Source organism: Amycolatopsis panacis (assembly GCF_003600245.1).
In the GTDB taxonomy this organism is placed as follows: domain Bacteria; phylum Actinomycetota; class Actinomycetes; order Mycobacteriales; family Pseudonocardiaceae; genus Amycolatopsis; species Amycolatopsis sulphurea.
In genome coordinates this window covers 1-55,794 of record NZ_QZFV01000092.1, presented here as the reverse complement: position 1 = coordinate 55,794, position 55,794 = coordinate 1, and the positions used below count along the sequence as shown (strand labels likewise).

The 55,794-nt window shown below is 69.4% G+C and carries 57 protein-coding genes and 1 pseudogene (1 of these 58 only partly in view); 28 read left to right on the top strand and 30 right to left on the bottom strand.

Translation table 11 applies throughout. From position 1 onward, the window contains the following. Positions 1 to 54: the 5' portion of a DUF1707 SHOCT-like domain-containing protein gene (locus D5S19_RS19245; protein ID WP_120024728.1), read on the bottom strand. 576 nt of this gene lie to the left of the window's left edge; the window shows 54 of its 630 coding nt (coding positions 1–54); it begins with the start codon at positions 52 to 54; its stop codon lies off the left edge, out of view. Positions 55 to 161: 107 nt separating this feature from the next. Between D5S19_RS19245 and D5S19_RS19240 the strand changes: the two genes are divergently transcribed. Next, positions 162 to 632, top strand: a complete 471-nt coding sequence (locus D5S19_RS19240) for a protein-tyrosine phosphatase family protein (protein WP_120024727.1) — start codon at positions 162 to 164, stop codon at positions 630 to 632. A gap of 36 nt (positions 633 to 668) precedes the next feature. Beyond that, complete coding sequence (gene upp / locus D5S19_RS19235; protein WP_120024726.1) at positions 669 to 1,292, top strand: uracil phosphoribosyltransferase; 624 nt, start codon at positions 669 to 671, stop codon at positions 1,290 to 1,292. 70 nt (positions 1,293 to 1,362) lie between these two features. Here upp and D5S19_RS19230 read toward each other — a convergent pair whose 3' ends face one another. Beyond that, the gene (locus D5S19_RS19230) at positions 1,363 to 1,989 is read right to left on the bottom strand and encodes a TetR/AcrR family transcriptional regulator (RefSeq protein ID WP_120024725.1); all 627 of its coding nucleotides are present in this window, start codon (positions 1,987 to 1,989) and stop codon (positions 1,363 to 1,365) included. 161 nt (positions 1,990 to 2,150) lie between these two features. Here D5S19_RS19230 and D5S19_RS19225 point away from each other — a divergent pair, with 161 nt between their 5' ends. From D5S19_RS19225 to hisS, 4 genes are all read left to right on the top strand, one after another. Further along, positions 2,151 to 2,552, top strand: coding sequence for a MerR family transcriptional regulator (locus D5S19_RS19225; RefSeq protein ID WP_120024724.1), 402 nt, complete (start codon positions 2,151 to 2,153; stop codon positions 2,550 to 2,552). Then, a complete protein-coding gene (locus tag D5S19_RS19220) occupies positions 2,549 to 3,529 on the top strand; it encodes an aldo/keto reductase (protein ID WP_199730574.1) in 981 nt (326 codons plus the stop codon). The genes D5S19_RS19225 and D5S19_RS19220 overlap by 4 nt, the downstream gene beginning before the upstream one ends. 469 nt (positions 3,530 to 3,998) lie before the next feature. Continuing rightward, complete coding sequence (locus tag D5S19_RS19215) at positions 3,999 to 4,382, top strand: hypothetical protein (protein WP_120024723.1); 384 nt, start codon at positions 3,999 to 4,001, stop codon at positions 4,380 to 4,382. 36 nt (positions 4,383 to 4,418) lie between these two features. After that, entirely contained in the window at positions 4,419 to 5,714 is a 1,296-nt protein-coding gene (hisS, locus tag D5S19_RS19210; protein WP_120024722.1) for a histidine--tRNA ligase, read from the top strand. A gap of 423 nt (positions 5,715 to 6,137) precedes the next feature. Here hisS and D5S19_RS19205 read toward each other — a convergent pair whose 3' ends face one another. From D5S19_RS19205 to D5S19_RS19185, 5 genes are all read right to left on the bottom strand, one after another. Beyond that, the gene (locus D5S19_RS19205) at positions 6,138 to 6,878 is read right to left on the bottom strand and encodes an alpha/beta fold hydrolase (protein WP_120024721.1); all 741 of its coding nucleotides are present in this window, start codon (positions 6,876 to 6,878) and stop codon (positions 6,138 to 6,140) included. After that, a complete protein-coding gene (locus tag D5S19_RS19200; RefSeq protein ID WP_120024720.1) occupies positions 6,875 to 8,533 on the bottom strand; it encodes an FAD-binding dehydrogenase in 1,659 nt (552 codons plus the stop codon). The genes D5S19_RS19205 and D5S19_RS19200 overlap by 4 nt, the downstream gene beginning before the upstream one ends. Next, a complete protein-coding gene (locus tag D5S19_RS19195; protein WP_120024719.1) occupies positions 8,530 to 9,156 on the bottom strand; it encodes a TetR/AcrR family transcriptional regulator in 627 nt (208 codons plus the stop codon). The genes D5S19_RS19200 and D5S19_RS19195 overlap by 4 nt, the downstream gene beginning before the upstream one ends. Positions 9,157 to 9,473: 317 nt before the next feature. Beyond that, positions 9,474 to 9,923 (bottom strand): flavodoxin family protein, encoded by a 450-nt coding sequence (locus D5S19_RS19190; RefSeq protein ID WP_120024738.1) that lies wholly within the window; start codon positions 9,921 to 9,923, stop codon positions 9,474 to 9,476. A gap of 38 nt (positions 9,924 to 9,961) precedes the next feature. Continuing rightward, positions 9,962 to 11,593: a phospho-sugar mutase gene (locus tag D5S19_RS19185; protein ID WP_120024718.1), complete on the bottom strand. Its 1,632-nt coding sequence runs from the start codon at positions 11,591 to 11,593 to the stop codon at positions 9,962 to 9,964. A 60-nt stretch (positions 11,594 to 11,653) separates the two neighbouring features. On the opposite strand from D5S19_RS19185, the gene D5S19_RS19180 reads away from it, so the two are divergent. Further along, positions 11,654 to 12,808, top strand: coding sequence for a glycosyltransferase (locus D5S19_RS19180; RefSeq protein WP_120024717.1), 1,155 nt, complete (start codon positions 11,654 to 11,656; stop codon positions 12,806 to 12,808). Between the two features lie 44 nt (positions 12,809 to 12,852). Here the strand turns inward: D5S19_RS19180 and D5S19_RS19175 are convergent, their stop codons facing one another. Together D5S19_RS19175 and D5S19_RS19170 are read right to left on the bottom strand one after the other, a co-directional pair. Further along, the gene (locus D5S19_RS19175) at positions 12,853 to 13,638 is read right to left on the bottom strand and encodes a purine-nucleoside phosphorylase (RefSeq protein ID WP_120024716.1); all 786 of its coding nucleotides are present in this window, start codon (positions 13,636 to 13,638) and stop codon (positions 12,853 to 12,855) included. A 45-nt stretch (positions 13,639 to 13,683) separates the two neighbouring features. After that, the gene (locus D5S19_RS19170) at positions 13,684 to 15,516 is read right to left on the bottom strand and encodes a serine/threonine-protein kinase (RefSeq protein WP_267901133.1); all 1,833 of its coding nucleotides are present in this window, start codon (positions 15,514 to 15,516) and stop codon (positions 13,684 to 13,686) included. A gap of 123 nt (positions 15,517 to 15,639) precedes the next feature. Here D5S19_RS19170 and D5S19_RS19165 point away from each other — a divergent pair, with 123 nt between their 5' ends. From D5S19_RS19165 to D5S19_RS19145, 5 genes are all read left to right on the top strand, one after another. Then, positions 15,640 to 17,505 carry a methylmalonyl-CoA mutase subunit beta gene (locus tag D5S19_RS19165; RefSeq protein ID WP_199730572.1) on the top strand — a complete coding sequence of 622 codons (1,866 nt, stop codon included), beginning with the start codon at positions 15,640 to 15,642 and terminating at the stop codon, positions 17,503 to 17,505. Beyond that, positions 17,502 to 19,670, top strand: a complete 2,169-nt coding sequence (gene scpA / locus D5S19_RS19160; protein WP_120024715.1) for a methylmalonyl-CoA mutase — start codon at positions 17,502 to 17,504, stop codon at positions 19,668 to 19,670. Before D5S19_RS19165 ends, scpA begins: the two co-directional genes overlap by 4 nt. A gap of 3 nt (positions 19,671 to 19,673) precedes the next feature. Beyond that, the gene (gene meaB, locus D5S19_RS19155) at positions 19,674 to 20,663 is read left to right on the top strand and encodes a methylmalonyl Co-A mutase-associated GTPase MeaB (RefSeq protein WP_120024714.1); all 990 of its coding nucleotides are present in this window, start codon (positions 19,674 to 19,676) and stop codon (positions 20,661 to 20,663) included. Positions 20,664 to 20,765: 102 nt separating this feature from the next. Further along, complete coding sequence (locus D5S19_RS19150) at positions 20,766 to 21,059, top strand: hypothetical protein (protein ID WP_120024713.1); 294 nt, start codon at positions 20,766 to 20,768, stop codon at positions 21,057 to 21,059. Positions 21,060 to 21,458: 399 nt separating this feature from the next. Continuing rightward, complete coding sequence (locus D5S19_RS19145; protein ID WP_120024712.1) at positions 21,459 to 22,760, top strand: amidohydrolase; 1,302 nt, start codon at positions 21,459 to 21,461, stop codon at positions 22,758 to 22,760. 602 nt (positions 22,761 to 23,362) lie between these two features. Here the strand turns inward: D5S19_RS19145 and D5S19_RS19140 are convergent. Continuing rightward, positions 23,363 to 23,815 (bottom strand): gamma-glutamylcyclotransferase, encoded by a 453-nt coding sequence (locus tag D5S19_RS19140; protein WP_199730571.1) that lies wholly within the window; start codon positions 23,813 to 23,815, stop codon positions 23,363 to 23,365. A gap of 131 nt (positions 23,816 to 23,946) precedes the next feature. Here D5S19_RS19140 and D5S19_RS19135 point away from each other — a divergent pair, with 131 nt between their 5' ends. From D5S19_RS19135 to D5S19_RS19115, 5 genes are all read left to right on the top strand, one after another. After that, positions 23,947 to 25,353: an NAD(P)H-quinone dehydrogenase gene (locus D5S19_RS19135; RefSeq protein ID WP_120024710.1), complete on the top strand. Its 1,407-nt coding sequence runs from the start codon at positions 23,947 to 23,949 to the stop codon at positions 25,351 to 25,353. Positions 25,354 to 25,439: 86 nt separating this feature from the next. Further along, positions 25,440 to 25,916, top strand: coding sequence for a hypothetical protein (locus tag D5S19_RS19130; RefSeq protein WP_233574032.1), 477 nt, complete (start codon positions 25,440 to 25,442; stop codon positions 25,914 to 25,916). Positions 25,917 to 26,147: 231 nt separating this feature from the next. Then, positions 26,148 to 26,843: a hypothetical protein gene (locus D5S19_RS19125; RefSeq protein WP_199730569.1), complete on the top strand. Its 696-nt coding sequence runs from the start codon at positions 26,148 to 26,150 to the stop codon at positions 26,841 to 26,843. Positions 26,844 to 26,846: 3 nt separating this feature from the next. Further along, a complete protein-coding gene (locus D5S19_RS19120; RefSeq protein WP_120024709.1) occupies positions 26,847 to 27,434 on the top strand; it encodes a class F sortase in 588 nt (195 codons plus the stop codon). An 85-nt stretch (positions 27,435 to 27,519) separates the two neighbouring features. Next, entirely contained in the window at positions 27,520 to 28,317 is a 798-nt protein-coding gene (locus tag D5S19_RS19115) for a VOC family protein (protein WP_120024708.1), read from the top strand. Between the two features lie 167 nt (positions 28,318 to 28,484). Here D5S19_RS19115 and glpK read toward each other — a convergent pair whose 3' ends face one another. Continuing rightward, positions 28,485 to 29,993 (bottom strand): glycerol kinase GlpK, encoded by a 1,509-nt coding sequence (gene glpK, locus D5S19_RS19110; RefSeq protein WP_120024707.1) that lies wholly within the window; start codon positions 29,991 to 29,993, stop codon positions 28,485 to 28,487. Positions 29,994 to 30,024: 31 nt separating this feature from the next. Next, positions 30,025 to 30,771 (bottom strand): MIP/aquaporin family protein, encoded by a 747-nt coding sequence (locus D5S19_RS19105; protein ID WP_199730568.1) that lies wholly within the window; start codon positions 30,769 to 30,771, stop codon positions 30,025 to 30,027. Positions 30,772 to 31,006: 235 nt separating this feature from the next. Between D5S19_RS19105 and D5S19_RS19100 the strand changes: the two genes are divergently transcribed. Further along, complete coding sequence (locus tag D5S19_RS19100) at positions 31,007 to 32,764, top strand: glycerol-3-phosphate dehydrogenase/oxidase (protein WP_120024733.1); 1,758 nt, start codon at positions 31,007 to 31,009, stop codon at positions 32,762 to 32,764. Here D5S19_RS19100 and D5S19_RS19095 read toward each other — a convergent pair. The 6 genes from D5S19_RS19095 to D5S19_RS19070 form a co-directional block, all read right to left on the bottom strand. Next, entirely contained in the window at positions 32,757 to 33,293 is a 537-nt protein-coding gene (locus tag D5S19_RS19095) for a GNAT family N-acetyltransferase (RefSeq protein WP_120024706.1), read from the bottom strand. The genes D5S19_RS19100 and D5S19_RS19095 overlap by 8 nt on opposite strands. A 63-nt stretch (positions 33,294 to 33,356) precedes the next feature. Continuing rightward, complete coding sequence (locus D5S19_RS19090) at positions 33,357 to 34,550, bottom strand: sensor histidine kinase (protein WP_120024705.1); 1,194 nt, start codon at positions 34,548 to 34,550, stop codon at positions 33,357 to 33,359. Positions 34,551 to 34,557: 7 nt separating this feature from the next. Beyond that, a complete protein-coding gene (locus D5S19_RS19085) occupies positions 34,558 to 34,941 on the bottom strand; it encodes a DUF1707 SHOCT-like domain-containing protein (RefSeq protein ID WP_120024704.1) in 384 nt (127 codons plus the stop codon). Between the two features lie 8 nt (positions 34,942 to 34,949). Continuing rightward, positions 34,950 to 35,492, bottom strand: coding sequence for a DUF1707 SHOCT-like domain-containing protein (locus tag D5S19_RS19080; protein WP_120024703.1), 543 nt, complete (start codon positions 35,490 to 35,492; stop codon positions 34,950 to 34,952). Between the two features lie 54 nt (positions 35,493 to 35,546). After that, positions 35,547 to 37,337 (bottom strand): acetyl/propionyl/methylcrotonyl-CoA carboxylase subunit alpha, encoded by a 1,791-nt coding sequence (locus D5S19_RS19075; protein ID WP_120024702.1) that lies wholly within the window; start codon positions 37,335 to 37,337, stop codon positions 35,547 to 35,549. 102 nt (positions 37,338 to 37,439) lie between these two features. Then, positions 37,440 to 37,730 (bottom strand): SAV_915 family protein, encoded by a 291-nt coding sequence (locus tag D5S19_RS19070; RefSeq protein ID WP_199730567.1) that lies wholly within the window; start codon positions 37,728 to 37,730, stop codon positions 37,440 to 37,442. Positions 37,731 to 37,780: 50 nt separating this feature from the next. Between D5S19_RS19070 and D5S19_RS19065 the strand changes: the two genes are divergently transcribed. Then, complete coding sequence (locus D5S19_RS19065; RefSeq protein WP_120024700.1) at positions 37,781 to 38,503, top strand: hypothetical protein; 723 nt, start codon at positions 37,781 to 37,783, stop codon at positions 38,501 to 38,503. A 19-nt stretch (positions 38,504 to 38,522) separates the two neighbouring features. Here D5S19_RS19065 and D5S19_RS19060 read toward each other — a convergent pair whose 3' ends face one another. From D5S19_RS19060 to D5S19_RS19035, 6 genes are all read right to left on the bottom strand, one after another. Next, a complete protein-coding gene (locus D5S19_RS19060) occupies positions 38,523 to 39,869 on the bottom strand; it encodes a dicarboxylate/amino acid:cation symporter (protein WP_199730566.1) in 1,347 nt (448 codons plus the stop codon). A gap of 88 nt (positions 39,870 to 39,957) precedes the next feature. Continuing rightward, positions 39,958 to 40,587 carry a Maf family protein gene (locus D5S19_RS19055; RefSeq protein WP_120024698.1) on the bottom strand — a complete coding sequence of 210 codons (630 nt, stop codon included), beginning with the start codon at positions 40,585 to 40,587 and terminating at the stop codon, positions 39,958 to 39,960. A gap of 400 nt (positions 40,588 to 40,987) precedes the next feature. After that, positions 40,988 to 42,610 carry a DHA2 family efflux MFS transporter permease subunit gene (locus D5S19_RS19050; RefSeq protein WP_120024697.1) on the bottom strand — a complete coding sequence of 541 codons (1,623 nt, stop codon included), beginning with the start codon at positions 42,608 to 42,610 and terminating at the stop codon, positions 40,988 to 40,990. Beyond that, the gene (locus D5S19_RS19045; RefSeq protein WP_120024696.1) at positions 42,591 to 43,214 is read right to left on the bottom strand and encodes a PadR family transcriptional regulator; all 624 of its coding nucleotides are present in this window, start codon (positions 43,212 to 43,214) and stop codon (positions 42,591 to 42,593) included. The genes D5S19_RS19050 and D5S19_RS19045 overlap by 20 nt, the downstream gene beginning before the upstream one ends. Before the next feature lie 144 nt (positions 43,215 to 43,358). Continuing rightward, positions 43,359 to 43,784 carry a YkvA family protein gene (locus D5S19_RS19040; protein ID WP_120024695.1) on the bottom strand — a complete coding sequence of 142 codons (426 nt, stop codon included), beginning with the start codon at positions 43,782 to 43,784 and terminating at the stop codon, positions 43,359 to 43,361. Continuing rightward, positions 43,781 to 44,152 (bottom strand): ArsR/SmtB family transcription factor, encoded by a 372-nt coding sequence (locus D5S19_RS19035; RefSeq protein WP_120024694.1) that lies wholly within the window; start codon positions 44,150 to 44,152, stop codon positions 43,781 to 43,783. Before D5S19_RS19035 ends, D5S19_RS19040 begins: the two co-directional genes overlap by 4 nt. A 120-nt stretch (positions 44,153 to 44,272) precedes the next feature. Here D5S19_RS19035 and D5S19_RS19030 point away from each other — a divergent pair, with 120 nt between their 5' ends. The 8 genes and pseudogenes from D5S19_RS19030 (at position 44,273) to D5S19_RS33230 (ending at position 50,115) form a co-directional block, all read left to right on the top strand. Continuing rightward, complete coding sequence (locus D5S19_RS19030; RefSeq protein WP_120024693.1) at positions 44,273 to 45,295, top strand: cation diffusion facilitator family transporter; 1,023 nt, start codon at positions 44,273 to 44,275, stop codon at positions 45,293 to 45,295. A 216-nt stretch (positions 45,296 to 45,511) separates the two neighbouring features. Further along, the gene (locus D5S19_RS19025; protein ID WP_120024692.1) at positions 45,512 to 45,859 is read left to right on the top strand and encodes a hypothetical protein; all 348 of its coding nucleotides are present in this window, start codon (positions 45,512 to 45,514) and stop codon (positions 45,857 to 45,859) included. A gap of 266 nt (positions 45,860 to 46,125) precedes the next feature. Continuing rightward, the gene (locus tag D5S19_RS19020) at positions 46,126 to 46,458 is read left to right on the top strand and encodes a hypothetical protein (RefSeq protein ID WP_120024691.1); all 333 of its coding nucleotides are present in this window, start codon (positions 46,126 to 46,128) and stop codon (positions 46,456 to 46,458) included. Beyond that, positions 46,455 to 47,090, top strand: coding sequence for a DUF3558 domain-containing protein (locus D5S19_RS19015; protein ID WP_120024690.1), 636 nt, complete (start codon positions 46,455 to 46,457; stop codon positions 47,088 to 47,090). Before D5S19_RS19020 ends, D5S19_RS19015 begins: the two co-directional genes overlap by 4 nt. Further along, positions 47,090 to 48,460 (top strand): hypothetical protein, encoded by a 1,371-nt coding sequence (locus tag D5S19_RS19010; RefSeq protein ID WP_120024689.1) that lies wholly within the window; start codon positions 47,090 to 47,092, stop codon positions 48,458 to 48,460. Before D5S19_RS19015 ends, D5S19_RS19010 begins: the two co-directional genes overlap by 1 nt. Positions 48,461 to 48,469: 9 nt before the next feature. Then, entirely contained in the window at positions 48,470 to 49,222 is a 753-nt protein-coding gene (locus D5S19_RS19005; RefSeq protein WP_120024688.1) for an ESX secretion-associated protein EspG, read from the top strand. A gap of 84 nt (positions 49,223 to 49,306) precedes the next feature. Then, positions 49,307 to 49,645, top strand: a pseudogene (locus tag D5S19_RS33235) (TetR-like C-terminal domain-containing protein); the annotation flags it as partial. A 65-nt stretch (positions 49,646 to 49,710) separates the two neighbouring features. After that, entirely contained in the window at positions 49,711 to 50,115 is a 405-nt protein-coding gene (locus D5S19_RS33230; protein WP_233574033.1) for a hypothetical protein, read from the top strand. Positions 50,116 to 50,195: 80 nt separating this feature from the next. Here D5S19_RS33230 and D5S19_RS18995 read toward each other — a convergent pair whose 3' ends face one another. From D5S19_RS18995 to D5S19_RS18975, 5 genes are all read right to left on the bottom strand, one after another. Then, the gene (locus D5S19_RS18995; protein WP_120024687.1) at positions 50,196 to 50,438 is read right to left on the bottom strand and encodes a hypothetical protein; all 243 of its coding nucleotides are present in this window, start codon (positions 50,436 to 50,438) and stop codon (positions 50,196 to 50,198) included. Beyond that, positions 50,435 to 50,836: a hypothetical protein gene (locus tag D5S19_RS18990; protein ID WP_120024686.1), complete on the bottom strand. Its 402-nt coding sequence runs from the start codon at positions 50,834 to 50,836 to the stop codon at positions 50,435 to 50,437. The genes D5S19_RS18995 and D5S19_RS18990 overlap by 4 nt, the downstream gene beginning before the upstream one ends. Positions 50,837 to 50,932: 96 nt before the next feature. Continuing rightward, positions 50,933 to 51,145, bottom strand: coding sequence for an acyl-CoA carboxylase subunit epsilon (locus D5S19_RS18985; protein ID WP_120024685.1), 213 nt, complete (start codon positions 51,143 to 51,145; stop codon positions 50,933 to 50,935). Between the two features lie 7 nt (positions 51,146 to 51,152). Beyond that, a complete protein-coding gene (locus tag D5S19_RS18980; protein ID WP_120024684.1) occupies positions 51,153 to 52,790 on the bottom strand; it encodes an acyl-CoA carboxylase subunit beta in 1,638 nt (545 codons plus the stop codon). 111 nt (positions 52,791 to 52,901) lie between these two features. Continuing rightward, a complete protein-coding gene (locus tag D5S19_RS18975) occupies positions 52,902 to 53,831 on the bottom strand; it encodes an SRPBCC family protein (RefSeq protein ID WP_120024683.1) in 930 nt (309 codons plus the stop codon). A gap of 110 nt (positions 53,832 to 53,941) precedes the next feature. Between D5S19_RS18975 and D5S19_RS18970 the strand changes: the two genes are divergently transcribed. Further along, positions 53,942 to 54,925 (top strand): GlxA family transcriptional regulator, encoded by a 984-nt coding sequence (locus D5S19_RS18970; protein WP_120024732.1) that lies wholly within the window; start codon positions 53,942 to 53,944, stop codon positions 54,923 to 54,925. Between the two features lie 166 nt (positions 54,926 to 55,091). On the opposite strand, the gene D5S19_RS18965 is transcribed toward D5S19_RS18970, so the two are convergent. Further along, positions 55,092 to 55,794: NBR1-Ig-like domain-containing protein (locus D5S19_RS18965; protein ID WP_120024682.1), on the bottom strand; the 703-nt coding region annotated here is incomplete at its 5' end.

The following is a 55,794-nucleotide window of genomic DNA, read 5'->3' as shown; positions in this document are numbered from 1 at the left end:
GGCCTGGTGCAGGACCTGCGCGACCTGTTCCCGGTCGGCGTCCGAAATCCGCATCTGTTCCGGGCCAGGAATGGCTGGGTCTTCACTCACCCGGGGCAGCCTAGCCCGATCGGTGGCGCTCTGGGGTCCATCGAACGACGGATAGGGGGCAAAATGGGGCGATGTCGTCCTCTCCGGCACAGTCTCTTGCGCTACCCGGTGGCGCCGAGGTGCGCCCGCGCGGTCTCGGGCGGCCGCGCCCGGTCGGTCCCGAGCCGGAATTCGGCCTGTATCTCGGTTCCCACCGACTCCGCGCGAGGCACGACGCGACGCTCACCTGGAACCGCGAGTGGATTCACTGGCCCGATTTCCTGCTACCGCTGGACTGGGTGGGCGCTAAGCGCGACATCGAGGCACTGCACGCGCGCGCCGCCGCGGGCGAGGTGGTGGAGCTTGCCTGCCACGGTGGGGTTGGTCGCACCGGCACGGTATTGGCCTGTCTGGCTACGCTTGACGGCCTGGAGCCCGACGAAGCTGTCTCGTGGGTGCGTGCGCACTACCACCGGCGCGCTGTCGAGACTTACTGGCAACGTCGGTGGGTCCGCTGGTTCGCGAAGCGCGGTTCGGCGCGTTGCGCCGTAGGTGGCGAGTGACGGCGCTGGCGCTGGGTGCCAGCTAAGTTGTCCGGCATGGACGTGCACGTTGTCGATCACCCGCTGGCCAAAGCCCGGCTTTCCACAATGCGTGACGCTCGGACGGACAGCGCGGCGTTCCGGGCAGCGTTGCACGAGCTGACCGTGATGCTGGTGTATGAGGCCACACGGGACACTCCGGTGCGGACCGAGCGCATCCACACGCCGGTTGCCCGGACCGAGGGCTATCGGCTGGCCAGCCCGCCGTTGCTGGTTCCGGTGCTGCGGGCCGGTCTCGGCATGGCCGACCAGGCGCACACACTGATCCCCGACGCGCAGATGGGGTTCGTCGGCCTCGCGAGGGACGAAGAGACGCTCAAGCCGACCCCGTATCTCGAATCGCTGCCCGAGACGCTCGACGACCGGCCGGTGCTGGTGCTCGATCCGATGCTGGCCACCGGTGGGTCCATGGAGTACACGATCCGGCTGCTCACCGGGCGGGGTGCCACCGACGTCACCGCGATCTGTGCGCTGGCTGCGCCGGAAGGGCTCGCGCACCTGGAAGGGACCGGTTTGCCGGTGCGGGTGGTCACCGCGAGCATCGACGAGCGGCTCAACGACTCCGGGTTCATCGTGCCCGGTCTCGGCGACGCCGGGGACCGGCAGTACGGAGCGGTCTGAGTTCGTCGGGAGCGGTCGTGTCCGCGTGCCGGGGTGTGGGTCTCGGGGTCGGTGCCGGCGTGCCTGTTCGTCAGTGCGGGAGAGGGGTGCTGGAGGTGTCCGATGCGGGGCGAAGCCAGCCGAAAGCGTGGGCGCGCAACGCTTTCTCGTACCAACCGGGCAAGTCGAACCCCGAAGGGAGGGTGCCGGACATCTCCAGGGACACCAGACCGTGGACGAGGCCCCATGAGCTGACCATGATCACCTCGGGGGCTACGTCGGCGAACTGTCCCGAGGACACTCCGTCGCGGGCAACCCTCGCCAAGGGTTCCAGTGTGGCTCGGGCGAGTTTCTCGGCCTCGGCGTTCGGTTCGAAGCCGGGGACCGAGCGGGTGAACATGATCGCGTAGAGATGCGGGTCGGCGAGTGCGCTCTCCCGGTAGGCGATGCCGAGCCGCACCAGGTCCGATGCGGCGTCGCCGGTGTGGGGGACGGCGGCCAGCCGGGTCCCGAACCGGCGGAAGCCTTCCGCGTACAGCGCGTTGACCAGGTCCGGCTTGCTCCCGAAGAGCGAGTAGACCGCGGTGGTCGACGTACCTGCGTCGGCGGCGAGTTTCCGCAAGGAGAGGGCCTTGGGACCGTCGCTGGAGATCAGTTCGCCCGCCCGGTCGAGCAGCTTCAGCCGGAGTGTTTCGTCGTGCGTGCGAGGGCGAGGCATGGGCCGAGCGTAATGCAACGTTGTTATAAAACGCGAGGACGAGGCGAATGCGATAGGCGAGGAGGAAGAGGAGGAAGGGGCGCGGCGGGCTTCACCCGGTGTGGCGGGACGCGTGATCGGGAGTTGACCTGGAGTGCACTCCAGGTCGTACTGTCGAGCGCATGAGCTACTCGATAGCGGAAGCCGCACGACGTAGCGGCTTGTCGATCGACACCCTGCGGTACTACGAGCGGATCAAGCTGCTCGATCCGCCGGCCCGGGACTCCGCCGGACGGCGGGCGTATTCCGAGGACGATCTCACCTGGCTTGGGTTCCTCACCAAACTCCGGCTCACCGGCATGCCGATCAAGAGCATGCGCGAGTACGCCTCGCTGCGTGGCCACGGCGTCTCGAGCGCCGGGCGGCGCAAGGCGATCCTGGTCGAGCAGCGCCAGTCGGTGGCGGAGCGGATCGCCGAGTTGCAGGGGTGTCTCGACATCCTGGACTACAAGATCGGCAACTACGACCAGATCGAGCGCAAGACCTTCGGCAAGGCGTCGGCGTTGGAGGAGATTTCCGCGTGATCGGTACGAGGAAACTCGGCAATCTGGAGGTCGGCGCGCAGGGCCTTGGTTGCATGGGCATGAGCCACGCCTACGGCGTGCGCGACAACGACGACGAATCGATCGCCACCGTGCGCCGGGCGCTGGAGCTGGGGGTCACCCTGCTCGACACGGCCAACGTGTACGGCGCGGGCGAGAACGAGAAGCTGGTCGGCCGCGCGATCACCGGCCGTCGCGACGAGCTGGTCCTGGCGACGAAGTTCGGCATCGTCTGGACCGGTGGCGAGATGACCGCCCGTGGCGATGCGGCCTATGTGAAGCAGTGCTGTGAAGAGTCGCTGCGACGGCTCGGGGTCGACCACATCGACCTCTACTACCAGCACCGGGTCGACCCGGACGTGCCGATCGAGGAGACCTGGGGCGCGCTCGCCGAACTGGTGCAGGCCGGAAAGATCCGGTACGCGGGCATTTCCGAGGCCGGCGCCGGCACGATCCGGCGCGCGCACGCGGTGCACCCGGTCTCCGCGCTGCAGAGCGAGTGGTCCCTGTGGACGCGCGGGATCGAGGACGAGATCCTCGGCGTGTGCCGGGAGCTGGGTATCGGGCTGGTGCCGTTCTCGCCGCTCGGCCGCGGGCTCCTCACCGGCTCGGTCACCTCGTCGAAGGACCTGCCGGAGGACGACATGCGCCGCGGCATGCCCCGTTTCGCCGACGGTAACTTGGAGCGGAACCTCGCGATCGTGGACGCGCTTCGGCAGCTCGCCGCGGAAAAGGGCGCGACCGCGGGGCAGCTCGCACTGGCCTGGGTGCAGGCGAAGGGTGCCGACGTCGTCCCGATCCCGGGTACGAAACGGCGGAAGTACCTGGAGGAGAACGTCGCGGCCGTGGGGCTGGAACTGTCCGAAAAGGACATCGCGGCCATCGAACAGGCGGCTGGCCGGGATGCGGTCGCGGGTGCTCGTTACCCGGAAAGGCTTGCCCGGGCAGTCGGGAAGTAGCCGGAGGGGGCTGGCCGTAGCCGGGGGGTCACTGTGCTCCGGCTGCGGTTGGCGCCCTGGCAACAGCGTGGGCGTGGTGAAGCTGCTCGCCTGTTGTCGCGCGGCGTAGTGATGCTCGCGTGGGTCGAGCTGCGGAGTGTGTCCTTATAGGACTGTCAATTTTGCTGTCCTGCAAAGGTTTGAAGCGAGGCCGGGCGTCGCTGGGATGGTTGCGAGCGTGTGGGCAGGTGCCAGTTTGGTGGCGCGCGGGAGTGCCTGTAGCGGCTCCGCGTGGCCGGTCCGGTCGGGTGTGGCTCGGCTGATGGGGTAGCCGGGTTGAAACGGCCCGGGTCGGGGGCCCTGGAGCCCGGTGAGGGTGAGTTCTTCGCCGGGCCTCGGCGGCACGGGCTCGTGTCGGGGCGGCACAAGTTTCGTGACACCGTTTTAAAACGCTGTTACCGTAGCTGGAGTCAGCCCGAGGAGGCGAACCATGCACGGTCCGATCCAGTTGTTCACTGTTATCGCGCTCGTTTCGTTGCCCACCGTGATGTATGGCGGGTACGTCCTGAGCGGAGTACTGCGGCGAGGGCAGTTCACCGAACGGCAGCGGGGGCTGTTCCGGGCCGGGCACGCGCATGCGGGGGTGCTGCTCGTCCTGGTACTGGCCGCGTTGCAGGTGCTTTCCCGTGGGGGACTGACCGGCGGTGTGCAGTGGCTGGTCTGCTTCCTGCTGCTGTTCGGGGTGCTCGCGCAGTCCGGAGGGTTCTTCCTGGCGATGGCGCGGACGCGGCTCGGGATGGGGGTCACCACCGGGGGCGCGGTGCTGCTGGGGGCGGCCATGCTGATCACCGCCTACGGGGTCGCGTTCCCCTGAGAAAAAGGCGTGGGGCGGGTCGTTAAGCTTGGTGACGTGCCTGAATACCTGTCGACCGCGCCTGTCAAGGGGACTCGAGACTTCCTCCCCGCCGAAATGTCCGTCCGTACGCAGGTGTTCGGCCATCTCTACGAAGTCCTCGAGCGCTATGGCTTCCTTCGCTACGACGGTCCGGTGCTCGAACCCGCCGAGATCTACGAGCGGAAGTCCGGCCAGGAGATCGCCGATCAGCAGCTCTACACGCTGACCACGCGGGGCGGCGAGCGCCTGGCGTTGCGCCCGGAGATGACCCCGTCGGTGGCCCGGATGATCGCCGGGCACGCGAAGTCGCTGTCCTTCCCGGTGCGCTGGTACAGCCACCCCAACTGCCACCGCTACGAACGCCCGCAGCGTGGCCGGGTGCGCGAGCACTGGCAGATCAACGCGGACATCTTCGGTTCGGAGAGCGCGAACTGCGAGATCGAGATGTTCGAGCTGATCCACGACCTGATGGGTGCGCTCGGGGCGTCGCCGGACCTGTTCGCGGTGCGGGTCAACGACCGGAACCTGCTCTCCTCCGCGCTGACCGACGTGGCCGGGGTCGCCCCGGAACTGCTGCCGCAGGTGTTCGCGCTCGTCGACCGCTGGGAGAAGACGCCGGTCGAGGATCTCGCCGCGGCCGGGGCGGAGATCGGCTTGGCGGACAAGGAGTTCGAGAAGCTGTCCGAGACGCTCGGCGCCGGTGCCGCGCTGCTGGACGAGCTGCCTGCCGAGGTCAAGGCCGAGTCGAACCTGGTGAAGGTGCTCTCCAGCAGCGCCGCGAGCCTGGTCCGCTACGAGCCGCTGATCGTGCGCGGGCTGGCCTACTACACGTCGACCGTGTTCGAGGTCTTCGACACTTCGCCGAAGAACCGCCGCGCGCTGTTCGGCGGTGGTCGCTACGCGGACCTCGCGTCGTTGTTCACCAAGGAGCGGATCCCCGGTATCGGTTTCGGCATGGGTGACGTCACCCTGATCGACTTCCTCGACACGCACGGTCTCACGCCGCAGCCGCGCAACGAGGTCGACGTGATGGTGATTCCGGTGGCCGAGGAGCTGGCCGACCCGGCCCGCGAGGTCGCCGCGTCGCTGCGGAAGGCCGGGCTGCGCACGTCGACCCCGCTCGAACTGCGCAAGCTCGGCAAGGAGCTGACCCGCGCGGACAAGGCGGGCGCCGCCGCCGTGGTGATCGTCGGCGAGGAGGACTGGGCCGCGGGTGCGGTGACCGTCCGCAGCCTGGCGACGCGGGAGCAACGGCAGGTCCCGCTCGCCGAGGTGGCGGCCGCGGTGAACGGGCTGATCAGCCCATCCTGACGGTGGTTCGGCCGGACGGCACCCGGCCGGTGTAACCGCCGTTCGTGGAGCTGCTGCGTCGGACGGGCCGGTCAACCCCGTCACGACGGCGGCCAGGGGTTCGGCGTTGTGAGAGCAGCGCCGGGTGCCGCTCGCCAGGTGACTGCTGCCGTCGATGGGTTGATCTTGTCTCGATCGTGGTCCAGCCGGCCAGCGCTGGTAAGGGTGCCGCGTGTGGAAAAGACTGCCGTGAGAGGCGGGTTGATCGACCCACTGTGACGGCGGCTCAGCCGGACGGGGGAACTCGTCGCGATCCGGCTCGACGGCAGTACCTGTCCGGCAGCGTCGGTGCCGATGGACCGGTCTTGATCATGGTCAGGTCGGGGTAGCAATTCGGCGGCAGGCACAGCAGCACGCGGAAAACATCCGCAGCCGACAGGCGGGTCACCCTGTTCGCCCGAGAGCCCACGAAGCCAGCAGTTCGGCCACCCGAGCCGGGTGGCTGGCGAACGGTGAATGCCCGGCCCCCGGCAGCACAGCCACCCGAGCGCCGGCCGCCCGGTAGCGGGCGGCAGTCGAAACAGGGTCGTACAGCCGGTCCCGGCTGCCGAGGATCACCAGTGTGGGTACGCGAAGTTGCTCGTCGAGCGGACGTTCGGCGAGCTGTTGCCGTCGTTCCGTCAGGACGACGCGGGCCATTTGCGGGCTGGTGGCGGCGAAGTCGGCACGTGTCCGGTGCAAGGAGGTTCGACGCAAGGCGCTTGCGACGACCGGTGAGGCGGCCAGCGACCGGAGGGCCGTGCTTACCCCTGGAGCGGCGAGAAGTCCGTGTCCGGGCGGGAAAGTGGCGTGCCGGTAGTCCGGTGCCTGTCCGATGAGGACAGTTCGGGTGACGGCGCTCGTGCGGGCTGCCAGTTCAAGTACCACGTCTGCGCCGAACGAATGTCCGACGGCGGTCAGTTCGGGAAAATCGTGTACGGCGTTCGCGAGTGCGTGGGCTTGGGAACGGGCGTCGAGGCCGGTGTGCCCGCCGGTCCGGCCGTGGCCGCGCAGGTCCGCGCGGATCAGCCGGAACCGGTCGGACAGTAGCTCGGCGACCTGGTCGTACCCGCGCAGGGAACCGCAGAAGCCGTGCACCAGAAGCAACGCCGGGGCGTCCTTGGGACCTTCGACGAGGACGTTCACTCCTTCGCCATGGCGCGGCCGGCGGCTCGGCCGGAGAAGATGCAGCCGCCGAGGAAGCTGCCTTCGAGTGCGTTGTAGCCATGTACGCCGCCGCCACCGAATCCGGCGACCTCTCCTGCTGCGTACAGGCCTGGCAGCGGCGTACCGTCCGTACGCAGCGCGCGGGAGTCCAGATCGGTTTGTATACCGCCCAAGGTCTTGCGGGTCAGGATGTTCAGCCGCACCGCGATCAGCGGGCCGTGTGCCGGGTCCAGGATGCGGTGGGGTTTCACGACGCGCGCGACGCGGTCGCCGACGAATCGGCGGGCGTTCGCGACGGCCATCAGCTGCAGGTCCTTCGAGTACGGGTTGCCCACCTCCATATCGCGGGCCACGATCTGCCGGGTCAGCTCCGCCGGGTCCAGGATGGGGCCGCGGGAGAGCTTGTTCATGCCCTCGACCAGCGCGGGGACGTTGTCGGCCACCACGAAATCCACGCCGTGGCGTTTGAACGCGTCGACCGGTCCGGGCGCGCCCTTCGCCGCGCGGCTCGCCAGCGTCCGGCGCAGGCTCTTTCCGGTGATGTCCGGGTTCTGCTCGGACCCGGACAGCATGAACTCCTTCTCCAGGATGGTCTGGGTGAGCACGAACCACGAATAGTCGTACCCGGTCGACAGGATCGTCTTGAGTGTGCGGTTCGTGTCGAAGCCGGGGAAGTCCGGGGCGGGCAGCCGGGCGCCGGTCGCGTCGAACCACAGCGAGGACGGGCCGGGGATGATCCGGATGGCGTGGTCCGGCCAGATCGGGTCCCAGTTGTGCAGGCCCTCGGTGTAGTGCCACATCCGATCGCGGTTGACCACGCGCGCGCCCGCGCTCTCGCTGATGCCGATCATCCGGCCGTCCACGTGGGCGGGCACGCCGGGGATCATGGTCCGCGGCACCGGACCCAGCCGTTCGACCGGCCAGTTGCGCCGGACCAGCTCGTGGTTGTGGCCGATCCCGCCGGAGGACACCAGGACGGCCTTCGCGCGGAATTCGAAATCGCCCGCCTTCTCCCGCGACGACTTGACGCCGCGGGGCTGATCGCTGGGTACCAGCACGGTGCCGCGTACGCCGGTCACCACCTCGTCCTCGATCACCAGCTCGTCGACCTGGTGGCGGAAGGCGAACTGCACGAGGCCGCGGCGTTCCCCGTCCAGCACCGGTTCCGCGAACACACGCACCACTTCAGGGCCGGTTCCCCAGGTGAGGTGGAACCGCGGCACCGAGTTGCCGTGCCCGCCCGCCATCCCGCCGCCGCGCTCGGCCCAGCCGACCATCGGGGTGACGCGCAGCCCGAGGTCGTACAGGTACTGGCGCTTCTCCGTGGCCGCGAACCGTACGTACGCCTCCGCCCAGCGGCGTGCCCACGAGTCCTCGTCGTCGCGGTCGAAACCGGCCGAATCGAGCCAGTCGCGCAATGCCAGCCCGTGGGAGTCCTTGATACCGAGCCGACGCTGCTCCGGGCTGTCCACGAAAAACAGCCCGCCCAGCGACCAGAACGCCTGCCCGCCGAGGTTGGCCCGGTTCTCCTGGTCCAGCACGAGCACCCGGCGCCCGGCCCGGACCAGCTCGTGGGTGGCGACGAGGCCGGCCAGACCCGCGCCGACCACGATCACGTCGGGTTCGAACGTCATTCCCGGTCTCCTTCGCTGTAGGCCGTGAGCACGTGCATGGCGAGTTCGGCGCGCCGTTGCCGGATGCGCGGATTGTCCGGTTCCATCAGGCATTGCACCATGGTCCCGTCGTGCACCGCGATGAGCGCCTGGCCGAGCGCGACCCGGTCCGGCACCGTACGGCCGATCCGGGCGAGCAGCCCTTCGAGAAACGGCATCAGCGCGCCGGCGATCGCCTCCTCGCGGGCGGTCATCACCTGGCGCAGCGTGGGATGGCGCAGGGCATGGGTGGTGAACTCGGCGCTCACGCGGTACCAGACATCGTCCATCGGGATCGCCGGCAGCAGGTACTCGACCACGTCCCGGACGGTGCGCACCCCCTGGGCCTCGGTGCGTTCGAAGGCGGTGCGCAGCCCGGCGATCAGCTCGGCCGAACGGCGTTCCCACATGGCCAGGAACAGCTCGTCGAGGGAGGCGAAATTGGAGTAGAAGGCGCCCCGCGTGTATCCCGCGCGCTCGCACACTTGCTCCACTGTGGACCGTCCGAAGCCCTCCTCGGCGAATACCAGGAGTGCTGCTTCGAGCAGCCGGCGGCGGGTCTCGGCACGACGGCGCGGTACCCGGCCGGCGGTCGGTGCCGGCATCACGTGACTCCCCATTTCAATACTTTTCTGTACTGGATACACCCGTGTATCGAGTGCGCGCAAGGCATCGGCGGGGAATTCGGATGTCTTTCCGGAATTTCCGGGCTCGGCCGCTCGTCATGATCGACACTTTGTAGTACTCTGGCATCAGTCAAGGTTGAACGCCTCGCAGCGATCCCTTGACCAGGCCTGTTGCCGGAGGTCGACCCCCAGGGCTTCCGGTGACAGGCCCCTTTACTTTTCCGGGCTCGGTCGATTTCCGGCGGCTCCACGGTTGTTGCTCATGTGAGCGGGCTGAGGCTTCACATGAAGGAGGCTCACATGAGGGTCGCCGCGAGGGTGCCGCCCAATTCGGTGAGTGCCGCCAGTTCGGCTTTGCCCGGTTCGCCGGTGATCAGGACCGGATCGGCCACGCGCTGCCAGCCCAGCCCGGTGGTGATGGCGTCGAGCTGGCGGACGGTGCCCGAAGTGTCGTTGTTGCCGTGCACGTAGGCACCGAACGGCCGGCCCTGGGTCGCGTCGAGGCACGGGTAGTAGATGGTGTCGAAGAAATGCTTCAGTGCGCCGCTCATACTGCCGAGGTTCGCCGGGGTGCCCAGCAGGTAGCCGTCCGCGGCCAGCACGTCGGCAGCCGTCGCGCCGAGCGCGGGCCGCCGCACGACGTCCACGCCCTCGATGTCCGGGTGCTTCGCCCCGGCCAGCGCGGCCTCGAACATCGCCTGCATGGCGGGCGACGGCGTGTGGTGCACGATCAGCAGCGTTGGCATGTCCGCAGCCTGCCATTGGTTGCAGGGCAGCGCATCCGTCACCGCAGGAGGGCGGTGATCTCCTGCCGGACGGCGTCGAGCAGCGCCCCGGCCCGGTCGCGGGCCTCGGCCAGTTCGTCCCGGACCGGCGTGACCACCTGCAGGTACGCCTTGAGCTTCGGTTCGGTGCCCGAGGGCCGGACGACCACCCGCACGCCGTCTCCCTGCAGCCGGATGACGTCCGCGTCCGGGAGGAGGTCCTCCAGTGTCACGGGGACACTGCCGAGGGTGGTCGGCGGGTCGGTGCGCACTGCGGTCATCAGCCGGCCGCGGACGGCCAGATCGGTGACCCGCAAGGAAACCTGGTCGGTGAGGTGCACGCCGTGCCGGCGGGCGATGTCGTCGAGGACGTCCAGCGGGGTGCGGCCCTCGGCCTTGAGGCCGGCTGTCAGTCCGGCGGCCACGACGGCGGCCGCGACGGCGTCCTTGTCCCGTACGAAACCGGGGTTCACGCACAGCCCGAGTGCCTCTTCGTAGGCGAAGATCAGCCCTTCGCCCGCCCGGACCAGCCATTTGAACCCGGTCAGCGTCTCGGCGTACCGGGCGCCGCGCTCCTTCGCCAGCTCGCCGAGCAGCGAGGAGGACACGATGGTGGTGGCGACCAGTGGATCTGTACTGTCCGTTGTGGACAGTAGATGCGCGCCGAGCAGGACGCCGGTCTCGTCGCCGCGCAGCATCCGCCATTCCCCGCCCGGGGTGCGCACGCCGAGTGCGCACCGGTCCGCGTCCGGGTCCAGCGCCACCGCCAGGTCTGCGTCCACTGTGGACGCCAGAGTCAGCAGCAGGTCGGTGGCGCCGGGTTCCTCCGGGTTCGGGAACGATACGGTCGGGAAATCGGCGTCCGGTTCGGCTTGCTCGGTAACCAGATGCAGGTCCGTGAAGCCGGCCTGATGCAGCGCCGCGCGCAGCGTTTCCGCGCCGACGCCGTGCAGCGCGGTGGCTGCGATCCGCAGGCTCCGCGTGGCGCCAGGGGAAAGCGCGGCCACTTCGTCCAGGTATGCCGCACGCGGGTCGACGATTTCCGCACCTGCGGCGCGTGGCACGTCCGCCGCGGCGGGGGCCGCCTGAATGGCCTGCTCGATCTCGCCGTCCGACGGGGGCACGATCTGGCCGCCGGTCTCGTCGTAGAGCTTGTACCCGTTGTCCGCAGGCGGATTGTGCGACGCGGTGATCTGAATCCCGGCCACCGCTTGGTAGTGCAGCACGGCATAGGCCAGCAACGGCGTCGGTAGCGGCTTCGGCAGGACTTTTACCACGAATCCGGCAGCGGTGAGCACTTCCGCTGCCGCGGTGGCGAAGTCCTCCGAACCGTGCCGGGCATCGCGGCCGAGCACGACCACCCCTCCCGCGTGTCCGTGAGCGGTCAGCCAGGCGGCGACGCCGGCGGTGGTCCGTGTGACCACCGCGACGTTCATGCCGTTCGGCCCCGCCCGTACCGGTCCGCGCAGGCCCGCGGTGCCGAACTCCAGCGGCCCGGCCATCCGGTCGGCGAGTTCCCCGGCCGCCCCGGGCTCCTGGTCGGCCGCGCGGGCCAGGATCTTCGCCAGCTCCGCGCGGGAGGCGGGATCCGGATCGCCGTCGATCCAGCGTTCGGCAGCGGCTCGCAGCTCGGCGGGAAGTGTGTTCGGCACCGGCTCAGCCTAACGGCGGAGAACCTGATCTTCGGGGTGTGTTTTCGCTAGGCTCGAAGAATGCGATTGCTTTTCACCTCATTGGCCTCACCAGGGCACCTCTACCCGCTGCTGCCGCTCGCAGTCGCCGCCCGCGACGCCGGGCACGAAGTCGTTTTCGCGACGGCTGACGAGTTCCACCCGACGCTGGGCAGCGCTGGCCTCGAAGCCGCTTCGGCTGGGATCAGCCTCCAGGACGCGGTCCAGCGGGCCTTCGCCAGCGAAAACCGGACCCAGGGCGAGGTCCCGCTGGAGGAGATGGGTGTGGCGATCGGCCGGATGTTCGGCCAGGTGCTGCCGGAGCTGTTCATGGCCGACCTGGTGCCGCTGATCGAGCAGCGTCGTCCGGATCTCGTGGTGTACGAGATCTCCAACGCGGGCGGGTTGTTCGCCGCGCACACCACCGGGGTGCCGGCCATCTGTCATGGCTACGGCAGGGTCACCATCAACGACGAACGCGAGACGGAGGTACGGGAGCGCTTCTGCGCGACCGGCTCGAAATATGGGCTGACCGGGGATCCGCAGCTGGGCTGGGGTAAGCCGTTCGTGGACATCTGCCCGCCGTCTCTGCAGGACCCGGCGTTTCTGGCCGACGCGCGGCGGCTGTCGATGCGGCCGACCGGCTGGAGCGAGCCGGGCGAGCTGCCGGCCGGGGTGGCCGGCCGGGACCGCGGGCGTCCGCTCGTGTACCTGACGCTGGGCACCACCATGATGAGCCAAGCCCACCTGCTGACCGCTGCCATACAGGGCCTGGCCTCGCTGGAGGTGGACGTGCTCGTGGCCACCGGACCGGCGGTGAACGTCGCCGAACTCGGTGAGGTTCCCCCGAACGTGCGGCTCGAGGCGTGGCTGCCGCAGTCGGAGCTGCTGCCGCACGTCGACCTGGCGGTACATCACGGCGGCAGCGGGACGACCATGAGCGCGCTGGCGGCCGGCGTCCCGCAGCTGGTGCTGCCGCAGGGGGCGGACCAGTTCAGCAATGCCGAAGCCGTGACCCACGCCGGGCTGGGCAGCCGCCTGATCAAGGACGAGATGACCGCGGAAACGGTGCGGGACAACGCAAAACGTCTGCTCACCGACACCGCGGTGGCCGACGTGGTGCGCAAGGTGGCCGAGGAGATCGAGGGCATGCCTTCGCCGGAAGAGGTCGCGACGCAGCTGCCGCAGTACGCCTGACGTGGTCCCGGCCCCGGCATCGAGCCGGGGCCGGGCCGCGTGGGTCAGGCGCGGGCGACGAGTTCCTTCAGCAGCGAGCCCATCCGGGTCGCCGACCGATGGCCCGCTTCGAGCACCTCTTCGTGGTTCAGCGGTTCCGCGGTCATGCCCGCGGCCAGATTCGTGACCAGCGAAAGACCGAACACCTCGAGTCCGGCCGCGCGGGCCGCGATCGCTTCCAGCACGGTCGACATGCCGACCAGGTCCGCACCCAGCGTGCGCAGCATCCGGATTTCGGCAGGTGTTTCGAAGTGCGGGCCGGTCAGCCCGGCGTACACGCCCTCTTCCAGCGACCCGTCGATGTCCTTGGCCAGCTTCCGCAGCCGCGCCGCGTACAGATCGGTCAGGTCGACGAAGTTCGCGCCGACGATCGGGGAACGCGCGGTCAGGTTGAGGTGATCGGAGATCAGCACCGGCTGGCCCACGCTCATGCCCTCGCGCAGTCCGCCGGCCGCGTTGGTCAGCAGCACCGTGCGCACACCCGCGGCGGCGGCCGTGCGCACGTTCTGCACCACCGGGGCGATGCCCTTGCCTTCGTAGAAGTGCGTGCGGCCGAGCAGGATCAGCACACGCTTGTCGCCGATCCGCAGCGATCGCACGGTGCCGCCGTGGCCGAGTGCGCCGGGAGCGGTGAAGCCCGGCAGGTCGTCGAACGGGATCTCCGCTTCGGCGGTTCCGATCACGTCCGCGGCCGGGCGCCAGCCCGAGCCGAGCACCACTGCGATGTCGTGCCGCTCCAGGCCGGTCCGCTCGGCGATGACGGCCGCGGCCGCCGTCTCCTCGTTACTCATACCGGCGAGCGTATCGACCTGCCGCCGCCTCCCCGCCGATTCCGCTCAGGATGCCCCGGGAAGGTTGAGTGTCGGCCGGATCTGGCCGAACGTGTTGCCTGCCGTGTCCTCCTGTTCGGCGGGCACGGTCAGCGACAGCACCCACAGGTCACCGCCGACCGGCCGCATGAAGGCGAAGGTCGCGCGGGTGATCGCGCTCGTGCTCTTGCCCCGGCCGTGCTCCACCGTCCGGTAGGTCACGTCGTCACCCTTGTCGGACGGGGTGGGGCCCTGGACGATGCGGAAGGCACCGTCGCCGCCCCCGGGATCCGGGTTCAGGGAGTTCAGGTACTCGTCCATGCTGTACTGCCGGTTGATGAAGCCCTCGAACCGTTCGAGCTGCAGCGATTGCCTGCCGTCCGGCGAGATGTACTGCACCACCGAGGACGGTCCCAGCCTGGACTTGTGGGTCGCGATGAAGCGCTGCCAGTCCTCCGGCACCGACACGCTGTAGGAGCTGTCGCGGGTCAGGTTCGCGGTCGTGCTGGCGTTGCCCTGGCGAGTGACCAGCTTCGCCTGCTTCGGCGCGGACTCGATCGGCGCGCTCGCCGGCGAGGCGCTGCCGCTCTCCGGCAGCAGCGTTTCGCCGCTGATCACCCGCGCCAGCACGAAGCCGCCGCCGCCCGCGATGAGGAACAGCAGCACCGAACCGAGCACCAAGGCAGTCGTGGCCAGCGGGCTGCGCCGGCGCCGCGGCGGGATCGGCGAGGTGAACGTGGCCGGTGGCGTAGCGGCGGGTGGCAGGCCGGGGAACGACGGCATCGGCAGGGCCGGTAGGGCGGCCGAGCCGGTGGAACCGGACGAGCCGGTCAGGAACGGCAGCGGACCGGGATCGGCCGCCAGCGGCGCGGGCTGCACACCGGAATCGCGGCGCGGAGCGGGTGCGACGGTCTTGACCACCTGGGTGTCCGTGGCGTCCAGGTGCGCCGAGGTCCGCTGCCCGTCCGGGGTGCGGAACAGCTCGGGGCCGAACAGGTCGAGCGCGGTCTTGCCCTGCATGGGGTACAGCCGGTGGCGCACCTCGCGCAGCGAGATCCGCTTTTCCGGCTCCTTCTTCATCAGCGCGGTGATCACGTCGGCCAGCGGGCCCGGACGCGGGCGCGGGACGCGGCCGTTGACCACTTTGCCCACGGTCTCCAACGGGTCGCCGTCCGCGTCATACGGCGGGGCGCCCTCCACCGCGGCGAAGAGCGTGGCGCCGAGCCCCCACAGGTCGGCGCCCGGCGTGACGGGGCCGCCGGACGCGACTTCCGGGGCGATGTAGGCCGGCGAGCCGAGCATGATCCCGGTTCCGGTCATGGTGGCTTCGGAGACGTTGCGGGCGATACCGAAGTCGGTCAGCTTGATCCGGCCGTCGCTGGCGACCAGCACGTTGCCCGGTTTCACGTCGCGGTGCGTGATGCCCGCGTCGTGCGCGGCTTCGAGCGCGGCCGCCACGGCGATGCCGACCGTCGCGGCCTGTTCGACGGTGAGCGGCCCGTGGTCGCGCAGGATGTGCGCGAGGCTGCGCGAGGGCAGCAGCTCCATGACCACGAACGGCTCGTCGTGCTCGCGGGCGACGTCGTGCAGGATGATCACGTTGGGGTGGGACAGCACGGCGATCGCGCGCGCCTCCCGCAGCGTCCGCTCGCGCAGCTCGTCCGCCTGCGCCGCCGGGATGCCCGGTGGCACCTTCATCTCCTTGACTGCCACCGGCCGGTGCAGGAACTCGTCGTAGGCCGACCAGACGGTGCCCATCGACCCGGAGCCGAGCACCGAGCGCAGCCGGTACCGGCCCGCGATCACTCGCGGCGGAAGGCCCGGCAGACCGTTCGCGGGTTCTGCTTTCTCCGAGGACACCCCTTGATTGTGGCCTAAGGCACCGACCGGCTTCGAGGCAGTGTCACTACCTCGGTATCCCCCATCAGGGGGGCGAGCAGCGTCACAGGTGGGCGTACCGGTCTGGCTCTACCATCACTGGGTATGACTAACCTGGCTGGGCCGGAATCCGTGCCGGGCTCCGGACCGGAGCTCGCCCTCGCCGCGGAGTTCCCGGCGGCGGACCGGGGCCGGTGGCAGGAGCTGGTCGCCGGGGTGCTGCGCAAGAGCGGGCGGCTGCCCGAGGACTTCACCGGTGCGCCGGAGAGCAAGCTCGTCACGCGTACTTACGACGGTATCGAGATCCAGCCGCTGTACACCGCTGAAGACGAGCTGGGCGCGCTGGGCTTCCCGGGGCTGCCGCCGTTCGTACGTGGCGCTCGGCCGGAAGGCGTCATCGGCACCGGCTGGGACGTACGCGTACGTCACCTTCGCGCGGATGCCAAGGCCGTCAACGCGGCGATCCTCGCAGACCTCGAAGGCGGTGCTTCGTCGGTGTGGCTGCGCGTCGGTGACGACGCGCTCCCGCTCTCCGCGCTTGCCGACGCGCTCAACGACGTGTACGTGGAACTCGCGCCAGTCGTCCTCGACGCAGGTGCCGGTTACGAAGCGGCCGCGCAGGCGTTGCTGGACCTCTTTGCCGAGCGAGAGATTCCGGCGAGCGAAGTGGTCGGCACGCTTGGCGCGGACCCGATCGGCACCACCGCGCGTACCGGCGAAGCCCTCCCACTGGCTCCCGTCGCTGAGCTTGCCGCTCGCGTCGCCGCGAAGCATCCAAAGGTGCGTACGGTCGTCGTCGATGGGCTGCCGTTCCACGAAGCCGGTGGGGCCGATGCACAAGAGCTGGGCGCCACAATCGCGGCAGGCGTCGCGTACTTGCGAGCGCTCACCAAAGGAGGGCTGACGGTGGCGCAGGCAGCTGCGCAGCTTGAGTTCCGTCTGGCAGCGACCGCTGACCAGTTCCTGACCATCGCCAAGCTTCGCGCGGCACGCCGGTTGTGGGACCGCGTGCTGGAGGTTTCCGGTGCCCCGGCCGCGACGCGCGGGATGCATCAGCACGCGGTCACGTCGCCGACGATGCTGACGCAGCGCGATCCGTGGGTGAACATGCTGCGTACCACGGTGGCTTGCTTTGCCGCCGGTGTCGGCGGCGCGGATGCGGTGACGGTATTGCCGTTCGACGCGGCAATCGGCCTGCCGGACGCGTTCTCCGCGCGGATTGCCCGTAACACCAACGCGGTGCTGATCGAGGAGTCGAAGCTGGGCAGTGTCGTCGACCCGGCGGGTGGTTCCTGGTATGTCGAGAAGCTGACCGACGAGCTGGCTGAAGCCGCCTGGCGCGAGTTCACCGCGATCGAAGCGCGCGGTGGGATCGAGGCCGAGCTTGCATCCGGCGCGCTGGCCGGGCGTCTGGCCGAGACCTGGGACAAGCGCGCGAAGCGGCTGGGCACCCGTCGCGATCCGATCACCGGCGTCAGCGAGTTCCCGAACCTGGCGGAGAAGCCGGTCTCGCGGGAGCCGCTGCCGGTGCTGCCCGAAGGCGGCCTGCCGCGCCACCGTTACGCGGAGGCGTACGAGAAGCTGCGCGACGCTTCGGACGCCTACCTGGCCGAGCACGGGGAACGGCCGAAGATCTTCCTCGCCACGCTGGGGCCGGTCGCCGCGCACACCGCGCGGGCGGGCTTCGCCGCGAACCTGTTCCAAGCCGGCGGACTCGAAGCGGTGAACCCCGGCGCCACAGACGACCTGCCGGGCGCCTTCCGGGAGAGCGGTGCGCGGATCGCCTGTCTGTGCGGTACCGACGCCGCGTACGAGGAGCAGGCCGTCGCGGTCGCCGCTTCGCTCGGCGCGGAGACCGTTCTGCTGGCGGGTAAAGGGAATTACGACGGTGTCGCCGGGAACGTGTACGCCGGGTGCGACGCGCTCGAAGTGCTGGCCGGACTGCACGCACAGCTGGGAGTGTCCGCATGAGCATCCCGAATTTCGCCGACGTCCCGCTCGGCACGCCTGAGCCGGGGGACCGCGCCGCGTGGGCGCAGGCTGTGCAGGACACCACCGGCAAGGGGCCGGACGCACTCGCCTGGGAAACCCCTGAGGGCATCGGCGTGAAGCCGGTCTACACCGCGTCTGATCTGTCCGATGTGGACTTCCTCGGCACGTACCCGGGTATTGCGCCGTACCTGCGCGGGCCGTACCCGACGATGTACGTGAACCAGCCGTGGACCATCCGTCAGTACGCCGGATTCTCCACGGCAGAGGAGTCGAACGCTTTCTACCGCCGCAATCTCGCGGCTGGACAGAAAGGTCTTTCGGTCGCCTTCGACCTGGCGACGCACCGCGGTTACGACTCCGATCACCCGCGCGTGTCCGGTGACGTCGGCATGGCGGGTGTGGCGATCGACTCGATCTACGACATGCGCCAGCTCTTCGACGGCATCCCGCTGGACAAGATGAGCGTGTCCATGACGATGAACGGCGCGGTGCTGCCGGTGCTCGCGCTGTACGTGGTCGCGGCGGAGGAGCAGGGGGTGAAACCGGAGCAGCTGGCGGGGACCATCCAGAACGACATCCTCAAGGAGTTCATGGTCCGCAACACCTACATCTACCCGCCGAAGCCGTCGATGCGGATCATCTCCGACATCTTCGCCTTCACCTCGCAGCACATGCCGAAGTACAACTCGATCTCGATCTCCGGCTACCACATGCAGGAGGCCGGGGCGACCGCCGACCTGGAACTCGCGTACACGCTCGCGGACGGTGTGGAGTACCTCCGCTCGGGCATCGACGCCGGGCTCGACGTCGACAAGTTCGCGCCGCGGCTGTCGTTCTTCTGGGCCATCGGCATGAACTTCTTCATGGAGGTGGCGAAGCTGCGGGCTGCGCGCCTGCTGTGGGCGAAGCTGGTCAAGCAGTTCGACCCGAAGTCGCCGAAGTCGTTATCACTCCGTACGCACTCGCAGACGTCGGGGTGGTCGCTGACCGCGCAGGACGTGTTCAACAACGTCACGCGCACCTGCGTCGAGGCGATGGCGGCGACGCAGGGCCATACGCAGTCCTTGCACACCAACGCTCTCGATGAGGCGCTGGCCCTGCCCACGGACTTCTCCGCGCGAATCGCGCGTAATACGCAGCTGCTGCTACAGCAGGAATCCGGTACGACGCGGGTGATCGACCCGTGGGGCGGCAGCGCGTTCGTGGAGAAGCTGACCTACGACCTCGCGCGGAAAGCGTGGGCGCACATCACCGAGGTCGAAGGCGCCGGCGGTATGGCACAGGCGATCGACGAAGGCATCCCGAAGCTGCGTATCGAAGAGGCAGCCGCGCGTACGCAGGCGCGGATCGACTCGGGCCGGCAGCCGGTTATCGGGGTGAACAAGTACCAGGTGGTCGACGACGAGCAGATCGACGTGCTCAAAGTGGACAACGCCGGCGTACGCGCACAGCAGCTGGATAAGCTGCGAAGGCTGCGCGAGGAACGCGACCCCCGCGCGACCGAGGACGCGTTGCGGCGGCTGGCCGAGGGCGGGCAGGGCGACGGAAACCTGCTGGCGCTGGCCATCGACGCGGCGCGGGCGAAGGCCACCGTCGGCGAGATCTCCGATGCACTGGAGAAGATGTGGGGACGGCATTCCGGCCAGATCCGCACGATCTCCGGGGTGTACCGGGAAGAGGTGGGGAAGTCGGACAACGTCGAGAAGGCCCGCGCGCTGGTCGAGAAGTTCGCCGAGGCGGAAGGCCGGCGGCCACGGCTGCTGGTCGCGAAGATGGGCCAGGACGGCCACGACCGGGGCCAGAAGGTGATCGCCACCGGCTTCGCCGACCTCGGTTTCGATGTGGACGTCGGGCCGCTGTTTTCCACCCCGGCCGAGGTCGCGCGCCAGGCCTCCGAGGCGGACGTGCACGTGGTCGGCGTGTCCTCGCTGGCCGCCGGGCACCTGTCGCTGGTGCCCGCGCTGCGCCACGAGCTGGCCGAACTGGGCCGCGAGGACATCATGGTGGTGGTCGGCGGGGTCATCCCGCCGCAGGATTACGACGAGCTGCGGGCGGCCGGTGCGGCGGCGATCTTCGGTCCGGGCACCGTGCTCGCGGACGCCGCGATCGGCCTGCTTGAGCAGCTGGCCGCGCAGGAGTCCTGAACCTTGCCGCGCCGGATCGATGTCGGCGAGTACGCGAAAGGCGTGCTCGCCGGTGATCGCGGGACTTTGTCCAAGGCCATCACGCTGGTCGAATCGCATCGCGACGACCACCGCCGGATGGCCCAGGAACTGCTGGTGGAGCTGCTGCCCCAGGCCGGCGGTGCGAAACGGGTCGGGATCACCGGGGTGCCGGGGGTCGGCAAGTCGACTTTCATCGATCAGCTGGGCACCGACCTGACCACGGCCGGGCATCGGGTCGCGGTGCTCGCGGTCGACCCGTCGTCGACCCGTACCGGCGGCTCGATCCTCGGGGACAAGACGCGGATGGCCCGGCTGGCGGTGGACCCGAACGCGTTCATCCGCCCGTCGCCGACCTCGGGCACGCTCGGCGGGGTCGCACGCGCCACTCGCGAGACGATCGTGCTGATGGAAGCCGCCGGTTTCGACGTGGTGCTGGTGGAGACCGTCGGGGTCGGACAGTCCGAGGTGACCGTGGCGAACATGGTCGACTGCTTCCTCTTCCTGACCCTCGCCCGGACCGGGGACCAGCTGCAGGGCATCAAGAAGGGCGTGCTGGAGCTGGCCGACGTGATCGCCGTGAACAAGGCGGACGGCCCGCACGAACGCGATGCCAAACGCGCTGCCCGGGAGTTGCAGGGCGCGCTGCGGATGATCTACGGCAAGGACGCACCGTGGACGCCACCAGTGCTGACCTGCAGTGCCTTGGAAGGCCGTGGGCTGGACGAGGTGTGGGCGACGATCGGCCGGCACCGTGCGTCGCTGGAGGCCTCGGGCGAACTCGCCGGACGACGCCGCGCGCAGCAGGTGGAGTGGACCTGGGCGATGGTGCGGGAACAGCTGCTCGACCGGCTCGCCGCGCATCCGAAGGTCCGTGCGCAGGTGGCGGACGTGGAGCGCGCGGTCCGCGAGGGCGAGCTGACCCCGACGCTGGCCGCGCAGCGCATCCTTGACGCCTTTGCCGAGCCTGCTTGAGATTGTCGCGCCCGACGGTCACCGGGCGAACCCTCCGCGTGGCGGCTGACGGGACCGGGGTTCGCCGGGCAGAATGCGCGTCGATGCCGTAGAAGGGAAGTCATGGCGAAGGTGCGGGGACTGCTGCTGGCCGGCCTGCTGGGCGTACTGCTCACCGGGGTCCTGGCCGTTTCACCGGCTTCCGCGACGACGCCCGCGCCGACGGTGGCGATCACCCAGGTGAGCGAACTGCACCAGGCGCCGCCGGGCCCGGTCCTCGACCCCACCGAAACGGACAAGGCGAACACGGAGAAGTCCAAGAGCAAGCTCGTCGCCGGTGGTGCCGCGGTGGCGTTGCTGGCGATCGTGTTCTTCGGGCGCCGGCACCGGATCAAGCGCCGCAAGGCCGGGGGCTGAGCATTCCGCGGGCTTGCGCCGTGCCATTCGTCGGAAGACAGTGCCGTTCGCCGGAGCCGGGCGGTTTTTCGCAGGTCCGAGCAGCCGCCGGAACCCGGTGGCGGAGGCCGGGCAGGATTCGGCGTGCCCCGGGTTTCCGCAGCTCACCGCTGATGCGCGCCGGACCGGGGGAGAACGGACGGTCTCGCCGGCGGGGCCGGCTGCCCGTTTACCCAGACTGAACTCCCGTTCGCCGTTCATCGCAGATCCGGTACCGGCCGCCTAACCTGGCCCCTACGGACCGCCCCTTGCCACCTGCATGGTGCACGATCATCTGCAAATGCGTATGACAGATCGAACGGCACGTTGTGTGACCCCGTGCGCGGCTCGGGCCACCAGTGGTGCGGGAGGAGTCGCGGCGTGACTGTGCTGGATTCACGACCGGGCAGGTCCGGTGACCCCGACGGTGGGCTCGGCGACCCGATCGAGGCGCCCGGCGCGCTCTTGACCGATGCCGGGGTCAGCATGGCTCCTGTGAAAGACCTCGGTGCGGGCCGCGGCCCGTTCTGGCTGGATGATTGGCTGCGCGCCAACGCGGCCGACGTAGTGGCGTGGCGTCGGCACCTGCACGCGCACCCCGAGCTGTCGCGGCACGAATTCGCGACGACCGAGCTCATCGTCTCGCTGCTGCGCGCGGTCGGGCTGAAGCCGTGGGTGCTGCCGGGTGGCACTGGTGTCGTCTGCGACATCGGGCGTGGCGAGCGGTGTGTGGCGCTGCGTGCGGACATCGACGCGCTGCCGCTCACCGAAGCGACCGGGCTGCCCTACGCCTCCGGCACCGACGGTGTCGCGCACATGTGCGGGCACGACGCGCACACGGCGATCCTCCTGGGCGCCGCGCGCGCACTCGCCGGCGCACCTGAGCTGCCCGGCCGGATACGGCTGATCTTCCAGCCCGCCGAAGAGGTCATGCCCGGCGGCGCGCTGGACATGGTCGCCGCGGGCGCGCTCAACGACGTCGAACGGATCTTCGGGTTGCACTGTGACCCGCGCCTGGAGGCGGGCAAGGTCGGCACGCGCGTCGGGGCGTTGACCTCCGCCGCGGACCTGATCGAGCTGAGGCTGACTTCGCCCGGCGGGCACACCTCGCGCCCCCATCTGACCGCTGACCTCGTGTACGCGCTGGGCACGGTGATCACTTCGCTGCCTTCGGTGCTGTCGCGACGGGTCGACCCGCGCTCCGGCACCGTGCTGGTGTGGGGCGCGGTGCACGCCGGACAGGCGGCCAACGCGGTCCCGCAGGACGGCCTGCTTCGCGGCACCCTGCGTACAGCCGACCACGAGGTGTGGAAGTCGCTGGAGCCGCTCGTCGCGTCGTCGGTCGAATCGCTGCTGGCGCCGACAGGTGCCGGGTTCACCCTCGACTACCGCCGCGGAGTGCCGCCGGTGGTGTCCGACCCGGAGTCGACCGCACTGATGCGCGCCGGCGTGGAAGCGGCTGTCGGCGAAGCGGGCTTGGCCAGTACGGAGCAGTCGTCCGGCGGCGAAGACTTCGGCTGGTACCTCGAACACGTCCAGGGCGCCTTCGCACGCCTTGGCGTGTGGTCCGGTCCGCCGGCTCCGCAGGCCGACATCCACCGCCCGACGTTCGTCCTGGACGAGCGTGCCCTCCTGGTCGGTGTACGCACTCTGGTTCATACAGCGCTCACCTCGCTGGTGTGACAGTTATCCACAGCTCCTCGGTCGCTGTGGACAACTCAGGTGGGGGAGGGATACCCCTCGTCCGGGTTCGCCGGGACGGGGGATCCCCCGGTCTTGTGGCCGGCCCACCGGTCGGGCGGCGCGTGCTCACCGAGGGTGAATCCGATGGTCGCCCGGTCCGCTCCCCGGGGTGAATATTCGGAAGTTTCCCGTTCTCTGACAACGGATTTCGTCATACACGCCGGTACGTCCGCGGACGTACCGGCTCGGTCTCGCGCACCGGTGCTCCGGGGCCGGGCGCGTCCTCGGAGAGAACTGCGGCGCCGGGCAGGTGCATGGGGTACGGGCGTACTGGCTGTTCCGCCTGATGAGACGAGTTATCCACAGGCTCTCGGGCGCTGGGGACAACTCGGATCCGCCGGTGTTCACCTGCTGGCAAGCGGCCGGTCATGCGACCGCGGGGCACGTTCCCCGCGGGTCTGCGCCGGTCTTCGCGGGGTTGGCAGTGGTCAATTGTCCGGCCGCGGAAGAGCCGCGTATTCGGCTGCGGAAGAAACGCGCCCGTGCGTCAGATCGCCGCCGCGCAGGGCACGGCAGTGCCGGGTGAGGGAGTGCGGCTCGGTTCAGCCGGTGATCCCGCTGCACGGCCGGGTCCGCAGATCGTCCACGTAATCCACCGGGGCACCCGCGGTCTCCGCGGCCTCGGCGAGTACGCCCAGGTATCTCGCGGACGGCAGGCCGCCCTCGTAGGCGTCCAGGACGTACAGCCAGGCCAGCACCGAGCCGTCCATCGTCTGCACCCGCAGCCGGATCTTCGTGTGCATGCCCAGCTCGCCGCCTTCCCAGCGGTCGAGGCGTTCCTCGTCCAGCGAGGTCACGTCGTAGAGCACCACGAACACCCGGGAGGAGGGGTCTTCGACGATGGTGGCCAGCGCGCCTTCCCAGCCGATGTCCTCGCCGCCGAAGGTGAGCCGCCAGCCTTCCAGCCAGCCGGTGCCCGCCATCGGCGAGTGCGGGGCACGCTCCAGCATCTGGGCGGGCTCCATATTGGATCCGTACGCGGCATACAACGGCACGGGCGACAGCCTAGCGACCCGTGCGCCGCACGAGCGGATGCACATGCCGTGTCCGGCCACTTGGCCTGTCCGCGGTGCCCGCCGCGTACCGTGAGCACCACCGCCAGTACCGCTATCGAGGAGGACCCCAGGTGAGCAGGATCGTGATCATGGGCGGCGGCCCGGCGGGGTACGAAGCCGCTTTGGTCGCGGCGCAGCACGGCGCCGACGTGACGATCGTCGAGCGGGACGGGCTCGGTGGGGCCTGCGTCCTCTACGACTGCGTCCCGTCGAAGACGTTCATCGCCTCCTCCGGCGCGCTCGCCAATATGCACGATCTCCGTGAGCTGGGCATCACCACCGACCTCGCGGACACCGGGGTCGATCTGCCCACGGTGCACGGACGGGTGAAAGGTCTCGCGCTCGCCCAGTCGGCGGACATCCGCGCCCGCGTGCAGCGCGAGGGCGTACGCGTGATCAACGGCGAGGCCCGCTTCTGCGACGACGAGCCGGGCCTGGCCACCCACAAGGTTTCCGTCACGCATGCCGCCGACGGCACGGTCGAAGCACTGAACGCGGACGTGGTGCTCATCTCCACCGGCGCGACCCCGCGCGTGCTGCCCGGCGCCGTGCCGGACGGTGAGCGCATCCTCGACTGGCGGCAGCTCTACGACCTCACCGACCTGCCGGAGCACCTGGCCGTCATCGGTTCCGGCGTCACCGGCGCCGAGTTCGCCTCCGCGTACACCGAGATGGGCGTCAAGGTCACCGTGGTGTCCAGCCGGGACCGCGTGCTGCCGCACGAGGACGCGGATGCCGCGGCGGTGCTGGAAGAGGTCTTCTCGCAGCGTGGCACCACCGTCGCCAAGCGGGCCCGCGCCGAACGGGTGGAGCGCACGGAAAAAGGCGTCGCGGTGCACCTGGCCGACGGCCGGGTGATCGAGGCCAGCCACGCGCTGATGACCGTCGGGTCCGTCCCGAACACCCAGGACATCGGCCTGGACCGGGTCGGGATCGAGCCGGGGCCCGGCGGGTTCATCACCGTGGACCGGGTTTCGCGCACCAGCGTGCCGGGCGTCTACGCGGCCGGTGACTGCACCGGCGTGCTGATGCTCGCGTCCGTGGCGAGCATGCAGGGCCGCATCGCGATGTGGCACGCGCTCGGCGAGGGCGTCGCGCCGATCAAGCTCAAGACGGTGGCCGCGAACGTGTTCACCCACCCGGAAATCGCCACCGTCGGGATCAGCCAGCAGGCGATCGACTCGGGCGAGGTGCCCGCGCGGACGATCATGCTGCCGTTGGCCACCAACGCGCGGGCGAAGATGGAAGGCCTGCGCCGCGGGTTCGTGAAGTTGTTCTGCCGCCCGGCGACCGGGGTGGTGGTCGGCGGTGTGGTCGTGGCGCCGACGGCGAGCGAACTGATCCTGCCGATCGCGCTCGCGGTGCAGAACCAGCTGACGGTGGACCACCTGGCGCTCACGTTCTCGGTGTACCCGTCGCTGTCCGGATCGATCACCGAAGCGGGCCGTCAGCTGATGCGGCACGACGATCTGGACTGATTTCCCGCGCCTGCGCAACCCGGCGCCCGGCCCCGCGTCTTGCGGGGTGAAAAGGCGGATGCTGGAGAAGGGCCGAGTTAGTGCGCATGAGGGCGGTTTTCGTGGCGGCGGCGATCGGGGCGGCTGCGGTGGCGGTGGCCCCGGCGGTGGCCGGGGCCACCGCCGGGGCGGGGGATCCGGTCGCGAACCGGGCGCCGCAGGCGGATCAGGTCACCGTCCAGTTGAACCAGGACACCGCCGCGAAGCAGGGGATCCTCGGGCACTTCCAGCGCGGCGACGTGAACGTCGCGCTCGCGAACTGTGCCGGTGCGAAAGCTGGCTCGGCGACGTTCAGCTCGCCGGTGCTGTGGTTCTCCGACTACAGCTTCGGACAGTTCGTCGACGTCAAGGCGACCATGGGCGCGGAGGCGTACCTGGTGTCCGGTACCGCTGCCGGGCAGTACCCGCTCACCGTGACCTGCGGGGGAAAGTCTTCCACCACCACGTTTTCGGTGCCTGCCGAGCAGGTCGGCCAGGTGCCCGCCGGTGCGGCGAAAGCGGGCGACGGCAGCACCGCCGAATAGTCGCGAGGCAGTACGGGGAAGCCGCCGGGAATGTTCCCGGCGGCTTTTTTCGTGTCGTGACCGTTATCCACGGCGGCAACCCGGATGGGTGACGAGACGTCTTCAGAGAGTCGGCGGAAAGCACCCGGATGTCAGGGGGAACTGCGCTCCGGGTGGGTGAATGCCGCCGGCGGAAAATGTGAAATCCATTTTCTCCCGGGATTCGGCTCCTGGGGATTCGAGGGGACTGTCATGAAACGAATCGCATTGTTCTCCACCGTTGTCGCAGCCGGTCTGCTGACCGCCGCGCCCGCGTTCGCCGCGGACCGGACCACGGCGCCGCCGAGCAGTACGACCGGCTCGCCGGCGCCCACCACTCAACCGGCGCCCACCACTGAGCCGACGTCCACGCCGCCCGCCGACGACGCCGGCGTCCCGAAGGCGTACCTGCGAGTGCTGCCCTCGTCCGGCCGGGCCGGTGACAAGGTGGTCGTGCGGGTCGGCTGCGAGGCGCAGTCCATCGCGCACCTCACCTCGGCGGCGCTCGACATCGGCCCGCTGCACCCGGTCGGCTCGCAGGACGACCCGGACAAAGCACCCGTTTCACAGGGGCGCGCCACTGTGCGCGAGAACGTGAAGCCGGGTACGTACAAGGTCTCCTTCGAATGCGGTAGCGCGGCGATCGCCACGAAGTTCACCGTGGTGCCCGCGAAGCAGGCGGGACAGCGACAGGTTGGGCAGGTGCCGATGGGTGCGCCGCAGACCGGCGGTACCGATGGGCCGGTCGACGACTCGTCGCCGGGTCTGCCCATCGCGGCGGCCGCGATGGGCGTGCTCGCGCTCGGCGGGACCGGACTCGTGGCGGTGCGTCGGCGCGCGCGGCTGACTCTGCCGCCCGGTACCGGCTCCGAGGGGTGGCCGGTACCGGGCTTTGGTCCGAAGGGGTGAGACATGCTGAGGAGAACGCTGGCTGCGGCGGTTTGCGCTGTCGCGGTCGTGGCCGCCGGGTGTTCATCCGGATCGGCACCGGTCGCCGCGCCGGATTCGGGTGTGGCCGCGCCGGATGTGCCCGCGCTGCCCCAGTCCACGCCGGTTTCGCTGGACGTGCCGAGGATCGCGGCGCATTCGACGCTGGTGCCGCTGGGGCTGAATCCGGACCGCACGGTGCAGGTGCCGCCGGTGAACACGCCGCTGCAGGCCGGGTGGTACGAGTACGGCCCGACGCCCGGCGAGATCGGGCCCGCGGTGGTTCTCGGACATGTGGACGGGAACAAGCAGAAGGGGATTTTCTACCGGCTGAAGGAAATGCGGCCGGGAGACACCGTGGCGATCGCCCGGCAGGACGGCCGTACGGCGAATTTCGTGGTGACGAAGGTCGATCAAGTGGCCAAGGACGTCTTCCCGAGTGGCGCGGTGTACGGCGACACTGCGGACGCCGAATTGCGGCTTATCACCTGTGGTGGCGCATTCGACCGGGCCGCGCACAGCTATCTGGACAACATCATCGTCTACGCGAAACTGACCGGTGGCGATCACTGAGCGAATCGGGTGGGTGAAAGGCGGCCGATTCTGTCGGTCCCGGGTGCCAGACTGAGGCGGACTGGCAGCAAACCGGGAGGTTGCGATGATCATCAGAAGCGAACCGTGGCCCGTGGGCACGCCGTGCTGGGTCGATCTCATGGCGCCCGACCGTGCGCGGGCGATCGCGTTCTACGAGGCTTTGCTGGGCTGGCAGGTGTCCGTCAGCGGGCCGGAGACCGGCGGTTACGGGATGGCGGAGGTGGCGGGCCGTCCGGTGGCCGGTATCGGCGAGATCCCGCCGGACCAGCAGATGCCGACGCGGTGGACCACCTACCTCGCAGTGTCCGATGTGGACGCGACGGCGGGCGCGGTGACCGCCGCGGGCGGGCAGGTGCACGCCCCGCCGATGGACGTGCCCGGCGCCGGCCGGATGGCGATCGCCGGGGACGCCGCCGGCGCGGTGTTCGGCCTGTGGCAGCCGACCGGGCACCTCGGCTTCCAGGTCACCCTGGCCCCCGGCGCGGTGGCCTGGAACGAGTGCATGGTCGAGGACTACGACGCGGCCCACAAGTTCTACGGCGACGTTTTCGGGTACTCGTTCGGGGACATGTCCGGCGAGGGGTTCACCTACACGACGCTGGAGGTGGACGGCCGTCCGGTCGGCGGTCTCGGGAAATCCCCGTCGGACGGCTCCCGCGAAACCGGCTGGCTCACCTACTTCTGGGCCGCGGACTCCGATGCGGCGGCGGCGCGCATTCCGGAACTCGGCGGCACGGTGCTCAGCGAGCCGGTGGACACCCCGTTCGGCCGGATGGTCGCGGCGAAGGACGACCAGGGTGCCTACTTCAGCCTGATGGCGCCGAACGAGCAGTCCGGCACGCAGGAAGGCTGGGGTGCCTGAGTCACTGCGGAACCCCCGTGATCACGCGGGGGTTCCGCAGGCCGCTCTCGTCGAGCTTGCTGCCGCCGCGGGCCCGGGCTACCCGCCCTGAACCGGAAGGCTGTGAAGGGACCCTTCACAGCCTTCGCGTCCGTGAGGGTTCCCTTCACGGACTCAGCCACGGCGGCTCAGTCCTCGACCCAGTCGAAGGTCTTGGTCACCGCCTTCTTCCAGTTGCGGTACTCCCGTTCGCGACGGGATTCCGCCATGGCCGGGTCCCACTGCTTGTCCTTGGCCCAGTTCGTGCGGATGTCCTCCTCCGAGGACCAGAACCCGACCGCCAGCCCGGCGGCGTAGGCGGCGCCGAGCGCGGTCGTCTCGTTGACCACCGGGCGGATCACCGGCACCCCGAGGATGTCCGCCTGGAACTGCATCAGCAGCTCGTTCACCACCATGCCGCCGTCCACCTTCAGGGACTTGAGCGGCACGCCGGAGTCGGCGTTCATCGCGTCGATCACCTCGCGGGACTGGAACGCGGTCGCCTCCAGGACGGCGCGTGACAGGTGGCCCTTGTTCACGAAGCGGGTCAGGCCGACGATCGCGCCGCGAGCGTCCGAGCGCCAGTACGGGGCGAACAGGCCGGAGAACGCCGGGACGAAGTACGCGCCGCCGTTGTCCTCGACCGTGCGGGCGTACTCCTCGATCTCCGCTGCGGTGCCGATCATGCCCAGGTTGTCGCGCAGCCACTGCACCAGCGAGCCGGTGACCGCGATCGAACCTTCCAGCGCGTACACCGTGTCGTTCGAGCCGATCTTGTAACAGACCGTGGTGAGCAGGCCGTTCTCCGACATCACCTTCTCGGTGCCGGTGTTGAGCAGCACGAAGTTGCCGGTGCCGTAAGTGTTCTTCGCCTCGCCGGGGGACAGGCACGCCTGGCCGAAAGTGGCCGCCTGCTGATCGCCGAGGATCCCCGCGATCGGCACGCCGGCCAGCGCCCCGCGCTCGCGCACCTTGCCGTATTCCTCCGAGGAGGACCGGATCTCTGGCAGCATCGACAGCGGAATGGCCATCTCGGCGGCGATTTCCGCGTCCCACTGCAGGGTGTCCAGATCCATCAGCAGCGTGCGGGAGGCGTTCGTCGGATCGGTGACGTGCACCCCGCCGTTCGCCCCGCCGGTCATGTTCCACAGCACCCAGGTGTCCATGTTGCCGAACAGCAGCTCACCCGCCTCGGCCCTGGCCCGCACGCCGTCGACGTTGTCCAGGATCCACTTCACCTTCGGGCCGGAGAAGTACGTCGCCAGCGGCAGGCCGGTCTTCGCGCGGTACCGCTCCTGTCCGCCACCGAGGGCACCCAGTTCGGTGACGATCTTGTCCGTACGGGTGTCCTGCCAGACAATCGCGTGATATACCGGCCGCCCGGTGTGGCGGTCCCACACCAGGGTGGTTTCCCGCTGGTTGGTGATACCGACCGCGACCACGTCCGAGGCCTGCAGGTCGGCCTTGGCCAGCGCCCCCGCGGCGACCGCGCGGGTGTTCTCCCAGATCTCCTCCGCGTCGTGCTCGACCCAGCCGGCCTGCGGGAAGATCTGCTCGTGCTCACGCTGGTCGACTGCGACCGCGCGGCCGGAGTGGTCGAAGATCATGCAGCGGGTCGAGGTGGTGCCCTGGTCGATCGCGGCAACGTAGCTGGTCATCGGATACCTCCAGAAAGATCGGCGGGCGTCGTCAGGTCAGGTTGTGCACGGCGAGGTAGAGCAGCGCGGCGATCGCCCCGCCGATGAGCGGGCCGACGACCGGCACCCACGAGTAGTTCCAGTCCGGGTCGCGCTTGCCCTTGATCGGCAGCAGGAACGCGTAGGCTATCCGCGGGCCGAGGTCACGGGCCGGGTTGATGGCGTAGCCGGTCGGCCCGCCCAGCGAAATCCCGACCACCAGCACGATGAAGGACACCCCGGCGTAGCCGAGCGCGGCGTTGCCGAAGGTCGGCACGCCGTCCTGGCTCGCGAAGACCGGGGTCAGCAGCACCCAGGCGACCAGCACGAAGGTACCGATGATCTCGGTGACCAGGTTCCACGGCTTGTTCCGGATCTGCGGGGCGGTGGAGAAGATGCCCAGCGTCTCGGCCGGTTCCGGATGGTCGTCGAACTGCAGTTTGTAGGCCGCCCAGCAGAGCACCGCGCCGAGGATCGCGCCGGCGAACTCGCCGATCAGGTAGAACGGTACGTCCGACCACGGTGTCTTGCCCGCGAGGGCCAGCCCGAGGGTGACCGCGGGGTTGAGGTTGGCCCCGCTCGGGGCGGCGATGCTGGCCCCGGCGAACACGCCGAACGCCCAGCCGAACGTGATGAACAACGTGCCCGCGTTGTGCCCGTTGTTCTTGCGGAGGACGTGGTTGGCCACGACCCCGTTACCCAACAGAATCAGGACTGCGGTTCCCAGCAGCTCCCAGACGATGATCGCTCCGGCACTCACCGCTCTACCTCCACCCTGGACAGTTTGCGCGGGGGTCGGGCGCCTGCGGTGTCACGGCCACGTCGCCGACCCGGTTCGCGGCACGTTACCGGTGCGTACGAGATCGTTCCAGATGCCGCTTGCCGCAATGTCGTCACGGCCGCCGCGGGTTACCCCACACGTGTCACCTCGGGGTGAGCGGTCGATCACCGGGTCGTGCGATGCTGGAGGCGGCTAGGACGAGGAGGAGCCAGTGGTGACGAGTTCTCAGCACGGTGCCGCCCGCGACCGGGACCAGGGCCGGAATCCGGCCCGGCTGGGCCCGGCCGGCCGCGAGGAATCGTGGGGCCGGTTCGGCGAGCAGACCTACGACCTCGTGGTGATCGGTGGCGGGGTGGTCGGCGCGGGTACCGCGCTGGACGCGGCCACGCGCGGCCTGCGGGTCGCGCTGGTCGAGGCGCGCGATCTGGCCTCGGGCACGTCCAGCCGGTCCAGCAAGCTTTTCCACGGTGGGCTGCGCTATCTGGAGCAGCTGGAGTTCGGGCTGGTGCGGGAGGCGCTGCACGAGCGTGAGCTGATGCTCACGACGATCGCGCCGCACCTGGTGAAGCCGGTGAGCTTCCTGTACCCGCTGACGCACCGCGTCTGGGAGCGCCCGTACACCGCGGCCGGGCTGCTGATGTACGACACGATGGGCGGCGCGCGTTCGGTGCCCGGCCAGAAGCACCTCACCCGGGCGGGTGCGTTGCGGATGGTGCCCGCGCTCAAGCGGTCTGCGCTGATCGGCGGTATCCGTTACTACGACGCGCAGTCCGACGACGCCCGGCACACCATGACCGTGGCCCGCACGGCCGCGCACTATGGCGCCGTGGTGCGTACGTCCACCCAGGTCGTCGGGTTCCTCCGCGAGGCGGACCGGATCTCCGGGGTCCGCGTACGCGACGTCGAGGACGGCCGGGAGACCGAGATCCACGCCGGCGCGGTGATCAACTGCACGGGCGTGTGGACCGATGAGCTGCAGCGCCTGTCCGGCGGCCGCGGCCGGTTCCGGGTACGCGCCAGCAAGGGCGTGCACATCGTGGTGCCGCGGGACCGGATCGTCTCCGAGACCGGGATGATCCTGCGTACGGAGAAGTCGGTGCTGTTCGTGATCCCGTGGCGCAACCACTGGATTGTGGGCACCACGGACACCGACTGGAACCTCGACCTCGCGCACCCGGCGGCCACCAAGCACGACATCGATTACCTTCTCGAACACGTCAACACGGTGCTCGCCACCCCGCTCACGCACGACGACATCGAAGGCGTGTACGCGGGCCTGAGGCCGCTGCTGGCCGGGGAGAGCGAAGAGACGTCGAAGCTTTCGCGGGAGCACGCCGTCGCCCGGGTCGCCCCCGGTCTGGTTGCCATCGCAGGCGGGAAGTACACGACGTACCGGGTGATGGCCGCCGACGCGGTGGACGCGGCCGTGGTCGACCTGCCGGGCCGCCCGCCGTCGTCCATCACGGACAAGGTGCCGCTGCTCGGTGCGGACGGTTACCACGCGCTGGTCAACCAGGCCGATCACCTGGCCGCCCAGCACGGGCTGCACCCGTACCGCGTCCGGCACCTGCTCGACCGCTACGGCTCGCTGGTGCACGAGGTGCTGGCGCTCGCCGACGGCAGGCCCGAGCTGCTCAAGCCGATCGAATCGGCGCCGGACTACCTCGGCGTGGAGGTCGTGTACGCGGCCAGCCACGAGGGCGCGCTGCATCTGGAGGACGTGCTCGCCCGCCGGACCCGGATCTCCATCGAGTACGCGCACCGCGGGGTGGACTGCGCGGAGCAGGTGGCGCAGCTGGTGGGCGAGGTGCTCGGCTGGTCCGCGGAGACCGTGGCGCGCGAGGTGGCCGTCTATCAGGCCCGGGTGCAGGCCGAACGCGAGTCGCAGTCGCAGACCACCGACGAGTCGGCGGACGCGCTGCGAGCGGCGGCTCCGGAGGCCCGCGCGGGGCTCATCGAACCGGTCAGCTGACCGGGCGCGTGCGGATCCAGCGCACGAGCGGCTGCCCGGCCTGCGAGGTGTCGGCCTCGCCGAGCCGGGTGAATCCGCACCGCTGCGCGACGATCGCGGAGGCGGCGTTGCTCTCCCGGTGCCGGTAGACGATCTCGGTCAGCCCGAGCCCGCCGAAGCCGAATCGCAGGGCCGCGGACAGCGCGGTGACGGCGACCCCGTTGCCGCGCGCCGCGGGGTGCGTCCAGACCGAGGCCTCGGCGCTGCCGAAGGTGAAGTCGAGGTCGCGCAGCCCGACCTCGCCGACCAGCCGCCCGGTGGTGGGTTCGGCGACCGCCCAGGAACAGCGCTCGTCGCACGCCCATTGCGCGGCTCGCAGGGTGACGTACTCGGTGGCCTCGTCGAGCGTCCCCAGCCGGTAGTTCCGCACGTACCGGCGGTGTTCCGTGTCCGCGAACGCCTCCATCAGCAGGGGCCGGTCGTCGAGGAGCCGGTCCGCGCGCAGCTGACGCAGGTAGTACTCGCCTGCGTTGATCTCCACGGGTTCCACCGCACGAGCGTAACCAGGTTCGGGGTCTCCCGGCGCCTGCCGGGCATGCAGCCTGGGTGAACGTCAGCGGACGGGCAGTTCCACGTGGACCGCGGTGCCCTCGCCGGGGGCGGATTCGACCGTGAGGGTGCCCGCCACATGGTGGACCCGCTGCTGCATCGCTTCGAGGCCGAAGCCGGTCCCCGCGCCGCGATCCCCGGCGGTGAAGCCCCGGCCGTCGTCGCGGATGTCCAGCAGGGTCAGGGTTTCGGTGTAGGTCAGGGTGATCACGATCCGGCCTGCCGCGGCGTGCTTTTCCGCGTTGGCCAGGGCTTCCTGCGTGATCCGGTACAGCGTTGCCTCTTGCTCGGCCGGCAGCAGGCGCGGCGTGCCTTCGGCGCGGGCCGTCACGTCGGCGCCGGTCCGCTCGGTCGTGCGGCGGGCCAGCTCGGCGAGGGCCTCGGGCAGGCGCGCGTCGGCCAGCGGCTCCGGGCGGAGCGCCTGCACCGCGCGGCGAGCCTCGGTGAGGCTGTCCTTCGCCAACGCGTGTACATGTCCAAGGTGCCGCTGCCGGTCCTTTTCGGACTGTGCCTGGTCGGCGGCCCGTAGCTGGGTGACGATTCCGGTGAGACCCTGTGCCACGGTGTCGTGGATTTCCCTGGCCATCCGCTGGCGCTCGTCGCGGACGCCGGATTCCCGGGCCTGGACAAGGAGTTTCTCCTGCAGTGCGGCATTCTCCGCCAGCGCGGTGGTCAGCTGCTGATTGGTGCGGCGGCGTTGTTCGCTTTCCGCGCCGGCGAACCACGCGGCGTACAGGATCGGCCCCACCACCGACACGACAGTCACCCACGGTGCGGTATCGGTTTGCCAGAAACCCTTCGCCAGCAACGGAACCAACGCCGTGGCGGCGGCTGCGAAAATGCTCCACCGCGCGGTGAAGAGGACGAACGCGATCGGGTAACCGACGGAGCCGAATGCGGCGAAGACCTCCACCCGCGCCGCCAGGAACGTCGTCACGGCCAGCAGCCCGGCGAAGAAACCGATGGTGCATAACGGATTCCGCGTGCGCCGTGGGACGAGTGGGATCAGGAGCAACAGCCACAACGCCGTCCCCGCGGCGAGAAGCAGGGTGCCGCGCCACTGTGCGGGGCTGCCGTGTTCCGTCATGCTCGTGATGACCGTGCACACCACCAGCGCGGTGATCGAGATGACGGCGACTGCCGGACCCGCCCGCCGCTCGGCGCGCGGATCGACGAACCCCGGTCGTAATCCGATCATCGGGTCCTCAGCGGCGTCGCCACCCGGTGAGCAGCAGGGCCGCGACCGGGAGTGCGAAGACGATGAACAGCCTGCCACGGGACAGCACCAGCACGGCGATGCTCACCGCGATGGAAATCGGTAGCGCGTAACGCATCGCGAAGCCGGCCAGCACGCTCTCCCGCACCCGCTCGGGTTCCGCTGCGGCGCGGGGCGCGGCCAGCAGGACACTGGGCCGGGGCGAGGGCAGATCCTCGAACAGCGGGATCAGCTCGCTCACCAGCTTCGCCTCGGTGACCTTCGCCGAGCGGACGGCGTACTCGTCGATGTCCAGCCGTCCGGTGCGCACGTGTTCGCTGAGGACGTCGAGCGCGTCCTGGCGCTCCTCGTCGCTCAGCCGCATGTCGGACATGACGGGGCTCAGTCGAGCCGGCGGCGACGGTAGTCGTCGCGCATCTCACGGCGGCGGTCACGGTGGTCGAGCCGGTGCTCCCGATGCCGGTCGTGGTGGTTGCGGTTGTCGAAGTGGTCGCCCCACAGGGACCGCCCGATGATCGTGAGGACGATCGGCGCCGCGAACAGGATCCACAAGCCGTGGGTGGCGGTGAGTGCGATCGCGGCGATCCAGAACAGCGGCAGCAACCCGGCCGCGAGCCGCTGGGCGGCGGACCAGCCCGGCCGTGCCGCGGCCACTTCGCCGGACGGGGACGCGGCGGCCTCCGGAACGGCCGCCGGGGGAGCAACGGCCGCCGGAACCCCGCCGTAGGCCGGATGGGGCGCGGGCAGATCGGCGAACATCTCGGCCAGTTCACCACGGGTCTTGGCCGCGGTGATCCGGGCGGATCGCTCGCCGTATTCCTCGATGTCGATCCGCCCGGCGCTCATGTGCTCACCGAGCGCGGTCAGCGCGGACTCACGTTCCTGATCGCTGACCCGCAGCTGCGGAGACGGAACTTCGGTCACACCATCGATGGTATGCGCTCCGGTGCCCGCAAGCCCGTGAGATCCGCCGGAACTTCAGTCCTTGAGCTCCAGTAGCGGGCTGCCCTGGCTCACCGTGGCGCCGACGGCGACGGAAAGGCCGGTCACGGTGCCCGCTTTGTGTGCGGTGACCGGGTTCTCCATCTTCATCGCCTCCAGCACCAGGATCAGCTCGCCCGCCTCGACGTGCTGGCCTTCCTCGACGCCGACCTTCACGATGGTGCCCTGCATCGGCGCGGTGACCGCGTCGCCGCTCACCGCGGCTTTCGCGCCACCGGCCCGTTTGCGCGGCTTCGCCTTCGCGGCGGCCGCCGGGCCGCCCACCGGCGCGAAATCACCGGGCAGGGACACTTCCAGCCGTCGTCCGCCGACCTCGACGACCACGTTCTGCCGCGGCTGCTGCTCCTCGGCCTCGGTGTCCGGCGCGGCGAACGGCTCGATCCGGTTGTCGAACTCGGTCTCGATCCAGCGGGTGTGCACGGCGAACCCGTGCTCGTCGCCGACGAACGCCGGGTCGTCGACGATCACCCTGTCGAACGGCAGCACGGTGGCCATGCCCTCGACCTCGAACTCGGCCAGCGCGCGACGGCTGCGTTCGAGCGCGTTGGCCCGGTCCGAGCCGGTGACGATGAGCTTGGCGAGCATCGAGTCGAACTGGCCGCCGATCACGCTGCCGGACTCCACACCGGAGTCCACCCGCACGCCGGGGCCGCTCGGCGCGGCGAACCGGGTGACCGTGCCCGGGGCAGGCAGGAAGCCGCGGCCGGGGTCCTCGCCGTTGATCCGGAATTCGATGGAGTGCCCGCGCGGCTCCGGGTCTTCGAGAATGCGCAGCTTTGCCCCGCGGGCGATGCGGAACATTTCGCGCACGAGGTCGATCCCCGTGGTCTCCTCCGATACCGGGTGTTCCACCTGCAGCCGCGTGTTCACTTCGAGGAAGGAGATCGTGCCGTCCGTGGCGACCAGGTACTCGACGGTGCCCGCTCCGTAATAGCCGGCTTCCTTGCAGATCGCCTTGGCCGACTCGTGGATCCGCGCGCGCTGCTCGTCGGACAGGTACGGCGCGGGAGCCTCCTCGACCAGCTTCTGGTGCCGGCGCTGCAGAGAACAGTCGCGCGTGCCGACCACGATCGCGTTGCCATGCTGGTCGGCCAATACCTGCGCCTCGACGTGCCGCGGCTTGTCCAGGTAACGCTCCACAAAGCACTCACCACGGCCGAAGGCGGCGACGGCCTCGCGGGTGGCGGACTCGAACAGCTCCGGGATCTCTTCGCGAGTGCGCGCGACCTTCAGCCCGCGGCCACCGCCGCCGAACGCGGCCTTGATCGCCACCGGCAGGCCGTGCTCGTCGGCGAAGGCGAGGATTTCCTCGGCGTCCTTGACCGGTTCCTGGGTCCCGGGCACCAGCGGCGCACCGGCGCGCGTCGCGATGTGCCGCGCGGTGACCTTGTCCCCGAGGTCGCGGATCGCCTGCGGGCTCGGCCCGATCCAGGTGAGCCCGGCGTCGAGCACCGCTTGCGCGAATTCGGCGTTCTCGGACAGGAAGCCGTATCCGGGGTGCACCGAATCGGCGCCGGAACGCTTGGCCACGTCCAGGATCTTGTCGATGGCGAGGTAGCTTTCCGCGGCGGTGGCCCCGCCGAGCGCGAACGCCTCGCCGGCCAGCCGCACGTGTGGTGCGTCGCGATCGGGATCGGCATAGACCGCCACACTGGCGAGTCCGGCGTCCTTGGCCGCTCTGATCACCCGCACCGCGATTTCGCCCCGATTGGCGACCAGGACCTTCGTCACCGGACCGCCCGCGTTCGCGATGTCCTGCTCGCTCACCCCGTACCTCCCGCATTCTTCAGCGGCACTGCTGGTCATTCGGGAGTCTACGGATCAGTCAGGACCCCCGGTTGAGAGCTGGACCACCACCCGGCGGGTTCGTCATACCCGCGCGCCGTGGCGCAATTCGACCGGGAGTTCGGTGTCGAGCACGATCACGTCGTAGGGGTTGACCTGGTGGATCTTCGGCAGATGCTCGGTGTTGACCAGGATCCACGGCTGGTGTTCGCCGCAGCAGTCCACGAGCCGGTCCAGCGCGGTGAACGCGACGAGCGCGATCCGCCCGTCCGGGGTGTGGCGCAGCTCGATCGCGGCGCCGGTGCCGCCGTCGGTGGTCGGACCGGTCGAGCCGGTGGGCAGGTACAGAGCCGGAGGCAGGTTCGGATTCGTCACCCGGACAACATAGACGGACACGCTGTGCGAGGTCGCTTACAGTCTCGGATATGCCGACTTCGCCGAAGCGTGCGCCCCGGGCCACAGTGGTCACTGCGGTCGCCGCCGCCGTGGTGGCGACGACCGCGCTCGTCGTGATCGTGGTGTTGCGCCAGAGCAGGGAGAGCACGCCGGTGTCGTCCGGTGCCCCGGCCGCGGCGCCTGCCCAGAACGGCGAAAAGTGCGGGCCCGACCAGTGCCGTCAGCTGGCGGCCGTCAGCGTGGGCGGGCTGCCGGTGAAGCTGCTGGCGGACGCCTCCGGGGGCAGCGGCCGGGTCAAGGTGGGCGGTCAGCCGGTGCTCGACTTCGAGCTGGCGATCACCGGGATGGGCGCGAAGCTGACCGACCATTCTCTGCGGTGCGTCGACGGGTCCCCTGCGGCCTGTCTGGTCCGGGGGAACACGAGCGGCGGCGCGTACGGGGAGCTGTTCATCGGCGAGGGCGGTACGTGGAGCCATTACGGGAAGCCGTACTTCGCCGACGCGGGCACGCTCTCGCTCAACGACGTGACCGGAGACGGCAGCCCGGACGTGATCCTGGTCCGGCACGAATGTCCGGACGATACGCCTGGCACGCCCAAGTGCCAGCAGTCGCCGGTACTGGCCGAGGTGTACGAGCTGAACGGCGACCTGCTGGGCTGCACCACGACCGTGACCTCTCCGTCCAATCTGCGCGGCTGGCCGGAGGTGGAGGTCAGTCGGGCGCAGTTGCGTCCCTGTCCGGACGGTTCCTGAGTCCGGACAGGGACACTGCTCAGGCCGGGGCCGGCTGTGCTGCCGAGCCGTCGTCGCCGTGTTTCGGGCGTGCCGTGCTGGCGTGCAGTACTCCTTCGTCGAGCAGGCCTTCGCTACGGGCGACGACGACGGGCACCGCGATCTGGCCCGCGACGTTCGTCGCCGTGCGCATCATGTCCATGATCGGGTTCACCGAGTAGATCAGCGCGATGCCCAGCGCCACCTGCTTGGCGTCCAGCCCGATGAACGCTGTGGTCAGCGTCAGCGCGGTCAGCCAGCCGGTCGTGCCCGCGGTCGCCAGCGCGCCGAGCACGGCGACCAGGACGATGCCCGCGTACTGGCCGAAGCTCAGCGGCGTACCGGACAGGTTGGCGATGAAGATGGCGCCGATCGCCGGGAACACCGCTGCGCAACCGTCCATTTTGGTCGCACTGGCGAGCGGAGTGGCGAAGGCGGCGTACCCCGGGTCGACGCCGAGGTTCACTGTGGACTGCCGGGTCAGCGGCAGCGTCGCGGAGCTTGACTGTGAGGCGAACGCGAACTGGATCGCGGTGCCCGCCTTGGCGAAGAAGGCCAGCGGGTTCACCTTGGCCACGAACTGCAGCAGGATCGGGTACACCACCAGCAGCACGAGCAGGGAGCCGACGTACACCGCGAGAGTGGCGGACAGCAACGGGCGGAACAGCGCGTCACCGTAGTTCGACACGGCGGCACCGATCAGGCCGATGATGCCAATCGGCGCGAGCCGCACGATCCAGCCGAGGTATCGCTGGATGATCTCGAACAGGCTCGTGGTGAGGTCGACGAACGGCTTCGCCTTGTCACCGAGGCTGTACGCCGCCGCGCCGATCACCACGGCGAGGAACAGCACCTGCAAAGTGCTGCCTTCGGCGAAGGCGGAGAAGAAGTTCTCCGGCAGCAGGCCCTTGATGAAGGAGTCCCAGGAACCCCACTTGCTCACGCTGTGCGCGGCCTTGTCCGCGTTCTTCGCGGTCGCCGCCACGCCCTCGCCGAGCCCGCCCGAGCCGGGGTTGAACAGCGTGCCGACGGCGATGCCGATCAGCGACGCGACGAACGAGGTGATGGCGAACCACAGCACGGTCTTCCCGCCCAGCCGGGCCGCTTTCCGTCCGCCGCCGAGCCGGCGCAGGCTGGTGATGCCGACCACGATCGCGGTGAAGACCAGCGGGATCACCGCGATCTGCAGCAGCGTGGTGAAGATCGTGCCGATCCGGTCGAGCACGTCGGTCAGCCCGCTCGACCCGGTGGTGCGGGCGAGGATGCCGAAACCGGCGCCCACCACCAGTGAACCGAGGACCGAAGCAGCGAACACTCTTGGTCTGGTGTAGGTCGAGAAGAAAGACACGTGGCCACCCCTGGGTTGAAAAGTTTCGTCCGGCCCGATGTGGGTCGTACAGAACTTTTCTTCATCACCCGTTCGAGCGAAACGTCTCTCAGGATGTGGACGGTTGCCAGAGATCCACGACACTGACGCCGACCTCCGCCAGCAGCTGCCGGACCAGGGGCAGGCTGAGCCCGATCACGCTGGACGGGTCGCCTTCCACGCCTTCGATGAACCAGCCGCCGAGTGCGTCCAGCGTGAACGCGCCGGCGACCTGCAGGGGTTCGCCGGTGGCCACGTAGGCGTCGATCTCAGCTTCGCTGGGCTGTCCGAAGTGGACGGTGGTGCGGCGGGTGCCCGCGACCTGGGCGGTGCGCTGCCCGCCGTCGAGGCGGAACACCGCGTGCCCGGTGAGCAGCTCGCCGGAACTCCCGGCCATCTTGGCCCAGCGGGCCCGGGCGATCTCCGGGGTGGCCGGTTTGCCGACCATCTCCCCGTGGATCGAGAGCATCGAATCGCAGGCGACGACGACCGCGTCCGGATGGGCCGCGGCGAGCTGGTCCAGCACGGCGTGCCCTTTGGCGGTGGCGAGCGCGGTGACCAGTTCGTCCGGTGACGGGTCGGGGAGCGCGGCGGCGACCGCGTCTTCGTCGACGCCGGAGACGACCACGAGCGGGTCCAGGCCGGCGCTGCGCAGCAGTGCCAAACGGGCGGGGGACTGGGAGGCGAGAACGAGGCGCACGGCCGAAAGGTACCGCTGACGTGCTCGTTGCCGAATCGTGACCCGCGAGGGAAGGGAGCGGGGTAACTTTGTTGTAGCCCACAACATATAGCTCTGCCGGGGTCGGTGGTCCCGGCTGTGACGGTGTCCGTACCGGCGCCGGGAGGGGACTGGTGCCGGATGGCCGTGCGAGTGAACCGATGACGGTGCGAGTGACGGAGTCGACCCCGATGTTCCGATCCCGGGTGCCGTGGTGGGCGAAAACCCGGGTACGCAAGGACCGCGCGGCAGCGCGCCCGGCCCCGGTCGGCGGCGCGGAGGCCGCTCCGTCCGTCCGAGACTGACCTGCTCCCGCGGTAGGACGTGCCGGTTTCCCCGGGTCCGGTTCCCGCACCGGACCGGGGAAACCGGCACGCCGCAGTCAGTTCGTCGACGCGGACTCCGGCCGGTTCGCGGCGCTCGGCTTCTGCGCGAGGGGTGTGATCCGCCGCAGCAGCGCGGCCGAGCACACGCCGAGCGCCAGCACCGCGATGGGCAGCAGCAAGGTCACCCGCGCGGCGTCGGTGAGTCCATTGTGGACCGCGGTCTCGGCCAGCCTGCCCGCCTGCGCGGCCAGATCGGCGGGCAACCCGGGAATCGGCCCCGGGCCGCCGGAAGCACCGAACTCCCCGCTGGAGGCCGCGGCGCGCGCGATACCCTCGGCGAACGGTGTCTGGTACGGCTCGGGCAGCCGCGCTGCCGCGGTGGTCGCCTCGGTGGCGATCGAGGTGCTGATCCGGGCTTGCAGCAGTACCCCGACCGCGGCGCTGCCGAGTACCCCGCCGATCTGACGGGCGGTGTTGAAGATGCCGGACGCGGTGCCGGTCAGCTCACGCGGGACCGTCGCCATGGTGAGGTTGCTCATCGGCGAGAAGATGCAGCCGATGCCGAAGCCGCAGACCACCAGCGCCGGGATCAACGTGGCCGGCGAGGTGTCCGCGCGGGCCTGCCAGGAGATCAGCCCGAGTCCGAGCGCGAGCACGAAAAGCCCGCCCATCACCAGATACTTGCCGTCGATCCGGTCCGAGGCGCGGCCGACGAACGGCGCGACCACCCCGGACATCAACGACATAGGCGCGGTGAGCAGCCCTGCCGCGGTGGGGCTGAGCCCGAGCACCGTCTGCAGGTAGATGACCACCGGCAGGAACATCCCGGTCAGGGTGAAGCCGACGGTGATCGCGGTGGCGGTGCCCGCGGAGAAGTTGCGGTTGCCGAATACCGCGAGCGGCAGCAGTGGTTCCTTCCGGTTGAAGTGCTGCCACACCACGAAACCGACCAGCAGCAGCACCCCGGCGGCGATGATCTCGAACACGGTGATCCCGCCGAAGACCGTGCCCCAGTCGTATTGCTGACCGTTCTGCACGCCGTACACGACGCAGAACAGCCCGGCCCCGGACAGCAGAATGCCGGGCACGTCGAACGATCGCGAGTGCTTCGGCTGCAGGTCCGGCACCAGCGCGAGGCTCAGCCCGATCGCGATCACGCCGATGGGCACGTTGACGTAGAAGATCCACTCCCAGCCGAAGTGCTGCACCAGCACGCCGCCGAGCAGCGGGCCGGTGATCGTGGCGAGCGCGGCGACCCCGCCCCAGGCACCCATGGCCGTGCCGCGCTTGGCCGGCGGGAACAGGTGCGTGATGAACGTGAGCGTCTGCGGCGTGAGCAGTGCGGCGCCGAGGCCCTGCACGCCGCGGGCGGTGATCAGCATTTCGACGTTGCCCGACAAGGCGCACCACAGCGAGGACGCGGTGAACACGACGAGCCCGGCGAGGAACACCCGCTTCGGCCCGAAGCGATCGCCGAGCCTGCTGGTGAACAGCATCGGTACCGCGTAGGTGAGCAGGTAGACGCTGGTCACCCAGACCACCGCGTTCAGCTCGGCGTGCAGATCGCGCAGCATGGCGGGGATCGCGATCGACACGATGGTGGTGTCGAGCAGGATCATGAAGAACCCGAGGCACAGCGCGCCGAGCGCGGCCCACGGGTTAACCGGTCTTGCGGTCATGGCTTTCCCTGACGAGCTCGAGTTTCGGATCGGCGGCGTGGCCGCGCAACGGGATGCGGCCTTCGGACAGATCGGCGTAGAGCTGCTCGACCCAGGTCAGTTCGAACTCCCGGTGCGCGGCCGCATACCGGACGTCGAGCCAGTAGATCTCCGGGGTGCCGTCCCGGCGGACCCGTTCGAGGATCACCTGGTCGGCCGCGATGGCCGCGCGCAGCTTGGTGCTCCGGTGCTCCAGTTCGAGCAGCGCGGTCTCCCGCCCCAGCTCGCCGAGCACGGCGAGCCCACTGAGAATCTCGGGGTATTCCTCGGCGATGTCGCCGACCATCTGGCGGGCCCGCTGGACGAACGCGTCCCGGCCGGCCTCGGTCATCGCGTAGACCGTGCGCTCCGGCCGCCTGCCGTCCCGCTGGGTCTCGATGATTTCGAGATAGTCGTTGCGCAGCAACCGATCCACGGTGTGGTAGAGCGAGCCGGCCGTGAGCTTCACGCGATTGCCCGCGTACCGCTCCCGCATCAGCTGCGCCATCTCGTAGGGGTGCATCGGCCGCTCGTGCAGCAGTTCGAGCACGGCGACCCCGAGCGGGGTCAGCTTGGGCGAAACCATGGCCGGCAGGTCCTCCAGGTCGTTTATTCCGTACGGACTATACGGCCCGGGATATTGCTCTGGCCAGTTATGACGACGCTGGCGGCGCCGTGAAGGGACCCTTCACGGATTCTGAGGCCGTGAAGGGGCCCTTCACAGCCTCCTTTATGACCTGTGGTCGGGATTCAGGCCGGTCAGCCGTGTCAGTGCGGTGAATCCGCTGTCGGTGCCGGGCCAGTGAGCACGAACCGCGGCAAGCCCGGAGCGGCGGACGACACCGCGGAGCACGGCAGTGACGACGATGGCGTCGTCGGCGTAGCCGAGCACGGGGATGAAGTCGGGGATGAGATCGATCGGCGAGGCCAGGTAGATCAGCAGCAGCCCCAGCCGGATGCGGATTCCGCGCGGGAGGCTCTTGTCGGCGGCGAGGCGGCGGATCAGGCGCAGTACGTCCGGCAGCAGGCGGATGGCCTCACGCAGGAGCCCTTTTCGTGGCCGCACCACGATCAGTACCACGATGAGCGCGAGCCAGGCTGCGACGAGGGCTGCGCTGACGCTGATCAGCAGGTCCCACCAGAACGAGCCGGTCACGCTCGCGGCCGGTGCTGCTCGGGATGTCCGCCCGGTCCGTTGGGCAGGTCCCGGTCGACGTGATCCGCGTGGTGCAGTGCCTGGGCGAGCAACCTGCGGACGTGGTCGTCTGCGGCGGAGTAGAAGACGAACGTGCCTTCACGGCGGCCCTTCACGAGCCCGGCGAGCCGCAGCTTGGCCAGATGCTGCGACACCGCGGTGGGTGCCGCGCCGGCGAGTTCGGCGAGGCAGGCGACCGACGACTCGCCCTGGAGCAGCGCCCACAGCACCTTGATCCGGGTCGGATCGGCGAGCAGGCGGAACGACTCGGCGGCCAGGTGCACCTGCTCCTCGTTGGGCATGTCGAACTCGGGCAGCGCGGAATGCATGGACCGAGCCTACCTGGTTGGCTGCTTGGGTACGTACCTGCGTGCATACGCAGATATGCTGGTACGGTTCGACTCGATCGGCCGCGATCACGCCGTGGCCCCTGTGACCCGAGGATTGGCATGTCCGGATCATCTGAACACCCCATCGGCCACGGTCATGGGCATGGGCACGGCACTTCGGAGGTGCCGGTGGGGTGGTTCGCCCAGCGGTGGCAGGCGGTGCGACATGCGTTCACCCCGCACAGCCACGACAGCGCCGACCGGGTCGACGACGCGCTTGAGACCAGCCGTCGCGGGGTACAGGCGCTCGTACGGTCGTTCCTCGCCTTGTTCGCCACCGCGGTCGTGCAGGTGGTGCTCGTGGTGATCACCGGGTCGGTCGCGCTGCTGGGCGACACCATCCACAACTTCGCCGACGCGCTCACCGCGGTACCGCTCGGACTCGCGTTCCTGCTCGGGCGCAAGGCTGCGACGCGGCGCTACACGTACGGACTCGGCCGCGCCGAGGATCTCGCCGGGGTGGTCGTCGTGCTGATCATTGCCGGTTCCGCCGCGCTGGCCGCGTACGAAGCGGTGCAGCGGCTGCTCGATCCGCAGCCGGTCGAGCACCTGTGGGTCGTCGCGCTGGCCGGGGTCGTCGGGTTCGCGGGCAACGAGCTGGTCGCGCGGTACCGCATCACCGTCGGGCGGCAGATCGGTTCGGCCGCGCTCGTCGCGGACGGCCTGCACGCCCGTACGGACGGGTTCACCTCGCTCGCCGTGGTGTTCGGCGCGCTGGGCGTCTGGGCCGGTTTCCCGCTGGCCGACCCGATCATCGGGCTGGTCATCACGGCGGCGATCCTGCTGGTGCTGCGCGACGCGGCGAAGGAGGTCTTCCGCCGCCTCCTCGACGGCGTGGAACCCTCCACTGTGGACCGTGCGGAGGAGGCCGCCCGCGCGGTTCCCGGCGTGCACGACGTGGCCGATCTCCGGATGCGGTGGATCGGGCACCGGTTGCACGCGGAACTCGCCATCCGTGTCGACGACACCCTCACCATCGACCAGGCCCACCGGCTGGCACACGAGGTCGAGGAACACCTCCGCCGCGCAACTCCCCGCCTGGCCGCGGCGACCGTGCACACCGAGCCCGCGCTCACTCCCTGAGCCGGGTCACCTGCCGCAGCTCCTCCCTGGTGGCGCGAGCTTTGCGGCCCCATAAAGAGAACCAGCCCGCGATACCGGTGCCGGCGGTGAGCGCGGCGGCACTCAGTCCGAGAGACCAGTGCACGCCCCACGGCGGAGCCGTGGATGCGGCAGCACGCCGTCAGGCGGCGCGCCTTGATCCATAGAGCCGAATTCGGCAGGCGCTAACGTGGAGGGATGGACGGACCGAGTGATGCCGGCGACGGCGCGGAGCTGGAGTATGGCGACTATTACCGTCAGCACGCTCTGTGGGCGCGGCGGACCGCTGACTTGCAGACCACGATGATCGGTCTGTTTGACAAGCTGGCTGAGTACGGGGAGCCGTATCCGGCCGATCTGCGCGAGAAGGCGGTGTGGCTGCGGCGGACGATGGGGCAGGCGGCTGATGTGATGGCGGCGCAGGGTCTCGCGTATGACGAGATGCTGGCGGCTGGTGGTCCGGATAATTCTCGTGCGTGGGTCGAGTATGAGGCGATGACGCGTCGCCATGCCGGGCTGATGCCCCAGGACCCGTCTCCTGAGTGACGGTCGTCCCTTTCCGATGAACCGGCCACCTCTGTGTGACTGGTCCGCTACGGTGCTTGTCGGCCAGTGCGTATGGACTGGACCAACTGCCCGCTGGGCGGGCGTAGACCATCGGGAGGGGTAAGCACAGTGTCTCAACCTGCACAGGGGCCGGGGTGGCTCGACGGGCTGGGGTTCACCATCACTGACGCGTTCGGCGCGGGAGGTGCCGCCGTGGGCGGCGGCGCATCAGGTGGGGCGGTTCGTCGGGTGGCCCTGGGTTCACCATGAGCCGTGACGACGCGTTGTCGATGCTGAAGCTGGCGAAGAATGTCCGCGACTACTTCTCCGGCATGCGGCAAAGGGCGCATGATCTGACGCAGCTGACGTCTCCGGCGGATGAGCCGGGCAGTAACGGTTACAACAAGCTGCTGGTCAACCGGGGTGAGCCGAAGGGCACGTTCGTCCTTGGTGAGGAGCAGGTCAACCAGGAGTACACCTATGCCAAGGAGCTGGTGCATCGGCTGGAAGAGGCGCTGGGGATCACCGAGGCATCGGATGAGCAGGCCACAACCGACGTGACGAACGCAGGCGAACAGGGTGGGGGGTTCGCGGGATGACGCGCCGAACGCTCATCGCTGTTCTGGGTGTGGCTGTGGTCGTGGCGGTTGGCGCGGGATGTTCGAGGGGGCCGGCGGCTGCTCCGGCGAGTGCCGCGCCGGTGCAGGCGTCGTCGGCCGCGGCGTTGCCGCACAGCGGGGCGCCGAAGGTGGAGCATCCGCTGCCGGCGTCAGTGCTGTCCGGGCCGCCCTGTCAGGAGGCGCTGACCTCCGACCAGCTCAAGCAGATTTTCGGCATGGTGCCCCAAGGCAAACCGAACACGCTCCCCGGAATCGGCCCGGAGTGCAGGTGGAGCAACATCGACTCCGGGGCGGGGCTGTCGGTCTTCTATGCGACGCAGCCGCATCATGGACTGAGCGGGCTGTACCGGAACTCGAAACCGCAGGCCAAGGTGTGGCGGGTGCTGCCGCCCATCCAGGGATTTCCCGCGATCGCGTTCTCGACCTCCGATGCGCAGACCAGCATCCGGGATGGGTTGTGTCAGGTGAGCGTGGGCATCGCGGACGACCTGACCGTTGATCTGGGCTTGACTCCCGGTGATGCCAAGCAGGGCAAGGTTGATCCGTGCGTCCTGTCGGAGCGGGTGGCGGGCATGGTGGTCACGAATCTGAAGCGCAAGGCGGGTGCGTGATGTCGTTCTTCGATGTGGTCGGCGACGCGGCGAAAGCGGTCGGGGATGCGCTGGAGGACGCCGCGGACTGGGCCGGGGACCTGGCCGGCGACGTGGGGCACTGGTTCGGCGACCTCTATCACGGCAACCTCGGCGACAACGCGGTCCCGGCTCCGGAGCTGGTGGCGAAGATCCTGGCCAGCCAGGGCGCGCAGAGCTGGCATCAGGGTGCTCAGCAGGCCACCAGCATGGCGAGTGACCATGATCAGGCCGGTGCGTGGGTGCAGCAGTTGAGTGCGGGGTTGGAGTCGGCGTGGAGCGGCGGCGGTGCCGATGCGGCGCAGGCGCGGATCAAGCCGTTCGCGGACGCCACCACGGCTGCCGCGCAGACGTATACCGGCAACAGTCAGAACCTGACCGATCTCGCGCACGGGTTCGATGCGATGAAGCGGAGCCTGCAGCCGATGCCGGATGCGCCGCCGCACAAGAACTTCTGGGACGAGGCGACGTGGTGGGACACCGACACCGAGGACCAGATCAACCAATACAACAAGGTGGTCAAGGAGAACCTGGACAAGTACCACGGCTATATCCGGCACGCCCAGACCAGCGGGCAGACACTCGCCACGGACTACGGCCGGTTGACCGCTTTCGACAGCGACGTAACCCTTGCGGAGCCGGACACGAAGACGACGGGCGGTCCGGAGGACGGGCACGGACCCGTTGGTCACCCCCGGTCGGGGTTCGGGCCGTCGCACACACGCGGTGGGCCGTCGACCACCTTCACCCCGAATTACCCCGGCAGCACGCCTCCCCCGCCCGGTTCGAGCGGCCCCTTGCCGACCTACCAGCCGCCGAACCACCCGGTGGGACCCGGGTTGGGCGAGGGCACGACGGCGGCGGCATGGACACCGCCCGACCCGAGCCGGACGACCGGACCGGGCTCGGGCTGGATTCCCTCGTCCTCGATTCCGGCTGGTGGTGGCGGGAACTCGTGGTCTCCGGCCCTGATCGGCGGGTTCGGCCCCATCGGTGGATCGGCTGGTGGGTTCGGCCCGACGGGCGGTCCGGGTGGTTTGGCCGGCGGCATGGGTGGCCGCGCCGCTGGTGGTGCGGGCGTGGGTTCTGGTGCGCTCGCCGGGGAGGAAGCCGGGGCTCGCGGTGCGGCGAACGCGGCAGCGGCCCGGGGCGCGACCGGGGCCAAAGGATCGTCCGGAATGGGCGGCATAGGAGCCGGGGGTGGCAAGGGCAAAGGCGAGGAAGACAAAGAACACCAGCGGAAATACGTGCAGGACGACGATTCCGCGTTCGACATCACCGACGACGAGGACGGCCGATTGCGTGACCCGCGCACCGGGCTCCCGCCCACGCCTCCGACCATCGGCGGCTGAGACACCACGGTGACGATTCCCGACCGGCCGGTGCGCATCCCGCGCCCGGCGTTCTTTGTCGCGTGGAACCACGTCGGCGGGGGCACGCTGCCGCCCGTCATCGACCCGGACGACACCTACGCGACCGCGGACTTCTCCCGGGAACTGGCACGACGCACAATGTCCCGGTTCGAGGCGCTGCGACTGGCCACACCGGACGGACGGCTGACTCCGCAGTTCCGGGCGACGCTGGAGCTGCTCGCCGCGCCCGAAAGGGAGCTGTACTGCTGGACCTCGTTCGTTCACCGTCCGGACGACAATGGTGCTGCGCTTGTCGCTTCCGCAGGCCGCGACGCCGTCCGGCTGATCACCGACCACCGGTCGATCCAGCTTGACCCGATCCCGGCGCACGAACTGGCGGCGAGCCTTGCCGGCGCCCTGCCCGACTACGCGCCCGCCAGGATCAGCCACCTGAGGGTGCCGGTGGCCTGCTTCAACGGTCGCAGTGTCGACCCGCTTTCGGAAGCATCCGGGCAGGCCGACCAGATGCGGCACCTCAGCCGCACTGAACGCGCTGCCGTGCACAAGCTCTACGCCGCTACCCGCCACGGGGGCAACCGCATCCGCAGCACCCCGCTCACTGTCTACGACCTCACCAGAGCCGGGCGCATCCTCGCCTTCGCCAGTACCGACACCAACGGCTGCCAGGAAGCGACCATGTGCCCCGGCAATCGCGCCACGCTCATCGACGCCCTCAACCTCACCGTCAACGGGCTCGCCTGACGAACCCGGCAGGTTACTCGCGGACCGGGCGGGGTTGCCAAGCAGACCATCCACCGCTGGTGGTAGTCCAAAGTGGACATTCTGATGGACGCCCTCGCCGACGAGCTGGTCCCGCCCGGCCACGGTGATCTCGCCACCGGCCTGCGCGAGTACCTCGCCACCGTGGCCGAATTCCTCACCACCGCCGACGCCGGGGCGATGCTCCGGGTCCTGCTCGGCCAGGCGCAGCACGATCCGGACCTCGCCGCACGCCTGCGGACGGAACATCTGCGCGGCCGGCGCACCCGCGACCGGCTCCCCTTCGACCGCGCCGTCGAGCGTGGGGAACTCCCGGCGGATTTCGATGTGGCGCAGGCGGTCGAGCAGCTGCCGGCGCCGATTCACTACCGCGTGCTCGTCACCGGAGCCCCCGTACTTCGCGAGTTCACGATGCGCTGGTCGAGCGATCTTTCGGCGGGCTCGGCCGGGACGGGTAAGATCTTGAGGTCATGGAAGCAGTGTTCTGGCTGCTCGGCATGGTTGTGCTCGCGGTGCTCGCCGGAGTCGCGGTCCGGTCCTTCCAAGGCCGGGTTGATCGGCTGGACCGGCACTTCCGCGCGTCCGAGCAGGCGGATCGCTGGCGGTTTCTGCAGGGCCGGTGGCAGCAAGTACCGAAGGCGCGGCTCGCGACCGTGCCGCAGGTGCACGAACTCACCCGGACCGGTGGCTGCCTGGTTCGCATCGAATGGACAGACAGTCACGAGGTGCAGGATGTGGAGATCGTCCACGACCAGGCCGAACCGGGCGATTTCCTGCTGCTGCGCGGTATCCGGCCGGGTGGGGTGGTCACCCGGGAGGAACTGCTGGCCCGCGCGGGTGCGGATGCTCCCGATGAGGCTGAGCACCGCCGCTGACCTCAAGGGCGCTCGCTGAGAACTCTTGAGAACTGGCTAGGCGCTTGCCACGAGCCCTTGCCCGCTGAAAGCGTGTTTGCTCACCTTGGCTGCTTTTCCGGGGAGGGGGCAGCGATTTCGCCGGAGCGATGACGCCGCTGCCCCAGCGCGAAGGGGAACAGCCGGAACAGCTGGGCGGCGAGTCGTGCGATGGCATCGAGGACTTCGACCTGTTTCTCCGGCGGCGCATTCCGCTGCGCGTGCCGCGCGAGGTAGCCGAAGACGGCCATCAGCAGAACGTAGGCTGAGGTGGCGCCGATCACCAGAACGACGAGGGCGTTCATGTGAATCGCCGGGGTCCGTCGGACCGCACCGTCTGCAGCGGGTGGCCGGTGCCGGTGATCGTCCAGAAGGTCCACCCGTTGCGATTGTTGTGCACTTCGGGGTTCAAATGCCGCACGAGCGCCATGGCCGCTCCGCTCGGCGATTTGAAGGACTGCCCGGCGAGCGGGCCTTCGGTGATCGTCAGGTGCCGCGTGCGCACATCGAAGGAGCCTTTGACGAGGTTTCCGTCGTAGGTCGCGTGGACCTCGAGCCGGTCTGGCTCGGCCGCGTCGAACTGCATAAAGGCATTCAGCAAGCGGTCGATGACAGCGTCGGCGGAGGCCTGCCAAGCCGACTGGAGCAGACGTACGCGCGCCAGAGTCTCGTCTGAGACCTCAATAGTCCTGGTGTTGGCCATGGCCCCTCTTCCGCTGACAAGTGAAGGCGTGTGGTTGTCAGCAGTGAGAGTAGCACTATTTTAGAACAAATAGAAACCCTGAGGGCTGTAGAGACCTTAGTGAGGCAGCGCCGACGCTCTCCAGGCGCCTTCACCAGGCGTCAGCGGAGCATGCGTACTCCGCTGACGGTCGTTCCACCACGACGTACGCCGTCGCTTCGGTGCCGGCGTGGTCGCAGTGACGGCTGCTGCGACGACGGCGGTGAGGGCGGCCAGTTCGGCGTCGTCAGGGTTGCCGCGTACTACGCGGAGCAGGGGAGCGTCGCTCATCGAAGCCTCACAGGGGGATGTTGCCGTGCTTCTTGGGGGGCAGGGACTCTCGCTTCGTACGCAGCAGATTGAGTGCCTTCGCGATGTGGGCGCGAGTGTGTGCGGGCGCGATCACTGAATCGACATAGCCACGCTCGGCAGCCGCATACGGGTTCAGCAGCGTGTCCTCGTACTCCTGGATGAGGTCGGCGCGCAGGGCGTCGACGTCTTGGCCCTCTTTGGCCGCATTCGCAAGGGTCTTGCGGTGCACGATGTTCGCGGCGCCTTGCGCGCCCATCACCGCGACCTGCGCGGTCGGCCACGCCAGGTTCACGTCCGCGCCGAGGTGCTTCGAGCCCATCACGTCGTACGCGCCGCCGTACGCCTTGCGCGTGATCACGGTGATCAACGGGACGGTGGCTTCGGCGTAGGCGTAGATCAGCTTCGCGCCACGGCGGATGATGCCGTTCCATTCCTGGTCGGTACCGGGCAGGAAGCCGGGTACATCGACGAAGGTGAGTACGGGGATGTTGAACGCGTCGCAGGTCCGTACGAACCGCGCGGCCTTCTCGGAAGCGTCGATGTCGAGACAGCCGGCGAACTGCGTCGGCTGGTTTGCCACCACGCCTACGCTCTGGCCGTCTACCCTGCCGAAGCCGACGAGAATATTCGGCGCGAACAGCTCCTGCACCTCCAGGAACTCACCGTCGTCGAGTACGCGGGTGATGACCTCGTGCATGTCGTACGGCGTGTTCGGCGAGTCCGGGATGAGCGTGTCCAGCTCGCGGTCAGTCTCGGTGGCGTCGTCGAAGAAGCCCGCGGGCGGCTGCTCGGCGTCAAACTCCGGAGGCTCGGACAGGTTGTTCTGGGGCAGGTAGGAGAGTAGTTCCTTGACGTAGGCGATGGCGTCCTCGTCGTCGGAACCGAGGTAGTGCGCGACGCCGGACTTGGTGTTGTGCGTACGCCCGCCGCCCAGCTCCTCGAAGGTGACGTCCTCACCGGTCACCGTCTTCACCACGTCCGGGCCGGTGATGAACATCTGCGAGGTCTCGTCGACCATCACCACGAAGTCGGTGAGCGCCGGCGAGTACACGTGCCCGCCCGCGTTCGCGCCCATGATCAGCGAGATCTGCGGGATCACGCCGGAAGCCAAGGTGTTGCGCCGGAAGATCTCGCCGTACAGGCCGAGCGAGACCACGCCTTCCTGGATCCGCGCGCCGCCGCCTTCGTTGATGCCGATGATCGGGCGCCCGGTCTTGATCGCCAGGTCCATCACCTTGACGATCTTCTCGCCGTACACCTCGCCGAGCGCGCCGCCGAACACCGTGACGTCCTGGCTGAACACGCACACCGGCCGTCCGTCGACAGTGCCGTAACCGGTGACCACGCCGTCGCCGTACGGACGATTCTTCTCCAGCCCGAAGTTGGTGGAGCGGTGCCGCGCCAGCTCGTCGAGTTCGACGAAGGAGCCTTCATCGAGCAGCAGTTCGATCCGCTCACGCGCGGTCTTCTTCCCCTTCGCGTGCTGCTTCTCGATGGCGCGGTCCGAACCGGCGTGCACCGCCTCGTCGTAACGGCGGTACAGATCCGCGAGCTTGCCGGCCGTCGTGTGGATGTCCGGTTCTCCCTCGGGCGGTGTCCCGAGCGGCTGCGTCGCACTGCTCATAAGGCGGAGCTTAACTACTGCGTGGTCGCTTCGCGTGTGGCGTAGACCTCCCTCAAGAGCCGTCGAGACGTGCAGTCGCGTCGGAAAGCCGTGAAGGGGCCCTTCACGGACTCAGAGTCCGTGAAGGGCCCCTTCACGGCGTCGGCCGTGCAAGCCGCGAGCGGCGTATCGGTGTCGTACAGCGGCGACGCGGGAGGCTGACCACGGCTCCGCTTCCTCGCCGAAGGAACGGGCGAAAAGCGCGTCGAGCTGTTCATGCCGGGCGGTCAGCAGATCCGGTAGCAACCCGGCGAGTTCGTTCGGCACGGTCTGGGTGAGTTCGACGCGGACGCCGTCGAGCGGGTCGCGGGTGAGTTCCCAGCGGACTTGCCCGGCGGGCTCGCCCTGGTGGATCCAGGTGTGCGCCAGTACTTCCGGCTCGCGGCTCTCGAGTACCTCGGCAGCCACGGGCACTGCGGGGAGGTGCTGCCACGCGTCCGTGAGCGGGGGCCAGACCAGGTCTCGGCGGAACCGGATCTTCCGCCCGTCGTCGAGGATTTCGCCCTCGGCCAGGCCGAATCGTTCGACTGCGGCGGCCATGCGCGCGTGCCACTGCCCGGGCGGCGTGAACGGGTGACCTGCGAGCCAGGCGTCCAGCGCGTCGAGGCAGACGTCCCAGCCGGTGGCGTGGCGGCCGGCGGCCAGCCGTGCGATCGCGGACTCGCCGCGGTTGAGGGTGTGCGTGAATTCGAGGTGGCTGCCCTCGCCCGCCGGGGTCACCTCGATCCGGACCACGTCGGAATTCCAGGCGAACTCGAAGACCGACGGCGGGTCGTAAACCAGGATCTCGCCTTCCGAACTGTCCCCGGTCTCGGTGAAAGTGAACACCAGCCGTGCACCGGCGGCGGGCGGTTCGGGCACGGTGACCGCGGCGGGGAACCAGTGCGCGAGTTCGTCGGGGCTGGTGACCGCGTGCCACACCTTCTCCGGGGGGTGGGGCAGCCGCCGGGTCAGCCTCACGCGGGGCCGGCCGGAGCCGGTGGTCTGCAGCTCGGGGGACATGACCGCCTCGTTCGTCGGGGGTGCCGTCACCCGCATATAACCATCGAGGCATATGCGGGTCAAGTCTGCTGTGACGTGGCCGGATGGGCGGCCTGTGGAAGAATCAGGCCATGTCCGTCTTTCGTCATCCCGACCGGCACAAGGTCGCCGTCCTGGTGCGCCACGGCATGCTCGTGATGGAGCTGGGCATCGTGCAGCGGCTCTTCGGGCAGGCGAGGTCGGTCTCCGGGGAACCGCTGTATGAGGTCGTCACGTGTACGCCGGAGCCGGGCTCCGTACGCACCGACGCCGACTTCGTCATCCCCATCGCCCAAGGGCCGGAAGCAATCGCCGAAGCGGACACCGTGGTGGTCACCGCGTCGTCAGCGGGGTACGAAGCTGCCGGGCGACCGCTGACACCGCCTGTCGCGCAGGCGATGGCTCTGGTCCGGCCCGGTACCCGGATCGCGTCCATCTGCACCGGTGCGTTCGTGCTCGCCGCAGTCGGGCTGCTCGACGGACGGCGGGCGACCACACACTGGCGCTCCGCCGACGAACTCCAACGCGCGTACCCACAGGTGCTGCTCGACCCGGACGTGCTCTACACCGAAGACGGCGACGTGTTCACGTCGGCGGGAGTGGCTTCGGGGATCGACCTGTGCCTGCACCTGATCCGGCGGGACTTCGGCGCAGCAGTGGCCAACGAGGTCGCGCGCGGCACCGTCGTGTCCCCACACCGCGAAGGCGGGCAGGCACAGTTCATCCGTCGTCCGGTGCCGGAGCCGCGGTCGTCGTCCACCGCGACCGCACGGGCGTGGGCGCTGGAGCATCTGCACCTGCCGCTCACGCTGCGGGAGCTGGCTGCGAAGGAGGCCATGAGCACGCGTACGTTCACCAGGCGCTTTCGCGACGAAGTGGGCATGTCCGCAGTGCGGTGGCTGATCCAGCAGCGGGTGGAGCGGGCGAGGCAGCTGCTGGAGGAGTCGGAGCTGCCGATCGATCGCGTGGCCGCCGAAGCCGGGTTCGGCACCGCGGCCTCGTTGCGCCAGCACCTGCAGAGCGCGCTCGGGGTCTCGCCGAGCGCCTACCGTACGACCTTCCGCCGGAGCGCCTGAGATCGACGGTCCGTGGCAGCGGGGGAAGCTGCCACGGACCGACCCCCAGTGGATCGCGAAGGCGGATGACGAATGCCTTCGGACGCATAAGCCATCCTCGTCCGTGGCGCCGGGTGTCCGGTACCAGCCATGCCGGGTCTTACAGAATCTGACAACGTCCTGACGCTCAAGGCGCCACGGTGACCAGCACGTACACCGGACGGCGGGTGGTGAAGAGCTCGGTGCCCGCGGCGTCCACCATCTTCCAGCCGATCCAGCACGCGCCCGGCTTGTCCGCCGCGGTGACCGAGACGCTGATCATGACGTGCTCGCCGGGCGCGGTGTCGCCGATGCGTACCCGGTCCGGGGTGCGGCAGGTGCCCGGCGCCGGTGGCAGGTCCATTCGCTGGAGGTACCGCTCGTGCCAGACCACCGAGCCGGCGTTTTCGATCTCCCACACCTTCTGCACGGTCTCGCCGGTGTGGAGCACGGTGCCGTCCGGCACGGTCACATCGGCGACGAATTTCGTGTTGTCCCCGGAGACACGGGCGCTGATGTCCCCGCTGGGGGTACCGAGCCTCGGCACCACGAACGCGGCCACCCCGCCGAGCACCACGGTCACGATCGCGGCGACCGCCAACGCGTACTTCCGCCGGGGGTGGCGTCGCGATTCCGGGACGAGCGCGGGCGGGTGGGGACCGGGCGGTTCAGTAGTGGCCGACGGCTCAGCGGTTGCCGCTGATTCGGCAACAGCCGGTGGTTCAGCAGCCGCCACCGGCAGGCCCTTGAGGTCCTCCCAGCGCTGCCGCCACGGGAGTTCGTCCGCGTCGCACGCGCGGACGAACTCCCGGGTGGTGTCCCAGGAGGGGAAGCGGCTGCCGCCGACCGCC

Excerpts from the sequence above, each read along its gene's own strand:
- D5S19_RS19240 (WP_120024727.1), top strand. The coding sequence starts at position 162 with ATGTCGTCCTCTCCGGCACAGTCTCTTGCGCTACCCGGTGGCGCCGAG.
- upp (WP_120024726.1), top strand. The coding sequence starts at position 669 with ATGGACGTGCACGTTGTCGATCACCCGCTGGCCAAAGCCCGGCTTTCC.
- D5S19_RS19230 (WP_120024725.1), bottom strand. The coding sequence starts at position 1,989 with ATGCCTCGCCCTCGCACGCACGACGAAACACTCCGGCTGAAGCTGCTC.
- D5S19_RS19225 (WP_120024724.1), top strand. The coding sequence starts at position 2,151 with ATGAGCTACTCGATAGCGGAAGCCGCACGACGTAGCGGCTTGTCGATC.
- D5S19_RS19215 (WP_120024723.1), top strand. The coding sequence starts at position 3,999 with ATGCACGGTCCGATCCAGTTGTTCACTGTTATCGCGCTCGTTTCGTTG.
- D5S19_RS19200 (WP_120024720.1), bottom strand. The coding sequence starts at position 8,533 with ATGACGTTCGAACCCGACGTGATCGTGGTCGGCGCGGGTCTGGCCGGC.
- D5S19_RS19195 (WP_120024719.1), bottom strand. The coding sequence starts at position 9,156 with ATGCCGGCACCGACCGCCGGCCGGGTACCGCGCCGTCGTGCCGAGACC.
- D5S19_RS19190 (WP_120024738.1), bottom strand. The coding sequence starts at position 9,923 with ATGCCAACGCTGCTGATCGTGCACCACACGCCGTCGCCCGCCATGCAG.
- D5S19_RS19180 (WP_120024717.1), top strand. The coding sequence starts at position 11,654 with ATGCGATTGCTTTTCACCTCATTGGCCTCACCAGGGCACCTCTACCCG.
- D5S19_RS19175 (WP_120024716.1), bottom strand. The coding sequence starts at position 13,638 with ATGAGTAACGAGGAGACGGCGGCCGCGGCCGTCATCGCCGAGCGGACC.
- D5S19_RS19165 (WP_199730572.1), top strand. The coding sequence starts at position 15,640 with ATGACTAACCTGGCTGGGCCGGAATCCGTGCCGGGCTCCGGACCGGAG.
- scpA (WP_120024715.1), top strand. The coding sequence starts at position 17,502 with ATGAGCATCCCGAATTTCGCCGACGTCCCGCTCGGCACGCCTGAGCCG.
- D5S19_RS19150 (WP_120024713.1), top strand. The coding sequence starts at position 20,766 with ATGGCGAAGGTGCGGGGACTGCTGCTGGCCGGCCTGCTGGGCGTACTG.
- D5S19_RS19130 (WP_233574032.1), top strand. The coding sequence starts at position 25,440 with ATGAGGGCGGTTTTCGTGGCGGCGGCGATCGGGGCGGCTGCGGTGGCG.
- D5S19_RS19125 (WP_199730569.1), top strand. The coding sequence starts at position 26,148 with ATGAAACGAATCGCATTGTTCTCCACCGTTGTCGCAGCCGGTCTGCTG.
- D5S19_RS19120 (WP_120024709.1), top strand. The coding sequence starts at position 26,847 with ATGCTGAGGAGAACGCTGGCTGCGGCGGTTTGCGCTGTCGCGGTCGTG.
- D5S19_RS19115 (WP_120024708.1), top strand. The coding sequence starts at position 27,520 with ATGATCATCAGAAGCGAACCGTGGCCCGTGGGCACGCCGTGCTGGGTC.
- glpK (WP_120024707.1), bottom strand. The coding sequence starts at position 29,993 with ATGACCAGCTACGTTGCCGCGATCGACCAGGGCACCACCTCGACCCGC.
- D5S19_RS19090 (WP_120024705.1), bottom strand. The coding sequence starts at position 34,550 with ATGATCGGATTACGACCGGGGTTCGTCGATCCGCGCGCCGAGCGGCGG.
- D5S19_RS19085 (WP_120024704.1), bottom strand. The coding sequence starts at position 34,941 with ATGTCCGACATGCGGCTGAGCGACGAGGAGCGCCAGGACGCGCTCGAC.
- D5S19_RS19065 (WP_120024700.1), top strand. The coding sequence starts at position 37,781 with ATGCCGACTTCGCCGAAGCGTGCGCCCCGGGCCACAGTGGTCACTGCG.
- D5S19_RS19050 (WP_120024697.1), bottom strand. The coding sequence starts at position 42,610 with ATGACCGCAAGACCGGTTAACCCGTGGGCCGCGCTCGGCGCGCTGTGC.
- D5S19_RS19045 (WP_120024696.1), bottom strand. The coding sequence starts at position 43,214 with ATGGTTTCGCCCAAGCTGACCCCGCTCGGGGTCGCCGTGCTCGAACTG.
- D5S19_RS19035 (WP_120024694.1), bottom strand. The coding sequence starts at position 44,152 with ATGCATTCCGCGCTGCCCGAGTTCGACATGCCCAACGAGGAGCAGGTG.
- D5S19_RS19030 (WP_120024693.1), top strand. The coding sequence starts at position 44,273 with ATGTCCGGATCATCTGAACACCCCATCGGCCACGGTCATGGGCATGGG.
- D5S19_RS19025 (WP_120024692.1), top strand. The coding sequence starts at position 45,512 with ATGGACGGACCGAGTGATGCCGGCGACGGCGCGGAGCTGGAGTATGGC.
- D5S19_RS19020 (WP_120024691.1), top strand. The coding sequence starts at position 46,126 with ATGAGCCGTGACGACGCGTTGTCGATGCTGAAGCTGGCGAAGAATGTC.
- D5S19_RS19015 (WP_120024690.1), top strand. The coding sequence starts at position 46,455 with ATGACGCGCCGAACGCTCATCGCTGTTCTGGGTGTGGCTGTGGTCGTG.
- D5S19_RS19010 (WP_120024689.1), top strand. The coding sequence starts at position 47,090 with ATGTCGTTCTTCGATGTGGTCGGCGACGCGGCGAAAGCGGTCGGGGAT.
- D5S19_RS33230 (WP_233574033.1), top strand. The coding sequence starts at position 49,711 with ATGGAAGCAGTGTTCTGGCTGCTCGGCATGGTTGTGCTCGCGGTGCTC.
- D5S19_RS18995 (WP_120024687.1), bottom strand. The coding sequence starts at position 50,438 with ATGAACGCCCTCGTCGTTCTGGTGATCGGCGCCACCTCAGCCTACGTT.
- D5S19_RS18990 (WP_120024686.1), bottom strand. The coding sequence starts at position 50,836 with ATGGCCAACACCAGGACTATTGAGGTCTCAGACGAGACTCTGGCGCGC.
- D5S19_RS18985 (WP_120024685.1), bottom strand. The coding sequence starts at position 51,145 with ATGAGCGACGCTCCCCTGCTCCGCGTAGTACGCGGCAACCCTGACGAC.
- D5S19_RS18980 (WP_120024684.1), bottom strand. The coding sequence starts at position 52,790 with ATGAGCAGTGCGACGCAGCCGCTCGGGACACCGCCCGAGGGAGAACCG.
- D5S19_RS18975 (WP_120024683.1), bottom strand. The coding sequence starts at position 53,831 with ATGTCCCCCGAGCTGCAGACCACCGGCTCCGGCCGGCCCCGCGTGAGG.
- D5S19_RS18970 (WP_120024732.1), top strand. The coding sequence starts at position 53,942 with ATGTCCGTCTTTCGTCATCCCGACCGGCACAAGGTCGCCGTCCTGGTG.